43 protein-coding genes are annotated in these 46,039 nt (G+C 73.2%); 25 read left to right on the plus strand and 18 right to left on the minus strand.

Translation table 11 applies throughout. The features are described 5' to 3' along the window. On the minus strand, window positions 1–537 hold a 537-nt coding region (locus FAF44_RS22565; protein ID WP_237105214.1), incomplete at its 3' end, for a carboxylesterase family protein. Window positions 538–685: 148 nt separating this feature from the next. Here FAF44_RS22565 and FAF44_RS22570 point away from each other — a divergent pair. After that, window positions 686–2,068 (plus strand): OFA family MFS transporter, encoded by a 1,383-nt coding sequence (locus FAF44_RS22570; RefSeq protein WP_237105215.1) that lies wholly within the window; start codon window positions 686–688, stop codon window positions 2,066–2,068. 130 nt (window positions 2,069–2,198) lie between these two features. On the opposite strand, the gene FAF44_RS22575 is transcribed toward FAF44_RS22570, so the two are convergent. Together FAF44_RS22575 and FAF44_RS22580 are read right to left on the minus strand one after the other, a co-directional pair. Next, complete coding sequence (locus tag FAF44_RS22575) at window positions 2,199–3,113, minus strand: alpha/beta hydrolase (protein WP_237105216.1); 915 nt, start codon at window positions 3,111–3,113, stop codon at window positions 2,199–2,201. A 76-nt stretch (window positions 3,114–3,189) separates the two neighbouring features. After that, window positions 3,190–3,639 carry a hypothetical protein gene (locus FAF44_RS22580; protein ID WP_237105217.1) on the minus strand — a complete coding sequence of 150 codons (450 nt, stop codon included), beginning with the start codon at window positions 3,637–3,639 and terminating at the stop codon, window positions 3,190–3,192. Between the two features lie 203 nt (window positions 3,640–3,842). On the opposite strand from FAF44_RS22580, the gene FAF44_RS22585 reads away from it, so the two are divergent. Beyond that, complete coding sequence (locus tag FAF44_RS22585; protein ID WP_237105218.1) at window positions 3,843–4,445, plus strand: DJ-1/PfpI family protein; 603 nt, start codon at window positions 3,843–3,845, stop codon at window positions 4,443–4,445. Here FAF44_RS22585 and FAF44_RS22590 read toward each other — a convergent pair. After that, window positions 4,442–4,885 carry a MarR family winged helix-turn-helix transcriptional regulator gene (locus tag FAF44_RS22590; RefSeq protein WP_237105219.1) on the minus strand — a complete coding sequence of 148 codons (444 nt, stop codon included), beginning with the start codon at window positions 4,883–4,885 and terminating at the stop codon, window positions 4,442–4,444. The genes FAF44_RS22585 and FAF44_RS22590 overlap by 4 nt on opposite strands. Before the next feature lie 122 nt (window positions 4,886–5,007). Between FAF44_RS22590 and FAF44_RS22595 the strand changes: the two genes are divergently transcribed. After that, window positions 5,008–5,826 (plus strand): SAM-dependent methyltransferase, encoded by an 819-nt coding sequence (locus FAF44_RS22595; RefSeq protein WP_237105220.1) that lies wholly within the window; start codon window positions 5,008–5,010, stop codon window positions 5,824–5,826. Between the two features lie 77 nt (window positions 5,827–5,903). On the opposite strand, the gene FAF44_RS22600 is transcribed toward FAF44_RS22595, so the two are convergent. Beyond that, entirely contained in the window at window positions 5,904–6,278 is a 375-nt protein-coding gene (locus FAF44_RS22600) for an antibiotic biosynthesis monooxygenase (RefSeq protein ID WP_237105221.1), read from the minus strand. Window positions 6,279–6,399: 121 nt separating this feature from the next. Then, window positions 6,400–6,741 (minus strand): STAS domain-containing protein, encoded by a 342-nt coding sequence (locus tag FAF44_RS22605; RefSeq protein WP_237105222.1) that lies wholly within the window; start codon window positions 6,739–6,741, stop codon window positions 6,400–6,402. 118 nt (window positions 6,742–6,859) lie between these two features. Here FAF44_RS22605 and FAF44_RS22610 point away from each other — a divergent pair, with 118 nt between their 5' ends. Next, entirely contained in the window at window positions 6,860–7,360 is a 501-nt protein-coding gene (locus tag FAF44_RS22610; RefSeq protein WP_237105223.1) for a MarR family winged helix-turn-helix transcriptional regulator, read from the plus strand. A gap of 232 nt (window positions 7,361–7,592) precedes the next feature. Further along, window positions 7,593–8,351, plus strand: coding sequence for a phosphotransferase (locus tag FAF44_RS22615; RefSeq protein WP_237105224.1), 759 nt, complete (start codon window positions 7,593–7,595; stop codon window positions 8,349–8,351). A 28-nt stretch (window positions 8,352–8,379) separates the two neighbouring features. On the opposite strand, the gene FAF44_RS22620 is transcribed toward FAF44_RS22615, so the two are convergent. Beyond that, window positions 8,380–9,870: a serine/threonine-protein kinase gene (locus FAF44_RS22620; RefSeq protein WP_237105225.1), complete on the minus strand. Its 1,491-nt coding sequence runs from the start codon at window positions 9,868–9,870 to the stop codon at window positions 8,380–8,382. A 224-nt stretch (window positions 9,871–10,094) separates the two neighbouring features. Between FAF44_RS22620 and FAF44_RS22625 the strand changes: the two genes are divergently transcribed. Then, entirely contained in the window at window positions 10,095–10,826 is a 732-nt protein-coding gene (locus tag FAF44_RS22625) for an FHA domain-containing protein (protein WP_237105226.1), read from the plus strand. Between the two features lie 175 nt (window positions 10,827–11,001). On the opposite strand, the gene FAF44_RS22630 is transcribed toward FAF44_RS22625, so the two are convergent. From FAF44_RS22630 to FAF44_RS22645, 4 genes are all read right to left on the minus strand, one after another. Continuing rightward, window positions 11,002–12,210 (minus strand): cytochrome P450, encoded by a 1,209-nt coding sequence (locus tag FAF44_RS22630; protein ID WP_237105227.1) that lies wholly within the window; start codon window positions 12,208–12,210, stop codon window positions 11,002–11,004. A gap of 65 nt (window positions 12,211–12,275) precedes the next feature. Continuing rightward, window positions 12,276–14,522 (minus strand): xanthine dehydrogenase family protein molybdopterin-binding subunit, encoded by a 2,247-nt coding sequence (locus tag FAF44_RS22635; protein WP_237105228.1) that lies wholly within the window; start codon window positions 14,520–14,522, stop codon window positions 12,276–12,278. Further along, the gene (locus FAF44_RS22640) at window positions 14,519–15,523 is read right to left on the minus strand and encodes a xanthine dehydrogenase family protein subunit M (protein WP_237105229.1); all 1,005 of its coding nucleotides are present in this window, start codon (window positions 15,521–15,523) and stop codon (window positions 14,519–14,521) included. Before FAF44_RS22640 ends, FAF44_RS22635 begins: the two co-directional genes overlap by 4 nt. A gap of 3 nt (window positions 15,524–15,526) precedes the next feature. Next, window positions 15,527–16,006, minus strand: coding sequence for a (2Fe-2S)-binding protein (locus FAF44_RS22645; RefSeq protein WP_237105230.1), 480 nt, complete (start codon window positions 16,004–16,006; stop codon window positions 15,527–15,529). Between the two features lie 194 nt (window positions 16,007–16,200). Between FAF44_RS22645 and FAF44_RS22650 the strand changes: the two genes are divergently transcribed. Further along, window positions 16,201–17,496 (plus strand): FAD-binding oxidoreductase, encoded by a 1,296-nt coding sequence (locus FAF44_RS22650; protein WP_272894873.1) that lies wholly within the window; start codon window positions 16,201–16,203, stop codon window positions 17,494–17,496. A gap of 106 nt (window positions 17,497–17,602) precedes the next feature. Here the strand turns inward: FAF44_RS22650 and FAF44_RS55885 are convergent, their stop codons facing one another. After that, window positions 17,603–19,183 (minus strand): IclR family transcriptional regulator C-terminal domain-containing protein, encoded by a 1,581-nt coding sequence (locus FAF44_RS55885; RefSeq protein ID WP_308193361.1) that lies wholly within the window; start codon window positions 19,181–19,183, stop codon window positions 17,603–17,605. 180 nt (window positions 19,184–19,363) lie between these two features. Here FAF44_RS55885 and FAF44_RS22665 point away from each other — a divergent pair, with 180 nt between their 5' ends. The 11 genes from FAF44_RS22665 (at window position 19,364) to FAF44_RS22715 (ending at window position 28,763) form a co-directional block, all read left to right on the plus strand. Continuing rightward, window positions 19,364–20,143, plus strand: coding sequence for a CoA transferase subunit A (locus FAF44_RS22665; protein ID WP_237105231.1), 780 nt, complete (start codon window positions 19,364–19,366; stop codon window positions 20,141–20,143). Next, window positions 20,140–20,769, plus strand: coding sequence for a CoA transferase subunit B (locus FAF44_RS22670; protein ID WP_237105232.1), 630 nt, complete (start codon window positions 20,140–20,142; stop codon window positions 20,767–20,769). The genes FAF44_RS22665 and FAF44_RS22670 overlap by 4 nt, the downstream gene beginning before the upstream one ends. A gap of 8 nt (window positions 20,770–20,777) precedes the next feature. Further along, entirely contained in the window at window positions 20,778–21,926 is a 1,149-nt protein-coding gene (locus FAF44_RS22675) for a thiolase family protein (RefSeq protein WP_237105256.1), read from the plus strand. 4 nt (window positions 21,927–21,930) lie between these two features. Further along, window positions 21,931–22,671 (plus strand): protocatechuate 3,4-dioxygenase subunit beta, encoded by a 741-nt coding sequence (pcaH, locus tag FAF44_RS22680; protein WP_237105233.1) that lies wholly within the window; start codon window positions 21,931–21,933, stop codon window positions 22,669–22,671. After that, window positions 22,668–23,195, plus strand: a complete 528-nt coding sequence (gene pcaG / locus FAF44_RS22685) for a protocatechuate 3,4-dioxygenase subunit alpha (protein WP_237105234.1) — start codon at window positions 22,668–22,670, stop codon at window positions 23,193–23,195. The genes pcaH and pcaG overlap by 4 nt, the downstream gene beginning before the upstream one ends. After that, window positions 23,182–24,453, plus strand: coding sequence for a lyase family protein (locus FAF44_RS22690; RefSeq protein WP_237105235.1), 1,272 nt, complete (start codon window positions 23,182–23,184; stop codon window positions 24,451–24,453). Before pcaG ends, FAF44_RS22690 begins: the two co-directional genes overlap by 14 nt. Next, entirely contained in the window at window positions 24,453–25,547 is a 1,095-nt protein-coding gene (gene pcaC, locus FAF44_RS22695; protein ID WP_237105236.1) for a 4-carboxymuconolactone decarboxylase, read from the plus strand. The genes FAF44_RS22690 and pcaC overlap by 1 nt, the downstream gene beginning before the upstream one ends. Beyond that, window positions 25,544–25,822 (plus strand): hypothetical protein, encoded by a 279-nt coding sequence (locus FAF44_RS22700; protein WP_237105237.1) that lies wholly within the window; start codon window positions 25,544–25,546, stop codon window positions 25,820–25,822. The genes pcaC and FAF44_RS22700 overlap by 4 nt, the downstream gene beginning before the upstream one ends. Window positions 25,823–25,868: 46 nt before the next feature. Next, window positions 25,869–26,528 carry a TetR/AcrR family transcriptional regulator gene (locus FAF44_RS22705; RefSeq protein ID WP_237105238.1) on the plus strand — a complete coding sequence of 220 codons (660 nt, stop codon included), beginning with the start codon at window positions 25,869–25,871 and terminating at the stop codon, window positions 26,526–26,528. 172 nt (window positions 26,529–26,700) lie between these two features. Next, complete coding sequence (locus tag FAF44_RS22710) at window positions 26,701–27,837, plus strand: hypothetical protein (protein WP_237105239.1); 1,137 nt, start codon at window positions 26,701–26,703, stop codon at window positions 27,835–27,837. Window positions 27,838–27,905: 68 nt separating this feature from the next. Beyond that, window positions 27,906–28,763, plus strand: coding sequence for an NPP1 family protein (locus FAF44_RS22715; RefSeq protein WP_237105240.1), 858 nt, complete (start codon window positions 27,906–27,908; stop codon window positions 28,761–28,763). Between the two features lie 184 nt (window positions 28,764–28,947). Here the strand turns inward: FAF44_RS22715 and FAF44_RS22720 are convergent, their stop codons facing one another. After that, a complete protein-coding gene (locus FAF44_RS22720) occupies window positions 28,948–29,988 on the minus strand; it encodes a LacI family DNA-binding transcriptional regulator (RefSeq protein ID WP_237105241.1) in 1,041 nt (346 codons plus the stop codon). Window positions 29,989–30,191: 203 nt separating this feature from the next. Here FAF44_RS22720 and FAF44_RS22725 point away from each other — a divergent pair, with 203 nt between their 5' ends. Genes FAF44_RS22725 through FAF44_RS22740 form a run of 4 tightly spaced genes read left to right on the plus strand, consistent with a single transcriptional unit; the run spans window position 30,192 to window position 35,894 of the window. After that, window positions 30,192–31,499, plus strand: a complete 1,308-nt coding sequence (locus FAF44_RS22725; RefSeq protein WP_237105242.1) for an ABC transporter substrate-binding protein — start codon at window positions 30,192–30,194, stop codon at window positions 31,497–31,499. After that, window positions 31,493–32,446: a carbohydrate ABC transporter permease gene (locus tag FAF44_RS22730; protein WP_237105243.1), complete on the plus strand. Its 954-nt coding sequence runs from the start codon at window positions 31,493–31,495 to the stop codon at window positions 32,444–32,446. Before FAF44_RS22725 ends, FAF44_RS22730 begins: the two co-directional genes overlap by 7 nt. Continuing rightward, on the plus strand, window positions 32,443–33,270 hold the full coding sequence (locus tag FAF44_RS22735; protein WP_237105244.1) for a carbohydrate ABC transporter permease: 828 nt from the start codon (window positions 32,443–32,445) through the stop codon (window positions 33,268–33,270). Before FAF44_RS22730 ends, FAF44_RS22735 begins: the two co-directional genes overlap by 4 nt. A gap of 8 nt (window positions 33,271–33,278) precedes the next feature. Beyond that, window positions 33,279–35,894 (plus strand): alpha-L-rhamnosidase, encoded by a 2,616-nt coding sequence (locus FAF44_RS22740; RefSeq protein WP_237105245.1) that lies wholly within the window; start codon window positions 33,279–33,281, stop codon window positions 35,892–35,894. 136 nt (window positions 35,895–36,030) lie between these two features. Here the strand turns inward: FAF44_RS22740 and FAF44_RS22745 are convergent, their stop codons facing one another. Continuing rightward, window positions 36,031–37,179: an acyltransferase gene (locus FAF44_RS22745; RefSeq protein ID WP_237105246.1), complete on the minus strand. Its 1,149-nt coding sequence runs from the start codon at window positions 37,177–37,179 to the stop codon at window positions 36,031–36,033. Between the two features lie 145 nt (window positions 37,180–37,324). Here FAF44_RS22745 and FAF44_RS22750 point away from each other — a divergent pair, with 145 nt between their 5' ends. From FAF44_RS22750 to FAF44_RS22760, 3 genes are all read left to right on the plus strand, one after another. Next, window positions 37,325–37,870 carry a hypothetical protein gene (locus tag FAF44_RS22750; RefSeq protein ID WP_237105247.1) on the plus strand — a complete coding sequence of 182 codons (546 nt, stop codon included), beginning with the start codon at window positions 37,325–37,327 and terminating at the stop codon, window positions 37,868–37,870. Between the two features lie 135 nt (window positions 37,871–38,005). Beyond that, window positions 38,006–38,836 carry a hypothetical protein gene (locus FAF44_RS22755; RefSeq protein ID WP_237105248.1) on the plus strand — a complete coding sequence of 277 codons (831 nt, stop codon included), beginning with the start codon at window positions 38,006–38,008 and terminating at the stop codon, window positions 38,834–38,836. 159 nt (window positions 38,837–38,995) lie between these two features. Next, window positions 38,996–40,579 (plus strand): ABC-F family ATP-binding cassette domain-containing protein, encoded by a 1,584-nt coding sequence (locus tag FAF44_RS22760; protein ID WP_237105249.1) that lies wholly within the window; start codon window positions 38,996–38,998, stop codon window positions 40,577–40,579. A 21-nt stretch (window positions 40,580–40,600) separates the two neighbouring features. Here the strand turns inward: FAF44_RS22760 and FAF44_RS55890 are convergent, their stop codons facing one another. The 4 genes from FAF44_RS55890 to FAF44_RS22780 are packed head-to-tail and all read right to left on the minus strand — an operon-like array spanning window position 40,601 to window position 45,874. After that, window positions 40,601–41,473, minus strand: coding sequence for a carbohydrate ABC transporter permease (locus FAF44_RS55890; protein ID WP_237105250.1), 873 nt, complete (start codon window positions 41,471–41,473; stop codon window positions 40,601–40,603). Further along, window positions 41,470–42,393: a carbohydrate ABC transporter permease gene (locus FAF44_RS22770; protein WP_237105251.1), complete on the minus strand. Its 924-nt coding sequence runs from the start codon at window positions 42,391–42,393 to the stop codon at window positions 41,470–41,472. Before FAF44_RS22770 ends, FAF44_RS55890 begins: the two co-directional genes overlap by 4 nt. 28 nt (window positions 42,394–42,421) lie before the next feature. Further along, window positions 42,422–43,717 (minus strand): ABC transporter substrate-binding protein, encoded by a 1,296-nt coding sequence (locus tag FAF44_RS22775; RefSeq protein WP_237105252.1) that lies wholly within the window; start codon window positions 43,715–43,717, stop codon window positions 42,422–42,424. A gap of 36 nt (window positions 43,718–43,753) precedes the next feature. Beyond that, window positions 43,754–45,874 (minus strand): alpha-galactosidase, encoded by a 2,121-nt coding sequence (locus FAF44_RS22780; RefSeq protein ID WP_237105253.1) that lies wholly within the window; start codon window positions 45,872–45,874, stop codon window positions 43,754–43,756. Between the last annotated feature and the right edge of the window lie 165 nt (window positions 45,875–46,039).

Raw genomic sequence — 46,039 nt, forward strand, 5'->3', positions numbered from 1 at the left:
CTCCCCGAACACCGTCACCCGCCCCGGATCGCCCCCGAACGCGGCCACGTTGTCGCGCACCCATTCGAGCGCGGCCACCTGGTCGAGCAGCCCCCGGTTGGCCGGGGCCCCCTCGACGTGGGCGAACCCCTCCATGCCGACCCGGTAGTTGAGGGTGACGACGACCGCGTTCCCCTCGCGGGCCAGCAGCGCGCCGTCGTACACGGACGCGCCGGACTCGCCGGAGCGGTACGCGCCCCCGTAGATCCACACCATCACCGGCAGGCGGGCCGCCGGGCCGGGCGACGGCGACCAGACGTTGACCGTCAGCCAGCTCTCCCCGCCCGCGGCCGGCCCCGGGGGGCCGCCTCGCTGGGGCGGTGGCGGCCCGAACTCCGCGCAGTCGCGCACGCCGTCCCACGCCTCGACGGGCGCCGGGGCGGCGAACCGTTCGGGCCGGGCGAACGGGATGCCGCGGAAGACGTGGACGCCGCCCTCGACGCGGCCCCGTACACCGCCCGCCGCGATCCGCACCTCGGGTTCCTTGGTCGCGCCCATGCTCAGCCCGCCTCTCGCCGGTACAACGGGGACAGCGGGAACATCCCCCCGAGCGTGCGCCGCCATTCGTCGACAAGATCAGACCGCTCGCCGTAAAGACTTCCCGCATGCCAGATACTGCATACCGTATGTGGTAGCGCTGTGTGTCGTGGCAGACAGTACGAGGTTCGCGAGTCCCACAGGCTTCCTCAGCCGGTCCCGTACCGTGGCGGCGCCCAACTGGAGCCGTTGGCTCGTGCCGCCCGCGGCGCTCTCCGTGCACCTGGCCATCGGACAGGCGTACGCGTGGAGCGTCTTCAAACCCCCGCTCGAGTCCGCGCTCGGCCTGTCCGGCACGCAGAGCGCGCTGCCGTTCCAGCTCGGCATCGTCATGCTGGGCCTGTCGGCGGCCTTCGGCGGCACGCTCGTCGAGCGCAACGGGCCCCGGTGGGCCATGTTCGTGTCGATGACCTGTTTCTCCTCCGGCTTCCTGCTCTCCGCGCTGGGCGTGCTCACCCGGCAGTACTGGCTGGTCGTGCTCGGCTACGGCTTCGTCGGCGGAATCGGCCTCGGCATCGGGTACATCTCGCCCGTCTCCACCCTGATCAAGTGGTTCCCCGACCGGCCCGGCATGGCCACCGGCATCGCGATCATGGGCTTCGGCGGGGGAGCGCTGATCGCCTCGCCGTGGTCGGCGCAGATGCTGGGCTCCTTCGGCGCGGACCCGACGGGGATCGCCACGACGTTCCTGGTGCACGGCGTCGTCTACGCGGTGTTCATGTCGATGGGCGTGCTGCTCGTCCGGGTGCCCCCGGACGGCTGGACACCGAAGGGCTGGAGCCCGCCCGCGGCCCAGGCGCGCCCGCTCATCACCACCGCCGACGTCTCGGCCCGCAACGCCCTGCGCACGCCGCAGTTCTACTGCCTGTGGGTGGTGCTGTGCTGCAACGTCACCGCCGGGATCGGCATCCTGGAGAAGGCCGCCCCGATGATCACGGACTTCTTCGCCGGCACCACGGCCGCGGTCGTGGCGGGGGCGGCGGCCGGGTTCGTCGCGCTGCTGTCGCTGGCCAACATGGCGGGCCGGTTCGTCTGGTCGTCCACCTCCGACCTGATCGGGCGCAAGAACATGTACCGCGTCTACCTGGGCGTCGGCGCGCTGCTCTACCTCGTCATCGCCCTGGCGGGCGACTCCTCCAAGCCGCTGTTCATCGTGTGCGCGCTGGGCATCCTGTCCTTCTACGGCGGCGGCTTCGCGACCGTGCCCGCCTACCTGAAGGACCTCTTCGGCACCTACCAGGTCGGCGCGATCCACGGCCGCCTGCTCACGGCCTGGTCCACGGCGGGCGTGCTCGGCCCGCTGATCGTCAACGCCATCGCCGACACGCAGAAGGCCGCCGGGCGCTCCGGCTCCGACCTCTACACGACCTCGCTGTTCATCATGATCGGGCTGCTCGCCGTGGGCTTCCTCGCCAACGAGCTGATCCGGCCCGTCCACGACAAGCACCACGAACGGCCCGCGCCGATGGTGGAGAAGGGACAGGTCGCATGACCTCCGGCCGACGCCGCACCGGGCTGATGACGCTGGCCTGGATCTGGGTGGGCGCGCCCTTCACGTACGGGGTGTACGAGCTGTTCCTCAAGCTCTCCCAGCTCTTCTCCGGCTGAGGCCGGAACCGGGCTCAGCCGATCCGCCGCCCGACCTCCCGCACCACCGCCGAGATCCCGGCCGCGCTGCCCGGCAGCACGTTCACCATCGTGAAGAACACGTGCATCTGGCCCGCGAACCGCTCCAGCTCCACCGGCACCCCCGCCGCCCGCAGCCGCTCCGCGTACTCCTCGCCCTCGTCCCGCAGCACGTCGTGCTCGGCCGTCAGGACGAGCGCGGGCGGCAGGCCGGACAGGTCGGCGGCGCGCAGGGGAGAGGCGTCGGGGTTGGCGCGCTGGGCCGGGTCGGGCGCGTAGTGGTCCCAGAACCAGAGCATGGAGTCCCGGGTGAGCACGAGCTGATTGCCCGGGGCGAGGTAGGAGTCGCGGTCGAAGTCGCAGTCGGTGACCGGGTACACGAGCACCTGCAGCGCGATGGCCGGGCCGCCGTCGTCCCTGGCGCGCTGGGCCACGACGGCGGACAGGTTGCCGCCCGCGCTGTCGCCCGCCACGACGATCGGCAGGCCGGGCAGGTGGGCGGCGGCCCAGAGCAGCGCCGCGTAGGCGTCGCGGGCGGCGACCGGGTAGCGGTGCTCCGGGGCGAGCCGGTAGGCGGGCAGGACGACCGCGCAGCCCGTACGGGCGGCCAGTTCCCTGCCCAGGGTGTCGAACTCGTCGAGGGCGCCGAGCACCCATCCGCCCCCGTGGTAGTAGACGATGACGCCGCGCGGCGTCCCGTCCGGGACCAGAAGGCGGCCGGGGAACGAGGCGCCGTCCTCGGCGGGGATGACGACCTCCGCTACCCGGGCGAGGTCCGGGCCCTTGCCCGACAGCTCGCCCAGGGCGGCCCCGAGGCCGCGGGCCTCCGTCACCGTCATCTCGTGCAGGGGCCGGCCGCCCGACTGGGCGAGCTGGTCGAGCAACGCGGTCGTCGCCTGGTCGGGGGCCATGGACGTCACCTGTTCCGAACGGGACGATGTCGGTCATTCCGAACGTAGGATCCGCCGCCGGGGTTGTCGAGGGCCGTCACGCCCCTTCCGCCGACCCGGGCCGGACGATCATCAGCACGACGACGACCGTCCACAACACGTTGTAGACGCCGGCGAGCATGGACAGCGGCCGCAGGCGGTCGCGCTCGCCCGGGGCGGCGAGGGCGGCGCGCTGGCGCGGGTAGATCTGCACGGCCAGCAGGAACCCGGCCGCCGCGGTGAGGACCATGGCGAGGGTGATCCAGATCTCGCCGACGCGCCCCTGCACGAGGGCCAGGACGATGCCGGCCACGGGCACGACGAGCGCGGCGACGCTGTAGCCGCGGGTGACGCGGTGCAGCGCGGTGGCCACGGCCCGGTCGCGCTCCCCGGCCCCCTCCTGGCCGAGGACCGGCACGTACCGCGGGAACAGGCTGGTCGCGATGGCCGAGCCACCCACGAACACGATGCCGGCCACCACGTGGATGGACAGCAGCACAGGCTCCACGAGTTCTCCCTCCACCAAAACCTTCAGGAAGCCTGAAGCCTAACACGCGACCTTCAGGGTGCCTGAAGGAGGGCGCGGCGCGATATGGGGGACGCCGGTCGTTGACCCCACGAGAGATCCGCCAGCAGGCTGAGAGGGTGATCCCGCGCCGCGCCGTCCGGCCGTCGCGGGCGATTTCGCGCCATCGCCGAAGGAGGCGACCCGTGACCACGTACGGACTGCTCATCTTCGAGGATGCCGAGGAGCTCGACTTCGCCGGTCCCTGGGAGGTCTTCACCCTGTCGGCGGCGCTGCGTGGCGGCGGTGACGCGGCGTTGCTGATCTCCGAGCATCCCGGCCCCGTGCGCTGCGCCAAGGGCATGCGTGTGCTGCCCGACCACGGGCTCGACGACCACCCGCCGCTGGACGTGCTGCTCGTCCCGGGTGGCCGGGGCGCCAGGCGGGTGCAGATGCACAACCCCGTCGTCACCGGCTGGGTCGCCGGGACCGCCGCGCGGGCGGACTGGGTGGCGAGCGTGTGCACCGGCGCGTTCGTGCTGCACGCCGCCGGACCGGCGCGGGGCCGGCGGGTGGCCACGCACCGCGACCACGAGGACGAGTTGGCGAAACTCGGTGACGTGACCGTCGTGCGGGACGCCCGCTACGTCGTGGACGGCAACCTGCTCACCAGCCAGGGGGTCTCGGCCGGGATCGACGCCGCGCTGTGGCTCGTCGGCCGTCTGCACGGCCGCGACCACGCCAGGGCCGTGCGCCGGCAGATGCAGTACGAGCCCGCGCCGCCGTACCTCGCCGACGAGCCCGGTTAGCCGCCCTCCCCGGCGAAGGCGGCGCGGACGGCGTCGCCCACCTGCCGCCTGATCGGATCGGCCGCCGCCCCGAACAGCCGCTCGTCCACCTCCGCCACCGCCGCCCGCGCCGCCTCCAGCAGGCGCGCCCCGCCGGGGGTGACCTCGATGGCGGACGCCGAGCCCGCGCGGGCGGTGTGGTCGCGCACCAGCCCGGCCCCGGCCAGCGCCTTCACCGCCGCGTGCACGCTCTGCACGGTGATGCCGGACATGCGCGCCAGGTCGCTGAACGAGATCCCGGGCACGGCCGCGATGTGACCGAGCAGCCCGAGCCGGCTCACGGTCAGGTCGAGCGGCGCGAGCGCGGCGCCGAGCTCGGTCTCGACCTGGCGTGCCAGCGTGAGCACCACGATGGAGGTGCTGGTCGTCGGGGCGGCCGGGCGGCCGTCGTCGAGGCTCACGCCTCAAGTCTCCCACCCGGGGCAGGCTCCGGGACGAGCGGTGACGGCCGGGCGAAACGGGAACTTCACGCGTACCAGACTGATCGCTAGGCTGACGGCACCTCAGTCCAGGGAGACGACGCGTGAGTGCTGTTGAGCCCGGCGTGGCCGGTGTTGACCCCACGGTGCCCAGCGTGGCCCGCATGTACGACTACTACCTGGGCGGGAAGGACAACTTCCCGGCGGACCGCGCCGCCGCGGAGAAGATCATCGCCATCGTCCCAGAGGTGCGCGAGACGGCCCGCGACAACCGGGCCTTCATCGGCAAGGCCGTCCGCCTCATGGCCGAGCAGGGTGTGCGGCAGTTCCTCGACATCGGGGCCGGGTTGCCCACCCAGGAGAACGTGCACCAGGTGGCGCAGCGGATCGTCCCGGACGCGCGGGTGGTCTATGTGGACAACGATCCGATCGTCCTGTCGCACGCCCGCGCGCTGCTGGCCGACAACCCGCACACGACGGCGGTCCGGGGCGACATCACCGAGCCCGCCGCCGTCCTGGCCGACCCCGAGGTGACCGGGCACCTCGACTTCGGGCGTCCCGTGGGGTTGCTGGCCTCGGCGGTGCTGCACTTCGTGCCGGGCGACGAGCGGACCGGCGACATCGTCAAGACGCTGCGCGCGCCGCTCGCGCGGGGCAGCCATGTGCTGATCTCCCACTTCTTCACGCCGGACGCCGACGACCCCAAGGTCAGGGCGGGCCAGCAGGTGTACAGCAGCACCAAACCGGGTGCGCTGATCGCCCGCCCGCTGCGCCGGATCGCCGCCTTCTTCGACGGGCTGAGCCTGCTGGAGCCGGGCATCGTCCCGGTCAAGTCGTGGCGGCCGGACTCCGACCTCGACCGGCAGGCCCCGGTCGACCTGAGCGTGCCCGGCCTCGTCGGCGCGGTCGGCCGGGTGCCCTAAGACGAGCGGGGTCTCTGGCGGTTGGCCTCGGCGGCGCGCTCAGGTCGGTGTGCCACGCTCCGGTCCGGACACTGTGATCAGGAGTGCGGGCTCGGGGCCTGCGCTCGCCTGAACCCGTGGCTCCGCTCCACTTTCGCCACATGCAACGTGTAGCTCTGATACCACTCGACCTGCCCGCGCTTCTGTGCCGCGCGGTGCTCGGCGTTGTTGCGCCATTCCGTGAGGGCGTCCGCGTCGCGGAAGTACCCGACGGTGATGCCCAGCCCGCCAGGTGTCTGCGCGTGGTCCATCCCCAGGTACCCGGGGATGTCCTTCACCAGGTCTTCCATGCGTGCGTTGGTCTCGCTGTAGCCGCTCTGCTCCTGGGTCCGCACCGCGGTGAAGACCGCCACGTAGTAAGGGGGCTCATATGCCGCGACGGGAGTGACAGGCGCTTCCGAGTGATCACTCATGGCATCACTGTAAAGGGGTCCGCGCGGGTTCGTGTCATAGGCCGCAAAGCACCGCTATGTAATCGAAATCGCCCCGAGGCGGCTTCCGCCGGCCGGGCCCGTGACGGAGCGGCTGGTTCCGTCACGAGCCCGCCGACGTGAGGTGGAAGCGTCTGTCGAGGCCGGTCATGCGCAGGAGCCGGGTCAGACGCGGCTGGAGCCCGGTCAGCCGGATCCGGCCGCCGGCGCCCTCGACGGTGTTCGCCGCCCAGATCAGCGTGTTCAACCCGGAGGAGTCGCAGAACTCGACCCCTTTCATGTCGACGACCACGGACGGCGGACGCAGGCAGGACATCGCCTCGTTCAGTCCGTTGCGGAACTCCTCTTTCGAGGCCAGATCCAGGTCGCCGGCAGGACGCAGCACAGCGGAGCCGTCACTCTGCGTGACGACCCAGGAGAAGCCGGTGCGGTCGGCGCTTCTCATTACATCCCTCCGCTTTGCAACGGTTCGCGCCCTTCATCTTTGCACAGTGCAACGAAACCGGAAAGTTATACTCGGGGACCCGCAGGTGGCTTCCGCGGGCACGTGTACAACAGTGCCCATGGCGCACGACGATGAGTCTCCGCCGGGCGGCGAGGACCTCGACGCGGTCGTCACCGCGGTGCTGGCGGGCTCCCGGCTCCTGGTCGCCCTCACCGCCCGGTCGCTGGCCGCCGCCGAGGACAAGATCACCCTGCCGCAGTTCAGGATGCTGGTGGTGCTGGCCGGCCGCGGGCGGACCAAGCTGGTGACGATGGCCGACCTGCTCGACGTCAACTCCTCCACCGCCATGCGGATGGCCGACCGGCTGGCCGGCGCCGGACTGGTCGTCCGCGAGGTCAACCCGAGCAACCGGCGCGAGAGCCTGATGCGGCTGACCGGTGAGGGGCGGCGCGTCGTGGACGAGGTGATGACCCGCCGCAGGAACGAGATCGGCGAGATCGTCGCACGCATGTCCACCGCGCAGCGCCACGCGCTCGTCTCGGCCATGAACGCCTTCAACGAGGCGGGCGGCGAGCCCACGACGGCCGGTCCACACCCGCTGGGCTGGCCGGACGGGTGAGATTCGAGGGCTGTTGACTCCATGTTCGAGGGCGTGGGAGTCTCCTCGACGTATGACGGGTGCGGCCGTCATACCTCCCGCCGCCGATGCCATGGCCCGTCCGGGCCGGCTCCGGCGGGATCACGATCCAGACAGCGTCTGACCGCCGGTCGGCCGGCCTCCGCCACGGTTTCGTCCCTGGGGTGGCCGCGCGGTGCCGGGCGACCGGACGCCGGCTCCGGTGAGGTGACAGATGACTCGGCTCTGCGGCGGAAACGACGGGGGCGCGGTTCGCGTCAAGGGCACCGTCCGGCGGCCGGTGCGTGAGTGGACGGCCTCGGTGCACGCACTGCTCCGGCATCTCGAACGCATGGGCTTCCCCGGGGCGCCGTGTGTCCTGGGGGTCGATGAGCTGGGGCGGGAGATCCTCACGTACCTGGAGGGCGAGACCATGGGCGACGCTCCGGTGTGGCCCCCGTGGTCGCGTACCGAGGAGACGCTCGTGCAGGTGGCGGAGTGGACGCGGGCCTACCACGAGACCGTGGCCAGCTTCGTGCCCCCGCCCGGCGCCCGCTGGCGCACCGGCGCCTCCTGGACGCCGGGCGCGGTCGTCGTCCACAACGACGCCACGCCCTGGAACGCCGCCTGGCACCGGGGCCGGCTGACCGGCTTCTTCGACTGGGACTTCGCCGGCCCCGCCACCGTGGACTCCGACGTCGCCTGGATGGCGCACGCCTGGGTGCCGCTGCACTCCCGCCGCGTCACCGAGACGGAGGGCCTGTGCGACTTCGACGCGCGGCCCGCCCGGCTGCGGCTCTTCCTCGACGCCTACGGCTGGCGCGGGAGCACGGACTCGGTGATCAAGGAGATCCAGGCGCGGATGCGGGTGCGGGCCGCGCAGATCCGCCGCCTCGGGGCGTCCGGCGAAGGGCTGTACGCGCGGCTGCTGCGCGGCGGCGTCGCCGACGACCTCGACCAGGCCATCCACGAACTGCACGACTTCCCCCGATGACCCCCCGTCCCGCCGCGCCGCCCATACCTCAGGAGGGCTGGTAGTCGCGCAGGTGGCGGGCGACCTCGGCGGTGTAGTCGCGCCACTTCGCCGGGATGCCGTCGGCCCGCTTGAGCGGGTCGACGCCGCTGCGGTAGAGCGCGGCCAGCTTCAGCGCCGGGTCGCCGGGCAGCTTCTCGACCTCCGGGCCCAGCGCGCACATGAACCGGCCCATGGAGACGATCGACAACTCGGGGCTGAACGGGGGAACGGGCTTCGGGCTCTGCAGGCCGCCCGGTTGCCAGTGCCACAGCACCCCGGGGGTCCACCTGGCGATGCCGTACTCGTCGCGCACCGAGTCCGACAGCCGCGGGTCGTAGTCCGACTCCGCCTTGAGCATCGCCGCGATCAGGGCCGGGCTCAGGCCGGGCTCCGCGCAGTAGGTCCCGGCCTGGACGATCAGCGGACGGTACTCGCGCGGGATGTCGGCGTCGTCGCGCAGCCAGCGACCGGTGTCGTCGGCCGCCGGTGACGGCGCGCTCGTGACGGCGCCCGGCTGCGGATCCTCGCCGCCGCCCGGCGGGGCGTCGAAGGGCTGGACGAGCGCGATGGCCGCCGCCGTCGCGACCCCGGCGACGGCCACCGCCGTGCCCCCGACGATCACCGCCCGCCGCCGCGCCGACCCGTGTCCCGCCGCACGCTGCTGCTCCGGGGCCTCCGGAGGCGGTTCGCCGGGCGCGGGCGTCAGCTCCATCGGGACGGGCGACGACAGGGCGGCGGCGTAGGCCGCGGCGTCGGGCCAGCGGGCCGCGCGGTCGGGGTCCAGCGCCCGCATCACCGCCGCGTCGACCGCCTCCGGCACCCCGTGCCGCAGCGCGCCCGGCGGCACCCGCTGCTCCGGCTTGGCCGGCACCCTGCCCGTGAGCAGGTGATACGTCAGCGCCCCCAGCCCGTGGACGTCGGCCCGCGCGTCGGGCGCCCCGTCGAAGTAGAGCTGCTCGGGAGCCTGGTAGCCGGGTGACCCGGCGGGCAGCGTCAGCCCGCTCAGGTGATCGGTGGAGCGCGCGATGCCCAGATCGGCCACCATCACCCGCTCCCCGCCCTCGGGCCGCGAGCAGAACAGCACGTTCGACGGCTTCAGGTCGCGGTGCACGACCCCGATGCTGTGCAGGACGGCCACGCCCTGGCAGATCTCGCCCATCAGGCCGAGCGTCTCCTCGACCCCGAGGGGCGGCCCGGCCAGGCGCTGCTCCAGGGTGCCGCGGTCGGCGTACGTCATCACGAAGTACGGCCGCCCGTCGTCGAGCTGTCCGAGGTCGAAGACCTGCACCAGCAGGTGGGAGTCGGCCCGGCGCAGCAGCCGCGCCTCCTGGAGGAACCGCTCGCGCACGTCGGACTGCCTGGCCCAGTTGTCGGCGAGGATCTTGACCGCCACCGACGAGCGCAACTCGTCGTCACGCGCGAGGTAGACGGAGGCGAAGCCCCCGACGCCGATGAGCTGCTCGATCCGGTAGCGGCCTGCGTGGGGAGGAGCCGTCATTCAGCTCATCATGGCCGATGGCCCCGGATCCGTCCACGCGCCCTCGTACCTACCAGGTTACGCACGGCCCCCGCGATCCGGCAGGATCGGAGCGGCGACTCCGAGACGGGAGCGAACACCATGGACATCCGGCGTGCCGCCGTCGCGGTGGCCGCGTGGCCGTCCGTCTGACAGCGCCTGTCCGTCCTCGACACCTCCCAGACACACGAGTAGGGTCGCGCCCGATGTCCCACAGCACGATCTTGATCCAGATGGCCGCCACGCCCACCGACGACCGGCCGTACTCGCTGGAGCTCGCACCCGGCGAGCAGGCGTTCTTCGGCCGCGGGACCCCTGGCTCGCCCGTCGACCTGCTGCTGGACGACCCCGCCGTCTCCCGCAGGGCCGGCCGGATCGTGGCGGTGGGCGACTACTGGGTGCTGTCCAACCTCAGCACGTCCAAGACGTACGTGGTGGAGAATCCCGAGGGCGGCGGGGAGTTCGTGAAGGTGCCGCCGGGGCGGATGGGCGCGCCGATCCCGTTCGAGTTCTCCCGGGTGACACTGCCCGCCGTGGACGGCACGGTCTCGTTCCTGGTGTTCGCGCCGCAGCACGTGCACGTGCCTCCCGGCCACGCGGACGGCGGCGCGGCCACGCAGGTCGCCTACCCGCTCGACCAGAACGCGAAGTACTTCCGCATCCTGGTCGCCCTGTGCGAGCCGCGCCTGCGCGACTCCTCGACCTCGCGCATCCCGACGATCCCCGAGATCGGCGAACGCCTGCCCGACCTGGGGCTCAGCCGGACCGCGATCGGCTTTCACATCGGGTATCTCGCGGAGAAGAAGCTGCACGTCAAGAGCCCGCAGGCAGGGGAGGGCAAGGCCGACTGGCAGCGTCACGCGCTGGTCTCGCTCGCCCTGAGGTTCGACCTGGTCACCAGCGACCACCTCGCCCTGCTCCCGGTGCCGGGCCGGTAGCCCGCCATGAGCGGCCCCGGAGCCGGTCCACGACCGCCCGCCGCGTCAGCGCCACCACGGGGGACCGCCCACGTCAGGAACCTGCACCTCCTGACGGGACGGCCAGGCTCGGCGCGCGACGGGGAAGAGCACGTGACCGGCCCGGGGCACCCGGCCCGCCAGGGGACGGAACCCCTCAGGCCAGCAGCACGGGCAGAGCCAGGACGTCGCTGCCCGTGAACGACGGCAACGGCCGCAGCGCGCCCGGCTCGACCGCGAGCCGGAGCCCGGGGAAGCGGCCGAACAGCGCGGGCAGCGCGACCGCGGCCTCCAGCCTGGCCAGCGGGGCGCCCAGGCAGAAGTGCATGCCGTGGCCGAAGGCGAGGTGCCGGCGGTCGTGCCGGTCGATGTCGAACCTGCCGGGATCGGGATTGACCAGCGGATCGCGCCCGTGCGCGCCGAACCCGATCAGGATGGGGTCGCCCGCGGCGATCGTGACGCCCTCGCCGAGGTCGATGTCCGCGGTGGCGAAGCGCAGCGGCAGGTGCATGACGGGCGGGTCGCGGCGCAGCGACTCCTCGATCACGTCCGTCCACCGCGCGGGCGCGGCCAGGACGGCCGCGAGCTGGCCGGGGTGGGTCAGCATGGCGACGGTGGCGTGGTCGATGAGCGACACCGCGGTCTCGCTGCCCGCGCCGATCATCAGCAGCAGGGTGCTGACCACCTCGTCCATGGTGAGCCGGTCGCCGTCGTCCTCGCGGGCGGCCAGCAGCAGGGTCGTCAGGTCGTCGCCGGGCGCGGCCCGCTTGGTCTCGACCAGTTCGTGCATCGCCGCGTAGATGCCCTCCCGCATCGCCGCGGCCCGCTCGGCGGTGAGCGAGTTGTCCAGGACGAGGTCGATCGCCGCCAGCATCGCGGGCCGCTGCCCGGCCGGGACGCCGAACAGGTCGCAGATGACGCCGCTGGGGATGGGGTAGGAGTAGCGGGCGCGCAGGTCCACCGGCTCGCCCGGCGGGAGGCCGGCCAGCTCGTCGAGCAGCCCGGCGGCGATGCGCTCCACGGCCGGGCGCATCGCCTCGACGCGGCGGCCCGTGAACGCCCTGCCGACCAGGTTCTTCAGCCGCCGGTGGTCGTCGCCGTCGGCGGTGAGCATGCTGACCACGTCCACCCAGGCCGTCAGCCAGGCGATGGCGAACGGCTGATAGCCGGGCCACGACGTGCGGGCGTCCTTGGAGACGTGCGGGTGGGTCAGCAGGCGCCTGACCACCTCGCCCCGGGTGACCGACCAGGCGACGACGCCGGCGGGCAGGCGTACGCGGACGGCGGGGCCGGCCGCCCGCAGCCGGTCGGCCTGGTCGTGGAGCCGGCTCCCGGAGGTGTCGAGGATCGTCGGCGCGTCGGTCACGGGGACCTCCTGCGTGCACGATGGGGGAATCGTCCGGTAAGGGGTCTACCCGGTGGAGGGGCGGCCTACAGCAGGTCCTCGACGCGGATCGGCAGGCTTCGCGGGCGGCGGCCCGTGGCGTGGAAGACGGCGTTGGCGATGGCCGGGGCCACCCCCACCAGGGCCACCTCGCCGAGGGTCTTCACGCCCGTCGGGTTGAGGGTGAAGTCCGGCTCGCCGACGAAGGCCACCTCGATCCGGCCCACGTCGGCGTTGACCGGGATCACGTAGTCGGCCAGGTCGGCGTTGACGAAGCCGCCGAAGCGGGGATCGACCTCGCTGTGCTCGCTCAGCGCCGCGCCGATGCCCCACACGACCGCGCCGCGCACCTGGGCCTCGGCCGTGACCGGGCTGGCCACCCGTCCGCAGTCGGCCACGCTGACCACCCGCGAGACGCGTACGCGCGGGGCCGCGGGTGCCACCCGCACCTCGGCGAAGTGCGCGATGAAGCTGAAGGCGACGTGGCCGGGGTACTCGGGGCCCGCCGGGGCGACCAGGCCCGCGCGCATCCGGTCCACCGCCTCGGGCGGCTGGCCGGGCCCCTTGGTGAGGGCCTCGGCCACCACCTCGGCGCCGTCCTGCTCGGGGGCGCTCCGCCCGGCCGCCGCGACGGCCGCCGCGACGTCCACGGGGCCCTCCCGCGGGACGCCCAGGCGGGCCCGCAGTTCGAGCAGCGCCGCGTGGACCGCCAGCAGCGTGCTGTTGGTGCCCCACGCCCCCGCGGTCAGATGGTGCGGCACGACGCGGGTGTCGCCGACGACGACGTCCACCCGGTCCACGCCGATCCCCAGGTCACCGGCCACGGCGCGGGCCAGGGCGGTCGTGATGCCCTGGCCCATCTCGTGCCCGCCCACCTCCGCCAGCACCCGGCCGTCCGCGCGGGCGCGCAGGCGGGCGAGCACCGGCACCGTCATCACCGGGTACGCCCCGGCCGCCACCCCCCAGCCGACCAGCGTCCCGTCGGTCTCCCGCATGGAGCCGGGGTCCGGCGGGCGCTCCGCCCAGCCGAACAGCTCCGCGCCCCGCCGCAGGCACGCCGCCAGATGGCGGGAGGAGAACGGCTTGCCCGTGACCGGGTCCGCGCCCGCGTCGTTGGAAAGGCGCAGCTCGACCGGGTCGCGCCCGGCGGCGCAGGCCAGCTCGTCGAGGGCCGACTCCAGCGCGAACGCCGCCGGGTGCTCGAACGGGGCGCGCATGTAGCCGGGCGTCTGGACGTCGGTCCTGACGTGGCGTTGCCGGCCGCGGAAGCTGCTGATGCCGTACAGGCGGGAGGTGATCTCGGTGTAGGTGGCGGGGAGCAGGTCGCGCCGGGACGCCTGCTGGTCCACCTCGTGGATCGCGGCCAGCAGCCGGCCCGAGCGGTCGGCGCCGAGACGTACGCGGTGCCGGCTCACCGGGCGGAAGCTCGCCGCGTGGAAGGTGTGCGCGCGGGGCAGCACCAGCTTCACCGGGCGGCCCAGCCGGCGGGCGGCCACCGCCAGGGGCGCGAGGTGCGGCTGCAGCGAGTTCTTCTGCCCGAACCCGCCGCCCACGTACGGGGTGATGACCTGGACGCGGTCCGGGTCGATGCCGAGCTGGCGGGCCAGGCCGCCGCGCAGGGCCCCGGCGCTCTGGGTGCCCTCGTGGACGACGAGGGTGTCCCCGTGCCACTCGGCCACGCCGCCGATCAGCTCCATCGGCACCTGGTGCTGCGGGCCCGTCTCGTAGACGGCGTCCACCCGCAGCGGGCTGCGCTCGTACGCGCCGTCGGCGTCGCCCACGACGACGTCGGCGAGGAACGGCAGCGGCAGCGCCTCCTCCTGGAGCACGGTCTCCGTGCCCGCCGCGTCCAGCTCGACGGCGAACGGCTCCTCGTCATAGGCGGCCCGCACCAGCCCGGCCGCGTGGACGGCGGCGACCAGGGTGTCCGCCACGACCAGGGCGATGGGCTGCCCCCGGTACGCGATCCGGTCGTCGAGCAGCGGTTGCAGGCTCTGGAAGGCGTAGCCGTCGGCCATGACGTACCCGGCCGGGGCGATGCCCAGGTCGTCGAGGTGCGACAGGATGAGCAGGACGCCGGGGACGGCGGCGGCCTCGGCGGTGTCCAGGCCGGTGATCCGGCCCTTGCCGGCGGTCGCGACGACCGGGATGGCGTAGGCGAGGCCGGGCGGCGCGTGGTCGGCGCCGTAGCGGGCCGCCCCGGTGACCTTCTCCCGCGCGCCGACGCGCGGTGTTCTCTCCACGGGTGGCCAGGGGTGCGCCGTCCGGTCGCCGCTCTCTTCGGTGTCGGTCATCGCAGGGCCCGCTCTCCGGCGATCCGCAGCGCCTCGGCGACGGTGCGGATGCCCAGCTCGATCCGGAACGCGTTGTGTGTGCCGGCCCGCGCGCCGGCGAACGCGGCCGCACCGGCCCGCCGCGCGCTGCGGCGGTCCAGCACCGCCCCCGCCAGTTCCTCTTCGGCGGAGGGGCAGCGCCAGGGCCGGGTGGCGACCCCGCCCACGGCGACGCGGCACTCCTCGACCGCTCCGCCCTCGCCCAGCGTGACGGCCACGGCCGCCGAGGCGAGCGCGAACGCGTACGACTCCCGGTCCCTGACCTTGTGGTACGTCGATCCGCGCCCGGCGGCGGTGACCGGCACGCGGATGCGGGTGACGATCTCGTCCCAGGCCAGCGTGTGCTCCCGGTCCGGCCGCTCGCCCGGCTCGACGTGCAGTCCGGCCAGGGGGAGCGTGCGCGTGCCGCGCGGTCCCGTCACGTCGAGGACGGCGTCGAAGGCGATGAGCGCGACCGCCCAGTCCCCCGGGTAGGTGGCGACGCACGCGTCGCCGCCGCCGAGCAGGGCGTGCCCGCGGTCCAGCCCGCCGATCGCCGCGCAGCCGCTGCCGGGCAGCCGCTTGTTGCACGGGAACGGGGGCCCGCCGCGGAAGTACGTGCAGCGGGTGCGCTGGAGCAGGTTGCCGCCCACGGTGGCCATGTTCCGCAGTTGCTGGGAGGCGGCCTTGGCCAGGGACTCGGCCAGCGCCGGATAGTCGCGCCGCAGCAGCGGGTCGGCCGCCACGTCCGCCATCAGCGCCCCCGCCCCGAACGTGAGCTCGCGCGGCCCGGCCGTGTCGATCCCGGCCAGTTCGGGCAGCGCGCGGATGTCCACGACGGCGGGCGGGGTCTCGATGTCCAGCTTCATCAGGTCGAACAGCGTGGTGCCTCCGGCCAGCACCTTCGTGCCGGGGCCGGCCTCCGACAGCGCGCGGACGGCCTCCTCCAGGGTGGCCGGGGCGGTGTAGGTGTACGGGCGCACGGCTCAGCCCTCCCGTCGCCCGGCCGCGGCGCGTACCGCGGCCAGGATCCCCGGGTAGGCCCCGCACCGGCACAGGTTGCCGCTCATGTGCTCGCGGATGTCGTCGTCGGCGCCGGCGTTCCCCTCGGCGATGCAGGCCAGGCCGGACATCACCTGCCCGGGGGTGCAGTAGCCGCACTGCAGCGCGTCGTGGTCCACGAACGCCTGCTGGAGCGGGTGCAGGGCGCCGTCGGGTCCGGCCACGCCCTCGATGGTGCGCACCGATCTGCCGTTCACCTGCACGGCCGGGAGCAGGCAGGACACGACCCGGCGGCCGTCCACGTGGACGGTGCACGCGCCGCACTGGCCGTGGTCGCAGCCCTTCTTCGACCCGGTCAGGCCGAGCCGCTCGCGCAGGACGTCGAGCAGTGACTCCCGCGGGTCGAGATCGAGGCGTACGGCCTGACCGTTGACCGTGAACTCGGTCACTACCTCCGAGGTCATAGGCGCAACGCTAGTGCTGAACGCCGTTTTTATCCCCATATGGTGGGATAAGGGGCGGTCAAGAAAGGTCCCGCCCGCCGCGAACGCGACGCGGACTTTACCGCAGGGGGGTTGTTACCGTGCTGCTCGTGCCCTTCATCGACGCCCTGTCCGCAGCCCTGCCGCCGAACCGGATCGTCCTCGACCCCGACGTCATGGCCGCCCACGCCCGCGACCAGGCCGCCTGGGCGCCGGCCGGCACGCCGCTCGCGCTGGTCCGGCCCCGGGACGCCGGCCAGGTGCGCGCGGTGGTGGCCGCCTGCGCCGAGCACGGCGTCCCGATCGTGCCGCGCGGCGCCGGCACCGGCCTGTCCGGCGGGGCCAACGCCGTGGACGGCTGCGTGCTGCTGGCCCTCGACGGCATGGACCGCATCATCGAGATCGACCCCGCCGAGCAACTCGCCGTCGTGCAGCCGGGCGTGGTCAACGACCGCCTGCGGGCCGCCGCCGCCGAGCACGGCCTGTGGTACCCGCCCGACCCCGCCAGCTCCCCCTGGTCCACCATCGGCGGCAACACGGCCACGAACGCGGGCGGCGTGTGCTGCGTCAAGTACGGCGTCACCCGCGACTACGTGCTCGGCCTGAAGGCCGTCACCGGCAGGGGAGAGCAGGTCACGCTGGGCCGCCGCACCAGGAAGGGCGTGGCGGGCTACGACCTGGCCGGCCTGTTCGTCGGCTCCGAGGGCACGCTGGGCGTCATCACCGAGATCACCGTGCGGCTGCTCCGGCTGCCGGACAGCCCGCCCAAGACCGTCGTCGGAGCGTTCGACTCGCTGGTCGCCGCGGGCGAGGGCGTCGCGGCGGTGGCGCGGGCCGGGATCACGCCGTCCGCGCTGGAACTGGTGGACCGCTACTGCCTGCGGGCCGTGGACGACTGGAAGAACATGGGGCTGGCCGACCTCGGCGACGTCCTGCTGCTCGGCCGCGTCGACACCGGCGACGAGCGGGAGGCCGCCGCCCTCCAGGACTGCTTCGAACGGGCCGGGGCGACGTTCAGCACCCGCTCGACCGACGCGGACGAGGCGGAGGCGCTGTTCGCCGCCCGGCGGCTGGCCTACCCCGCGCTGGAACGGCTCGGGCCGGTGCTGACCGAGGACGTGTGCGTGCCCCGCGGGCTGGTGCCCGAGATGCTCGCCCGCATCGAGGCCCACGCGACGGCGCACGACGTGCACATCGCCAACATCGCGCACGCCGGCGACGGCAACCTGCACCCGCTCATCGTCGTCCCGGCCGGCGACGACGAGGCCCGCGAACGGGCGCAGCGGGCGTTCGAGTCGATCCTCGACGACGCCGTCGCGCTCGGCGGCACCGTCACCGGCGAGCACGGCGTCGGCCTGCTGAAGAAGCGCGGCATGCACGCCGAACTGGGCGACAACGTGCTGGCGCTGCACCGCGCGATCAAGTCCGCCCTCGACCCGGCCGGGATCTTCAACCCCGGCAAGGTCATCTGACGGCGATCAGGGCAGCGCCGAGCCCGCCAGGCGGCCGGTGCGGCGGTAGACGGCGCACATGACGTCGCGGTGGCCGTCGGCGGCTGCCTCTACCTGGCCGCCGCCGTCACGGTCCTGGCGTCCTGAGCGTGGCGGGGAGGCGGCCGTCGATCGCGGCGTGCGCGTGGGCGAGGTCGGCCTCCATGCGCGCCGCCGTCTCCCTGAGCTCGGGCAGGACGTCGCGCAGCAGCGCGGCGTTGGAGGCGCGACCGGCGTGCGTGGCGACGTTCACCGCCGCCACCGTGCGTCCTGACCGGTCGCGCACCGGCACCGCGACGGACCGCACCCCCTCCTCCAGTTCCTGATCGACGAGGGCGTACCCGTCGGCGGCGGCCTGGCGCAGCAGGGCCCGCAACTCCGCCGCCGAGGTGACGGTCCTGGACGACAGCCGCCTGGGCTCGATCGCGGCCAGCCGCTCGTCGGGCAGCTCCGCCAGCAGCACCCGCCCCATGGACGTCGCGTACGCGGGCAGCCGGGTGCCGACCGTGAGGTTGATGCTCATGAGGCTGACCGTCTGCACCCGGGCCACGTACAGCACGTCGTCGCCGGACAGCACCGCCACCGACGCCGACTCGCGCACCCGCGCCACCAGGTCGGCGAGGTGCGGCTGGACGATCTCGCCGAACGTCAGCCCCGACAGGTGGGCGTAGCCGAGTTCCAGCACCCGGGGCAGCAGCACGAAGCGGGGCCCGTCGGCGGCGGCGTAGCCGAGGCGCTCCAGCGTCTGGGCCGCCCGCCGCACGGTCGCCCGGGGCAGGCCGGTGACCTTGGCGCAGTCGGCGAGGGTCAGCCCGCCCGGGGCCGTGCCGAGCGCGGCCATGACGGCCAGCCCACGCGCCAGTGACTGCAGGAACCCCATCCCCAGCTCCTGCTTGGCGGCCCGGGAGGGATCGGCCGGTGGGGCGGGGACCGGCCGCGCGGCGGCGGGGCGTTCCCCGGCCAGCGTGGCCTCCATCTCCGCGACCGTCGCGCGCAGCGCGCCCAGGCAGTGTTCGCGCAGCCCGGCCGCGGTGTGCCTGCTGGTGTGGCTGACGACGCTGACCGCGCACACGGCCCGCCCCGTCCCGTCCCGCACGGGCATCGCGACGGCGATCAGACCGGGCTCGACAAGCTGATCATCCTCAGCCCACGACGGAACCGAGCCGGACGGGGCCGTGTCGGGTGGGGTCGAGTCATGCGAGGGCGAGTCAGGGGGCGCCGGGGCAGGTGGTGGCGGGGTGAGGAGGGCCAGGCCGGCCGCGCAGCGGTCGGCGGGCAGCAGGTCGCCGACCCGGAAGGTGACCGACATGGTGCGCCGCCGGGTGAACTGCACGATGAACCGCACCCCGTCGCCGTCCCGCACGGCCAGCGACACCGACTCGTCCAGTTCGTCGGCCAGCCGCCCGGCGAGCGGCGCGAGCGCGTCCCGCAGCCCGCCGCCCGCCAGGTACGCCTCGCCCAGCTCCATCAGGCGCGGCGCGGGCAGCACGTCGCGGCCCTCGGCCCGCGCGTAGCCGAGGCGCGTGAGCGTCCCCAGCACCCGGTCCACGGTGGACCTGGCCAGGCCGGTGGCGCGGACCAGGTCCGTCGCGCGCGCGGGCCGCCGCGGATCGGCGGTCAGCGCGCGCAGCACGGCGAGCCCGCGCTCAAGGGTTCCGGCCGCTTCCATGGGCTCCTCCTACGGCGACGTACGACGCCGGGTGCTCTCTCATGTGGGCGACGAGCGCCGCCCGGCGACGCCGCACACCACCGGACGGACCTTTGACAGCCCGCCCACCCGTACACATACTGGACAGACATCATAGTGAACAAAAGTTCGCAGAGCGAACACATCACGGACGGGAGCGTCGTGCGCAGAGACAAGGTGGTCGCCACGGCCGCGGAGGCGCTGGCCGGCGTGCACGACGGCGCGTCGTTCGCCGTCGGCGGCTTCGGCCTCAGCGGCATCCCCAATGTGCTGATCCGGGCCCTCTACGAGACCGGCGCGACCCGCCTGGCCGTCGTGTCCAACAACTGCGGCGTGGACGGCGGCGGCCTGGGCGTCCTGCTGGCGGCCCGCCGCATCGCCCACGTCACCGCGTCCTACATCGGCGACAACAAGGAGTTCGCCCGCCAGTACCTGGGCGGCGAGCTGGAGGTCGAGCTCACCCCGCAGGGCAGCCTGGCCGAGCGGCTGCGCGCGGGCGGCAGCGGCATCCCCGCCTTCTACACCCCGGCGGGCGTCGGCACGCCCATCGCCGACGGCGGCCTGCCGCTGCGCCACCACCCCGACGGCTCCGTCGCGCTCGCCTCGCCGCCGAAGGAGGTGCGGGAGTTCGACGGCCGCGAGTACGTGCTCGAACACGGCATCCGCACGGACTTCGCGCTGGTCCGCGCCGCCAGGGGCGACCGTCACGGCAATCTGGCCTTCCACAAGGCCGCCAGGAACTTCAACCCGCTGGCCGCCATGGCCGGGCGGGTCACGGTCGCCGAGGTCGAGGAGCTGACCGAGCTCGACCCCGACGAGGTGCACCTGCCCGGCGTCTTCGTCCAGCGCGTGCTGGTGCTGACCCCCGAGCAGGCCGCCGACAAGTCCATCGAACGACGCACGATCTCCACCCCTCAGGCGCAAGGGACCGACACCGCATGAGCTGGACCCGCGACGAGATGGTCGCCCGCGCCGCGGCCGAGCTGCGCGACGGCGACTACGTCAACCTCGGCATCGGCCTGCCCACCCGCATCCCGTCCTTCCTGCCCGAGGGCGTGGACGTAGTGCTGCACTCGGAGAACGGCATCCTCGGCGTCGGCCCGTACCCGCGGGCGGAGGAGGTGGACCCCGACCTGATCAACGCCGGCAAGGAGACGGTCACCGTGCTCCCCGGGGCGTCGTTCTTCGACTCCTCGCTGTCGTTCGGCATGATCCGCGGCGGGCACATCGACGTGGCCGTGCTGGGCGCGATGCAGGTCTCGGCCCGCGGCGACCTGGCCAACTGGATGGTCCCCGGCAAGCTGGTCAAGGGCATGGGCGGCGCCATGGACCTGGTGCACGGCGCCCGCCGGGTCATCGTGATCATGGACCACAACGCCAAGGACGGCTCCCCGAAGATCGTCAAGGAGTGCGCGCTGCCGCTGACGGGGAAGAAGTGCGTCCACCGGATCGTCACCGACCTCGGCGTCTTCGACGTCACCGAGCGCGGGCTCGCGCTGGTCGAGCGGGCGCCGGACGTCAGCCTGGAACAGGTGCGCGACCGCACCGACGCGGAGGTGATCGCATGAGCTCGGGCATCAAGGACGTCTACGTCGTGGACGCCGTCCGCACGCCGTTCGGCCGCTACGGCGGGGCCCTGTCCGGGATCCGCCCGGACGACCTGGCCGCGCACGTCGTCGCGGCCCTGGCCGAGCGCACCGGCCTGGAGGCCGCCGACGAGGTCGTGCTCGGCAACGCCAACGGCGCCGGCGAGGAGAACCGCAACGTCGCCCGCATGGCCGCGATCCTGGCCGGCCTGCCGATCACCACGCCGGGCGTGACCGTCAACCGCCTGTGCGGCTCCGGCATGGAGGCCGTCCTGCACGCCTACCGCGCCATCGCGCTCGGCGACGCCTCGACCGTGATCGCGGGCGGCGTCGAGTCGATGACCCGCGCGCCGTGGGTGCTGCCCAAGCCGGACCGGGCCTTCCCGGCGGGCGGGCAGGAACTGGTCTCCACGACGCTCGGGTGGCGGCTGGTCAACCCGCGCATGCCCGCCACGCACACCGTCGCGCTCGGCGAGGGGGCCGAGCTGATCGCCGACAAGCACGGGATCACCCGGGCCGAACAGGACGCGTACGCGCTGGTCAGCCACCAGAAGGCAGCCAAGGCGTCGTTCGAGCGCGAGATCGTGCCGCTCGACGGCGTCACCCGCGACGAGGGCATCCGCCACGACACCTCCCTCGATGCGCTGGCCAGGCTCAAGCCCGCCTTCCGCAAGGACGGCGGCACCGTCACCGCCGGCAACTCCTCCCCGCTGAACGACGGGGCCGCCGCGCTGCTGCTGACCGACGAGGCCGGCCTGCGCGGGCGCGAGCCGCTGGCCCGGATCGTGGCCGGCGGCGTCAGCGCGCTGGAGCCGCGCTACTTCGGGCTCGGCCCGGTCGAGGCGGCCGGACGGGCACTGGCCAAAGCGGGCAAAAGCTTCGCCGACCTCGACACCGCCGAGCTGAACGAGGCGTTCGCCGCGCAGGCACTCGGCTGCCTGGCCGAGCTGCCCGACCTCGACCCCGCCATCGTCAACCCCGACGGGGGCGCCATCGCGATCGGCCACCCGCTCGGGGCCTCCGGCGCCCGCGTCACCGGCGCGGTGGCCCACCGGCTGGCCGCCGCCGGTTCGGGCCTCGGCCTCGCCTGTCTCTGCATCGGCGTCGGCCAGGGACTGGCCGTCGTACTCGAAAGGTAGCGTGATGTCCGAACCCCTCAAGCAGGCCGACATCGACCAGGAGATCGCGGCGCGCGCCGGAGAGCACGGCGAGCACCCCGCCCGCGACTACGCCCCCTACCGCAGCACGCTGCTGCGCCACCCGCACCGGCCGCTCGTCGTGGTCAAGGACCCGGACGCGGCCGAGCTGTCCGGGCCGGTCTTCGGCGTCACCGACGTGACCACGCTGGACAACGACCTCACCAAGCAGCACCCCGGGGAGCCGCTGGGCGAGCGCATCACCGTGCGGGGGCGGGTGCTCGACCGTCAGGGCCGTCCGGTGCGCGGGCAGCTCGTCGAGATCTGGCAGGCCAACGCCTCCGGCCGCTACCTGCACCAGCGCGACGACCACCCGGCCCCGCTCGACCCCAACTTCACCGGCGTCGGACGCTGCCTGACCGGCGACGACGGCGGCTACCTGTTCACCACGATCAAGCCCGGCCCGTACCCGTGGCGCAACCACCTCAACGCCTGGCGGCCGGCGCACATCCACTTCTCGCTCTTCGGCACCGCCTTCACGCAGCGGCTGGTGACCCAGATGTACTTCCCGGGCGACCCGCTGTTCCCGTACGACCCGATCATGCAGTCGGTGACCGACGAGAGCGCCAGGCAGCGGCTGGTGGCCGGGTACGTGCACGAGCTGTCCGAGCCGGAGTACTCGCTCGGCTACCGGTGGGACATCGTCCTCGACGGGCCCGCCGGGACGTGGATGGAGGAAGGCCGATGAACCACCCCACCCCCTCCCAGACCGTCGGCCCGTTCTACGGCTACGCGCTGCCCTTCCCCGGCGGCGGTGACCTCGCGTCCGGCGGGATCGGCGTGCACGGTCACGTCTACGACGGGGCCGGCGACCCGGTGCCCGACGCGCTGCTGGAGTTCTGGCAGGCCGACGAGCACGGCTCGCTGGCCGGATCGCCCGGCACGCTGCGCCGCGACCCCACCGACGGGTCCGTGCTCGGCCGCGACGGCCTGCGCTTCACCGGCTTCGGCCGGGTCCCCACCGACCAGGACGGCCACTGGGCGTTGCGCACGGTCGTGCCGGGGAACGGGTACATCAGCGTGTGCGTGTTCGCCCGCGGCCTGCTGCACCACCTCTACACGCGCATCTACCTCGGGCCGGACGCCTTCCTCGACGCGCTGCCCGCGCAGCGGCGGCGCACGCTGGTGGCGACGCCGGAGCGCGAGGGGGTCTACCGGTTCGACATCCACCTCCAGGGAGAGAAGGAGACGGTCTTCCTTGACTTCGGCTGATCCCGAGCCGCAGTCCGATCTCGGCCTGCTGTCCCCGATGCGGGGCGCGGCCGGGACGACCGGCGACGTCGCGGTGCTCCAGGCCATGCTGGACGCCGAAGCCGCGCTGACCCGCGCGCAGGCGGCGCTCGGCCTGGTGCCCGCCGAGGCGGCGCGGGCGGTGTCGGCCGCCGCCCGCGCCGCCGCGTTCGACCTGCCGGGCCTGGTGGCGCGGGCCCGCGCGGGCGGGAACCCGGTCATCCCCCTGGTGCACGACCTGCGCGCGGCGGCCGGCCCCGGCGGCGCGTACGTGCACCGGGGTGCGACCAGCCAGGACATCATGGACACCGCCCTCATGCTCGTCGCCCACCGCGCGCTGGGCCCGGTCCTGGCCGACCTCGACCGGCTGGCCGACGACCTCGCCGCGCTGGCGGCCGGGCACCGCGACACCCCGATGGCCGCCAGGACGCTCACCCAGCAGGCCGTCCCCACGACGTTCGGGCTCAAGGCGGCGGGCTGGCACGAGCTGGCCGCGGGGGCCCGCGCCCGGCTCGCCGCCGCCCGCGCCGCCCTGCCCGCCCAGCTCGGCGGCGCGGCCGGCACCCTCGCCGCCTTCCGCCCACCCGTACCGCCCCCCGACAAGAGCCCGGCCGAAGCGCGGCCGGCGCACGATGAGAGCCAGGCCGGGGCGCAATCGGCGGGCGGCGAGGGCTCGGCCGGAGCGTGGCCGACGGGGGATGAGGTGGTGCTGAGTCTGCCCGGCCGGTTCGCGGCCGAGCTGGGCCTGGCCGCGCCGGTGCTGCCGTGGCACGTCCTGCGCGCGCCCGTCGCCGACCTGGCGGGAGCGCTGGCGTTCACCGCCGGAGCGCTGGGCAAGACGGCGGCCGACGTGCTGACGTTGTCGCGCACCGAGATCGGCGAGCTGTCCGAGGGCGTCGGCGGCGGCTCTTCGTCGATGCCGCACAAGCACAACCCGGTCCGGGCCACGATGATCGCCGCCGCCGCCCGCCAGGTGCCGCCGCTGGCCGCCGTCCTGTACGCCGCACTCGTCGCCGAGGACGAACGCCCGTCCGGCGCCTGGCACGCGGAGTGGCAGCCGCTGCGCGAGGCCCTGCGCCTGGTGGCGGGCGCCGCCCGCGACGCCGCCGAGCTGATCGCGGACCTGCGCGTGCACCCTGGCCGCATGCGCGCCAACCTGGCCGTCCCCGGCGACCCCGGCCCGGCCGCGGCCCTCGTCGACCGCGCACTCGCCCACCACCGAGACAAGGCACCGCACTGATGCTCCCGCACTACCGGCTGGACGGCCCGGAACAGGGCCCGCCGCTCGTCCTCGCCCCGTCGCTCGGCACCTCCACCCGCCTGTGGGACCCCCTGCTGGCGGAGCTGGCCCGCACGTTCAGGGTGCTCAGGTTCGACCTGCCCGGCCACGGCGGCTCGCCCCCGCTCCGGGCGCGCACCATGGAGGAACTCGCCGCCCTGGTCCTGGACGTGGCGCGCGCCGAAGGGCTGGACACCTTCCACTACGCGGGCGTCTCCATCGGCGGCGCGATCGGCGCCACGCTGGCCGTCCGCCATCCGGGACGGCTGCGCTCCCTGGCCCTGATCTGCTCCAGCGCCAGGTTCGGCGACCCGGAGAGCTGGCACGACCGGGCCCGGCTGGTCCGCGCGCGGGGCACGGCCGCGCTGCTGGAGAGCACCGCCGGCCGCTGGTTCGCCGGCCCGCCGCACCAGGACCTGCTGGACGACCTGGCCGCCGCCGACCCCGAGGGCTACGCCGGCTGCTGCGAGGCCCTGGCCGGGTACGACCTGCGGGGGGAGCTGGCGAAGATCAGTGTCCCGACCCTGGTGGTGGCCGGCCGGGAGGACCCCGCGACGCCGCCGGCCCACGCCAGGGAGCTGGCCGACGGCATCCCGGGGGCCGCGCTCGTCGAGATCCCCGGCGCCGCGCATCTGGCCCCGGCCGACCGGCCGGAGCAGGTCGTACGGGCGCTGCTCGCCCACCTGCCCGAGCTGCCCGGCACGCGGGTCCGGCGCGAGGTGCTCGGCGACGCCCACGTGGATCGCGCGGCGGCCCGCACCACGCCCTTCACCAGGGATTTCCAGGACTTCATCACCCGCTACGCCTGGGGCGAGATCTGGACCCGCCCCGGGCTCGACCGGCGCACCCGTAGCTGCGTCACGCTCACCGCGCTCGTCGCCCGCGGGCACCTCGACGAGCTGGCCATGCACGTACGCGCCGCGCTCCGCAACGGGCTGACCCCGGACGAGATCGGCGAGGTGCTGCTGCAGAGCGCCGTCTACTGCGGGGTGCCCGCGGCCAACGCCGCGTTCGCCGTCGCCCAGCGCGTACTGACCGAGGAGGAGCGCTCATGACGCTCACCCGTGACCTGCTGATCGGCGGCACGTCCGTGCCCGCCGTCCCCGGCCGGACGCCCCGGGTCGTCGGCCCGGCCACCGGCGAGGTGTACGCCACGGTGGCCGCGGTCGGCGTCGAGGACGTCAGGCCGGCCGTGGACGCCGCGCAGGCGCCGTTCGGGGGCTTCGGCGCGTCCGGCTACGGCCGCTTCGGCGGGCGCTGGGCCCTGGACGCCTTCACCGACACCCGCTGGATCACGCTCGCCACGCAGCAGGCCGACTGTCCGTTCTGAGGCTCCGGCCCGCCGTCCCGTGCGCGGGCCAGCCTATGATGAGCGAATGACCTCTCCTCCCGCCACCAGCGAACGCCAGCGGGATGCCGACCGCACGAAGGCGGAGATCCTTGAGGTCGCCCAGCGCGAGTTCGCCCGCTACGGCTACGCGGGCGCGCGCGTGGACGAGATCGCGGCCCGCATGCGCACCACCAAGCGCATGATCTACTACTACTTCGGCAGCAAGGAGCGGCTCTACGTCGCCGTGCTGGAGAAGGCGTATTCCGAGGTGCGGGCCGTCGAGCGCACGGTCGACGTCCACCACCTCGCGCCGGTCGAGGCGATCCGCACGCTGGCCGAGCTGACCTTCGACCACCACGACGCGCACCGCGAGTTCATCCAGCTCGTCGCGATCGAGAACATCCACCAGGCCGAGCACATCCGCAAGTCAGAGGTCCTGGCCAACCTCGGCACGCCGGTGCTCGACCTGATCTCCCGGATCCTCGACGCCGGGCAGGCGTCCGGCGACTTCGTCACCGAGGCCGACGCCATCGACGTGCACATGATGATCAGTGCCTTCTGCTTCTTCCGGGTGGCCAACCAGCACACGTTCGGCGCGCTGTTCGGCCGCGACATGACGGCCGCGGAACACCGCGACCGGCAGCGCCGGATGGTGGGCGAGATGGTCGTGGGCTACCTGTGCGGCAAGGGCGCGCCGCGCGGCTGAGCGCCCGCGTCACGTGCACGTCCCGGCGGCGGGCCATCGTGTCCGACGGGGGTCTTCGCCGGGTCGTCCGGTTTCACTGAGGTCTCCTGACCCTCTTGGGTCACATCCGTTGACAGCGTGATTGAGTTAGCGCAAACATGACTGCATGCTTCGGCGACTATCAATCACCGCGTTGACCGCGGCGGTGGTCTTACCACCGTTATCGCCATCCCCGGCCACCGCCGAGACAGGACAGCCCGCGGCCGCCCTCGCCCCCGGGGCGCTGGGCGCCAACTTCAACCAGAACCTCGACGCGCTCGACTACGACGAACTGGCCGAGGCCGGCGTCACATGGGTCCGGGGCTTCTTCCCGATGCCGGCCGCCGACGACGGAGCCCCCGCCGCCCACGTCGCGATCCGCACCGTCACCCAGACGTCCGGACACGGCTACAAGACGATCCTGAGCCTGAAGTTCCCCTACAACGCCAAGTCGTTCCCCGCGCCGGGCAGCGCGCAGATGAAGGCGGAACTGGCCAGGGTCGACAAGGTCCTGCCCGCCGTCATGGGCAAGGCCGACATCCTGACCATCGGCAACGAGCCGTTCATCGAGAGCCTGCCCGCCGAACGCGACCAGCGGCTCAACGTCTTCTACGAGACCGTCGCCAGGCGCGTGATCGAGTTCCGGAAGAACCGCTGCGGCGCGTCCTGCCGCACCCAGCTCTACATGGGCGCGCTCAACCGCATCGACCTGGCCGAGCGGCGCACTCCCGCCGCCGCGCGCTGGATGACCTTCGTCCGCGAGACCGCGGCCATCCAGGGCGTGGACATCCACCCGCACGTGCCCGGGCCCCGCGCCGCCCAGGCGTTCCTCGACTACATCCTGCCGAAGATGCGCCCCGGCCAGACGTTCCTGGCCACCGAGTTCTCCCTGACCCCGCTCTGGCGTCAGCACATGACCGACCCGGCCCCGGCCGCGTTCCGCACCAAGTACGGCCTCGCCCCGGACACCAAGGTCTGGCAGGTCGTCAAGGCCGCCATCGACAAGCCGTTCCCCGAGGCCAAGTGGGCCGAGTTCCTGCGCGGCTGCCCGTGGTTCGCCAACCACTCGGCGTTCCTGCGCAACTTCATGAGCATGTACCGCGGCACCGGACGCCTGGCGGTCGCCACCTACGCCTTCAAGCAGGACTCCCTGATGGTGCAGAACTGGGGTCCCGGCAAGGACCCGTGGCTGCTCAACAGCGTCTACGCGCGCCACACCGTGCAGCCGCGCGGCCAGTTGCCCGGCCGCAGCCCCTGGTTCGCCGACTTCCGCGCCCTGCAGGCCGGGTAGCTCCGCGCACGTCGCTCTTCCTGTACGTCCCTCGTTGAGGGAAACCCCCTCGTTGACAGGAGAAACCCGTGACCGACACCTACCGATCCGCGCCTTCACCGGCCGCACCCGGGCGCCGGACGCTCGCCGTCCTCGGCGCCTCGGCACTGGCGCTGAGCCTGCTGGCCGCCCCCGCGAACGCGTACGCCGACCCCCTGCAGCCGACCGTCCGGCTGCCCGCCGCCCTGACGCCGGTCGGTACGGTCCCGGTGCCGGACCGCAAGTGGCAGCCGGCGCTCGACTTCGACACCGACAGTTGCTACAACGTCCCCGCCATCTGGGCGAACGGCAAGATCAACCCGGGGCTGCCGGTCAACGCCGGCACCCTCACCAGCGACTGCCGCAACCGCAACCGCCTCGGCGCGACGAACGTCTACTCCCGCGCGAAGTGCAACAACGGCTGGTGCGCGTACATGTACGCGTACTACTTCCAGAAGGACATGAGCGCCAATCCCGTCTACAACCCGCTCACGGGCATGACCAACGGCTCCGGGCACCGGCACGACTGGGAGCACATCATCGTGTGGGTGCACGAGCAGAAGGCCCACTACGTCTCGGTCTCCCAGCACACCGGCTACGAGCTGCACATCGCCCCGGAGCTGCCCTGGATGGCCAGTCACCCCAAGATCGTCTACCACAAGGACGGGCCCAGCACGCACGCCTTCCGCTTCGCCAAGCTCGGCGGCGGCGACGAGCCCCCGGAGAACCACCAGGGACGCTGGCAGCTCGGCCGCCTGATCGGCTGGAAGAACTACCCGGCGGGGACGCGCGCCAAGCTGGTCGGGGCCGACTTCGGAGCCGCCACCTTCAAGCTGGTCAACGGGCGTTTCGCCGACGCCCTCGCCAAGGCCAAGCCGGCCGCGATCCCGTTCGACCCCCGCGCCTGAGCGCTCCCGGGCCGCGCGGCGGACCCCTCCGCGCGTCCCGGCCGCTCCGGCGACCCGCCGCCGGGCGATCCTAAAGACGCTGTCCGTGGCCCGGCCGTCCATGGCCCGGCAACGGATGGCCGGAAACCGTCATTGATGTTTGCGCTAACTTGATCGGCCGGCCGGCGACCCTCGGGTGGACGGGTCAGCCGGTCGGGGCGGGGCCGGTCGAGCGGCGGGCCACCAGCACCGGGGTGACCGAGAAGCGCATCGCCGCCGTCCGGCCCTCGACACGTTCGAGGAGCAGCCGCGCGGCCGTGCGGCCCATGAGCGCGCCGTCCTGATCGACGCTGGTGAGCGAGATGTTGGCCATCGCCGCCATCCGCGTGTCGTCGTACCCGGCGATCGACACGTCCTGCGGCACGCGCAGCCCGGCCTCGTGGACGGCGGAGAGCGCGCCGAAGGCCGGCTGGTCGGCGCCCGCGAAGACGGCCGTCGGCCTGGGGGAGCGCGACAGCAGCTCCACGGTGCCCGCGTGGCCGCCCTCCTCGGTCCAGGTCGTGGTGACGACGTCGATGCCGTCGCCGAGCCCGTGCTCGCGCATCACCCGCCGGTACGTCTCCGCCCTGGTCAGGTGCGGCAGCGCGGCGGGCCTGCCCCGGCCGAAGTTGCGCTGCGAGATGTGCCCGATGCGCCGGTGGCCCAGCTCGATCAGGTGCCTGACGACGAGTTCGGTGCCGGCGTCGTCGTCGTCGAACACCGCGTCGTAGATCGTGGAGCGCTCGTGCCGGCCGATCACGATCGTGGGCATCCAGCGGGCCACCTCCTCCAGCCGCGCCTTCGGCGTGATCGGCGCGATCATGAGGATGCCGTCGACCTGCCGGTCCACCAGCGCCTCGATCGCCCGCGCCTCCGCGCCGAGGTCGGTGCCGCCGCCCTGGACGAGGATCGCCTGGTAGTCGGTGCCGCCGAGCTGCTCGCCGATGCCGTCGAGGAGGTCGGCGAAGAACGGGTTGCGCACGTGCGGGATCAGCACGCCGATCGTGAACGTGCGGCCCCGCATCGCCCGTGCCGCCGCCTGCGGCCGGTAGCCCAGCTCCTCGATGGCGGCCTTGACGCGGTCGCGCATGGCGGGGCTGGCGCCGTAGGCGTTGCGCAGCACCTTGGACACGGCGGTGGTGGACACCTGGGCGTGGCGGGCCACGTCCGCGATGGTGACCCGGCGCCGAGGCTCGCGCACGGCCATGTCTCCCGCCTTCCCGAGTGTGGAGGTCCGCGCCCCGATGTGAGCAACGATGCCTGCGGCCGGGCCGATTGGCAATGCCTGGGCGGGGATGAGGCATGGGCAACGTTGCCCGTTCTGTGTCTTGACGCGCTCGCTCGTGACGTTTACGTTAACTCGCATCGGGGTTATTAAAACGTTTCAAGCAAACCCCCCCGGAGGGCGTCATGAAACGCTTCCATCGCGGGCTTGGCGCGGCGGCGGCCGCACTGGGACTCCTCATCCTGACCGCTTGCGGCGGCGCCGGAGGCGGCACGTCCGACTCACCCGGCACCGTCACCCTGTCCCTCCTGATCGACAACCAAGAGACCACCATCGCCCAGGCCAAGGCCGTCGTGGACGCCTTCCAGAAGGCCGAACCGGCCATCAGGATCGACACCGAGACCCGGCCGCAGGGCACCGAAGGCGACAACATCGTCAAGACCCGGCTGTCCACGGGGGACATGGCCGACGTGTTCTGGTACAACTCGGGCTCGCTGCTCCAGGCGCTCAATCCCTCCCAGACCATGATCGACCTGACCGGCGACCCCGTGCTGAAGGACGTCCAGGACTCCTTCCTGCCGGTGGTGACGCAGGGCGGCAAGGTGTACGGCGTGCCCGTCGGCACCGCGGGCGGCGGCGGCATCCTGTACAACCGCAAGATCTACGCCGACCTCGGGCTGCAGGTGCCCAAGAACTGGGCCGAGTTCATCGCCAACGACGACAAGATCAAGGCGGCCGGCCTCGTACCGGTGATCTCCACGTTCAAGGAGAGCTGGACCTCCCAGCTCTTCGTGCTGGGCGACTTCCACAACGTGCAGAACGCCGTCCCCGGCTTCGCGCAGGACTACACCGCCAACAAGGTCAAGTTCGCCGGCACGCCCGCCGCCACGGCCGGGTTCAACAAGCTGGCCGAGGTGCACGGCAAGGGCTACCTGAACGAGGGCTTCGGCTCGATGACCCTCGACCAGGGCCTCAAACTGCTGGTGGACGGCAAGGGCGCGCACTACCCGGTGCTCACGTTCGTGCTCCCGCCGATGCTGGCGGACCACCCGCAGGCGGCCACCGACATCGGCTTCTTCGGCATCCCCGGCGAGAACGCCACCCGCCCCGGCGCCACCATCTGGGAGCCCGGCGCCGCCTACGGGGCCAGGACCACCGAGCATCCCGCCGAGGTCAAGAAGTTCCTCGCCTTCATCGCCTCGCCGGCCGGCACGCAGGCGCTCACCGCCGCCACCGCGCCGACCGGCCCCTACCGGGTGAAGGGCGCGACGCTGCCGCCCGACGCCATCCAGGTCGCCAAGGACCTGCAGACCCTCATCGACTCCGGCGCCACCGCGCCCGCCCTGGAGTTCCTGTCACCGGTCAAGGGCCCGTCGCTGGAACAGATCACGGTCGCGGTCGGCTCGGGGCTGACGCCGCCCGCCGAAGGCGCCGCCCAGTACGACAAGGACGTGGACAAGCAGGCCAAGCAGTTGGGGCTCGCCGGATGGTGACCGGCTCGAAACGGGCCGCCGGACCCCGTGCGGACACGGGGGCCGGCGGCTCCGGGCGGCGGCCGGGGCCCGCCGGGCAGGCGCGGCGCAAGGCGGGCGCGGCCTACCCGTACGCGCTCTACCTGCCGGCCGCCATCGTGTACGTCGTGATCTTCCTGGTGCCGACGGTGCTGGCGTTCTACTTCGCGCTGACCCGCTGGACCCTGTTCGACAGCACGTTCGTCGGCCTGCAGAACTTCCTCGACTTCTTCGCCGAGCAGAACCTGCGCATCGGCTTTCGCAACACCCTCTTCTACGCGGTGCTGACCAGCGGGCTGAAGGTGGTGCTCGGCCTGCTGCTCGGCGTGCTGCTCACCTCCAGGCTGCGGCTGCGGGGCTTCCTGCGCTCGGTGGTGTTCTTCCCGGTGCTGGTCAGCACCGTCGCGGTCGGGATCACGTTCTCGGTGCTGCTGCGCCCGGACACCGGGCTGGTCAACAGGACGCTCGCGCTGGTGGGCGTGGACGGCCCCGACTGGCTCGGCGACGCGAACACGGCCCTGCTGTCGGTGGCGCTGGTGGACGTGTGGAAAGGGGTGGGACTGGCCACCGTGATCTACATCGCGGGCATCCTGTCCATCCCGCCCGACTACTACCAGGCCGTCAGCGTGGACGGCGGCACCGCCTGGCACCGCTTCCGGCACGTCACGCTGCCGCTGAGCTGGCCGGCCACGTACTCGGTGATCGTGCTGTCGTTCATCGGCGGGCTGCGCTCGTTCGACCTGATCTGGACGATGACCCGCGGCGGCCCCGGCTTCACCAGCGACACCATCGCCTCGATCATCTACAAGCAGTACCAGGCCGGCTTCTTCGGCCTGTCCACCGCCGGGAACGTCATCCTGTTCGTGGTCGTGACCGCGATCATGGTGCCCCTCACCTGGTTCCTGGGCCGAAGGCAGGTGGCGCTGTGAGAACGCTCAAGCGCCTGGGGGCCGAGGGGATCGCGCTGGTCGTGGCCGGCGTCGTGTTCCTGGTGCCGTTCTCTTTCATGCTGCTGACCGCCGTCAAGGACGAGTCCCAGGCCGAGGACCTCGACTTCGCCTGGCCGGTGAACTGGCCGGTCGTCCAGAACGTCCTGGAGGTCATCGAGGCCCGCGACTACGTGCTGCTGCGCGCCTACGTCAACAGCACCGTCCTGACCGTCGCCTCGGTCGCGCTGATCGTGGTGTTCGCCGCCATGGCGGGCTTCGTGCTGCAACGCCGCGCCGGCCGGGTGGGGGCGCTGGCCAACTTCCTCGTGCTGTCCGGTCTGATCATCCCGCCCGCGATCGTGCCGACCATCTGGATGCTCCAGGCGCTCGGGCTGTTCAAGACCCTGCCGGGGCTGATCCTCGTCGAGGTGGCGTTCGGCATGTCGTACGCGGTGCTGCTGTACCGGGCGTTCGTCGCGGCCATCCCGCGCGAGCTGGACGAGGCCGCGTTGATCGACGGCTGCGGCGGCCTGCGGCTGTTCTTCCGGGTGATCTTCCCGCTGCTGCGGCCGGTCACCATCACCGTGATCCTCACCACGTCGGTGGCGGTCTTCAACGACTTCGTCAACCCGCTGTACTTCCTGCCCGGCGACGACAACGCCACCGTGCAGGTGACCCTCTACAACTTCCAGAGCCAGTACAGCACCCAGTGGAACCTGCTGTTCATGGACATCGTGCTCATCACGATCCCGCCGCTGCTGATGTTCGTCTTCTTCAACCGCAAGATCGTCGCCGGGATGACCGACGGCGCCATCAAGGGCTAAGGAGCGCCTTGCTACACGTCACACCCCTCAGGTACGAGCACCACCGCGAGCCGCTCGGCATCGGCGAGAGCGCGCCCCGCCTGTCCTGGACCGTCACCACCGACCTCCCGGGCTGGTCGCAGGCCGGCTACGAGATCGAGTTCGGCGACGGCACGAGCACCGGCCGGGTCGAGTCGGGTGAGTCGGTGCTCGTCCCGTGGCCCGGCCCGGCGCTGGCCGCGCGCGAACGTCGCTCCGCCCGCGTCCGCGTGCACGGCGCGGACGGCTCGGCCTCCGGCTGGAGCGACTGGTCGTGGGCCGAGGCCGGCCTGCTCCGGCCCGCCGACTGGAGCGCCGGGGCCGCCGCGCCGCCACCGGCCCTGCTCGGCCCGCCCGACGGCCCCGCCCTCCTGCTGCGCCGCGAGTTCACCATCGAGGGACCCGTCGCCCGCGCCCGCCTGTACGTCACCGCGCACGGCCTGTACGAGGCCGAACTCAACGGCGTCGTCATCGGCGACGACGTGCTCGCCCCCGGCTGGACCGCCTACGACCGGCGGCTGCGCTACCGCACCCACGACGTCACCGCCCTGCTGCGTGAGGGCCCCAACGCCGTCGGCGCCACCCTCGCCGACGGCTGGTACCGGGGCCGCTTCGGCTTCAACGGCGGCCGGACGAACAGCTACGGCGACCGCACCGCGCTCATCGCCCAACTGGAGATCACCTACGCCGACGGCAGCACCGCCGTCGTCGGCACCGACGGGAGCTGGCGCTGCGCTCCCGGCCCGGTCACCGCCACCGGCCTGTACGACGGCGAGGCCCACGACGCCCGTCTGGAGCCCGCCGGCTGGTCCGCGCCCGGCTTCGACGACTCCGCCTGGCTGCCCGCCGACGCGCTCGGGCACGACCCGTCCGTGCTCGTCGCCCCGTCAGGGCCGCCCGTGCGCCGCACCGAGACGCTGCGCCCGCAGAAGGTGCTCACCGGCCCGTCGGGGGAGACCATCCTCGACTTCGGCCAGAACCTCGCCGGCCGGCTGCGCATCCGCGTCCAGGGGCCGGCCGGCCACACCGTCACCCTGCGCCACGCCGAAGTGCTGGAGGACGGCGCGCTCAGCGTGCGCCCGCTGCGCCACGCCGCCGCCACCGACCGCTACACGCTGCGCGGCGACGCCGCCCCGGAGACCTTCGAGCCCCGTTTCACCCTGCACGGCTTCCGCTACGCCGAGCTGACCGGCTGGCCCGGCCCGCTGGACGAGGGCGACGTCGAGGCCGTCGTCTGCCACACCGACTTCCGTCCGACCGGCGCCTTCACCTGCTCCGAGCCGCTGCTCAACCGCCTGCACGACAACGTCGTGTGGAGCCTGCGCGGCAACTACGCCGACCTGCCCACCGACTGCCCCCAGCGCGACGAGCGGCTCGGCTGGACCGGCGACATCCAGGTCTTCGCCCCCACCGCCGCCTTCCTCTACGACAGCGCGGGGCCGCTCACCTCCTGGCTCGCCGACCTGGCCGCCGAGCAGGACACGCACGGCACCGTCCCGCCGTTCGTGCCGTGGCTGCCGGGGCTGTTCGACGGCAACCCCGGCACCGGATGGGTCGGCCCCACGGCCGCCTGGGGCGACGCCGCCGTCGTCGTCCCGTGGACGCTCTACCAGCGCACCGGCGACCTCGGCCTGCTGCGCCGCCAGTACCCCAGCATGACGGCGTGGGTGGACCAGATCGCCTCCCTGACCGGCGACGACCACCTGTGGGACGAGGGCTTCCAGTTCGGCGACTGGCTCGACCCCGCCGCGCCCCCCGACGACCCCGGCCGGTCCCGCACCGACCACGCGCTCGTCGCCACCGCCTACCACGCGCACACCGCCGGCGTCCTGGCCGAGACGGCGGCGCTGCTCGGCCACGACGCCGACGCCGCCCGCTACACCGCGCTCGCCACCGCCGTGCGGGAGGCGTTCGGCCGCGAGTTCGTCACCCCGAGCGGGCGGCTGGCCTGCGACACCCAGACGGCCTACGCCCTCGCCCTGGCCTTCGACCTGCTCGACGGGCTCGACCAACGGGAACGCGCCGGGCGGCGGCTGGCCGAACTCGTCGCCGCCGACGGCCACCGCATCGGCACCGGTTTCGTCGGCACCCCGCTCGTCTGTGACGCGCTCTGCTCGACCGGCGCGTACGACACCGCCTACCGGCTGCTCCTGCAACGCGAGTGCCCCTCGTGGTTGTACCCGGTGACGATGGGCGCCACCACCATCTGGGAGCGCTGGGACAGCATGCTGCCCGACGGGAGCGTCAACCCGGGCGAGATGACCTCCTTCAACCACTACGCCCTGGGCGCGGTCGCCGACTTCCTGCACCGCACGGTCGCCGGGCTCGCGCCCGCCGCGCCCGGCTACCGGCGGCTGCGCGTCGCCCCGCGTCCAGGCGGCGGCCTCACCTCCGCTTCCGCCTCCCTGGACACCCCGTACGGCCGCGCCGCCGTCTCGTGGACCAGGACCGACGCCGACCTCACCGTCACCGTCACCGTCCCGCCCGGCGCGAGCGCCGAGATCGACCTGCCGTACGCCGGGGCGGTCCCGGCCGAGGCGGGGCCCGGCACCCACACCTTCACCGGGCCCTACCGGTCGCCGCGGGGCGAGCTGACCGGCGGGTGACGGCCCGAGGACCCGGGTGCGGTCGCGCGGCACGGGCCCCGCGACCGCACCCGGGCCTCACGTCACGGTTCGAGCGGTCTCACCCTGGCCTCGCGTCGCGGCTCGTACGAGCCTCGTGCGGGCCGCCCGCGCGGTCTCACCCGGGGTCGCCGGTCCGTGCGCTCGTCGCGGACCGGCCGCGCCCGGCCACCCGCCGCCCCAGCCGCTGGGCCGGGAGTTCGATCAGGCGGTAGGCCAGGAAGCTGAGCGGGACCAGGACGAGCAGGAACAGCGGCAGGTTCGGCAGCACGTGCAGCAGCATCGGGTGCAGCAGGTAGAGGGAGAAGCTGATCAGCCCGAGCCACGGCAGCCAGCGCGGGAACGCCCGCCCGCGCAGCGCGTACGCCACCGCGAACGCGCCGAAGGCCAGCACGATCGCCGGGATCCAGGCGGGGTCGTCCTTGGCCGGGATCCCGCAGCCCAGCACCGCCGCCACCGCGATCCCGGCGGCGCGCCAGGAGATCGTCCCCTGTTCGGCCCGGTAGATCGCCGTCCCGGCGAACATCGTGGCCAGGACGATCACGCCCTGCCAGGTGCCGCCCCGGCTGCCCAGCACCACCAGCGCCAGCCCCAGCAGCCCGCCCGCGACCGCCGCCACCGTACGCGCCCGACCGGCGGCCAGCGCGGTCACCACGACGGCGGCGACCGCCGCGAGGCCGAGCAGCGCGGCGGCCAGGTCGGCCCGGCCGCCGATCGACGCCTTGGGCAGCAGCAGGCCCAGCGGCACCGCCGCCAGCGCCAGCGCGACGGCGGCCCCCGCCGACCGGTGCGCCTGCCGCACCGCGTACAGGGCCACGCTCATCAGGTAGAACGCCATCTCGTACGAGAGCGTCCAGGTCACGTTGATCACCGCGGGCAGGTTGAGCAGTTCCTGGAGCATCGTCACGTTCCCGAGCACGACCAGCGGCCAGGGTCGCTCGCCGAGGCCCGGCGGCAGGGGCAGCACGCCCGTGGCGGCGAGGAGCAGCGCCAGGCAGCAGGCGGCCAGGAGGAGCGGGAGGAGTCGGAACGCGCGGCCGGTCCAGAAGGCGCGCAGGTCGCCGCGCCGTTCCAGGGAGGCGGGGATGATGTAGCCGCTGACCAGGAAGAACACCAGCACGCCCCACGAGCCGAGATCGATGCGGCGGTCCACCTCCGCCCAGACGGCCGGGATGAACGTCCAGCCGGCGTGGTGCATGGTGACGGCCAGCGCGGCCGGTCCCCGCAGGGCGTCCAACCAGGCCAGCCGGGCGGGCCCCGAGAACATCTGCCGCAGTCTAGGCCATAAGGGACACACCCCTCCTTAACCCGCCACGACATCCGCCCGCGCCCCTGGGAAATACCAGGTGCAGGATTGGGCGGGTTTCTTCTATTTTTGCGGTGACCATGCGTCACGAAGGAGATGTTTCATTGTGAAGAGGCTTCTCGAAGGACCCGCCCTGCGCACCGGTGTCGTAGCCGCGGTCGCGCTGGCGGGAGGGCTGCTGAGCGCACCCCCGGCCGTCGCCTCCGCAACGACCGCAGCCACCGTCACGACGTCGGTGACGCTGACGGCGGACGCGTCCGCCCTGGCCCGCCCGCGCAATGGCACGATCCTCTACGACCGCATCAGCGGCGGTCAGGGCAGGCTCAAGATCAAGAACGGCGCCGCCCGCGACGGCGTGGTGGCCCTGGTCAGGGGGAAGACCAAGGCGATCAGCATCTACGTCCGCGCGAAGTCCACGGCGACCATCACCGACGTCAGGGACGGCACGTACCGGATCTACTTCACGACCGGCACCCGCTTCAGCACCTCGAAGGGCAGGTTCACCAGGAACCCCGTCTACCAGCGCTTCAACGAGAAGCTGAAGTTCCGGACCACCGCGACCACTCTGCCCGGCTGGTCGCTGACCCTGCACACGGTCAGGGGCGGCAACGCGCGCACCACCGGGGTCTCCCCGAAGGACTTCCCGGCCTGAGCGCGATGTCCGCGGCCCCGCCCGCGGGACCGCGGACATCGGGAACGGTCAGACCGATCCGGCGGATCAGCTTGACGGACGATCTAGGATGCACCAGATTATTCGCGTCTTTTCGGACCGTTCCCAAGGAAACCAATGAAGCGAACCATTGTCGGTGTCGCCGTGGTCGCGGGCGTGGTGCAGCTCACCGCCATGCCCGCGCAGGCCGCATCCGCCACCGATCCGGTCAAGGCGCTCAGGGCCGAGTTAGCGCCGGGCCGAGCCGTCAACCTGCAGGCCACGGCCAAGATCACGTACCCGGGTGACCGGGTCGTCAGCTCCGCCGTGGACGGCACGATCGGCTTCGGCGCGCGCGGCCCGGTCGCCTCCGACCTGGGCCAGACCGTCCAGTACAGCGCCAAGCTGCTGCGCGAGATGAAGAAGTCCAGCCCGAAGGAGACCGAGGGGCTGCAGGCGGGCCCCGTCCGGCTGATCTCCTCGGGCAACGTGAGCTACGTCTCCGGCCCGGTGGTCGAGCAGGCGCTGCTGTCGCAGAACGTGAGCCACGTGCGCTACCCGGGCGTCAAGCAGCCGCCGAGCAACCTGCTCGTCGAGGTGCTCGACCCGGCCACGCTCAAGGCCCTGGTCGCCGCCCGCACCTCGTGGAAGGACGGGATCCTCAAGGGAGCCATCAAGCCCGCCAAGCTCGCGGCCGCCTCCGCCCCGTTCGCCGCGCGTTACGGCACCCGGTTCAAGACCGGCAAGCTCTCCTACACCCTCTGGTTCGGGGACGGCGGCCTGGTGCGGCGGGTGTCGGTCAAGGCCACCCTGCCCGTCGCCAAGACCACCGTCCAGGTCGAGTCGGACACCCGCTTCGCCGACTGGGGCCGCGAGGTCAGCGTGCTCCTCCCGCTGCGGGGCGACGCCATCGACCGCGCCGAGGTCAGGAACGACGTGCCCAGCGGCGTTCCGGGCATCTGGAACTGACCGTCCCGCACCCTCCCGCGCCGGCCGGCGGAAAACCCGTGGCAGGCCGGCGCGACGCCCTTCTACACTGAGCCGCATGCACGCCACCCGGACCTCTTAGCCGGCACACCCGCTTCCACGCCACCCGTGTGTCCGCTGACAGTTCCGGAGTGTTATCCCATGCTCACCTTCCGTGGCCTCGACGTGCGCGCCGGCGCCCGCCTGCTGATGTCCGGCGTCACCGCCCACGTGGCCCCCGGCGACCGCGTCGGCCTGGCCGGCCGTAACGGCGCCGGCAAGACCACCCTCATGAAGACCCTCGCCGGACGGCTGCCTCCCGCGGCCGGCGACATCGTCCGCACCGGCCCCGTCGGCTACCTGCCCCAGGACCCGGCCGCCGCCGACCCCGGCGGCGCGGTCATGGCCCGCATCCTGTCCGCGCGCGGCCTCGACGCGGCGCTGCGCGACCTGCGGGCCGCCGAGGCCGCGCTCGCCGGCTCCGGCGACGAGCGCTCGATGGCCCGCTACGCCAGGGCCGAGGCCGAGTTCCAGGCCCGCGGCGGGTACCCGGCCGAGGCGCGCGCCGCCCGCGTCGCCGCCGGGCTCGGCCTGCCCGACCGGGTGCTCGACCAGCCGCTCGGCACGCTGTCCGGCGGGCAGCGGCGGCGCGTCGAGCTGGCCAGGGTGCTGTTCGCCGAACCGGGCGTGCTGCTGCTCGACGAGCCGACCAACCACCTCGACGGCGACTCCGTCGCCTGGCTGCGCTCGTTCCTGCTCGGCCACTCCGGCGGCCTGGTCCTGATCAGCCACGACACCACGCTGCTGGCCGACGTGGTCAACCGGGTCTGGCACCTGGAGCACGGCAGCCTGGAGACGCACAACACCGGCTGGCACACCTACCTGGCCGACCGCGCGGCCGACGACCGGCGCCGGGCCCGGCTGCGCGCCGCCGCCGAGCGCAAGGCCGCCGCGCTGCACGAGCAGGCCGACCGCATGCGCGCCCGGTCCGGCACCGCCGTACGCGCCAGGGACATGGCCCGCCGCGCCGACCGCATGCTCGCCGAGGCCCGGCCGGCCCGCCGCGAGGCCAAGGTGGCGCGCATCCGGTTGCCCGAGCCGGCGCCCAGCGGCCGCACGCCGCTCGGCGCGATCAGCCTGGCCAAGTCGTACGGCGGCCGTCCCGTGCTGACCGGTGTGGACCTGGCGGTCGACCGGGGCGGCCGGCTCGTCGTGCTCGGGCTCAACGGCGCGGGCAAGACCACCCTGCTCAGGCTGCTGGCCGGGCACGAACGACCGGACTCGGGACGCGTCGTGCCCGGCCACGGCCTGCGGCTCGGCTACTTCGCCCAGGAGCACGACACGCTCGACCCGGCCGCCACCGTGGGCGGGCACCTGGCCGCCGCCGCCCCGTGGCTCACCGACGGCGAGGCGCGGGCGGTGCTCGGGTCGTTCCTGTTCGGCGGCGACGACGCGGACAAGCCGGTCGCCGTCCTGTCGGGCGGGGAGAAGACCCGGCTGGCGCTGGCCGGGCTGGTCAGCTCCCGGGCCAACGTGCTGCTGCTCGACGAGCCGACCAACAACCTCGACCCCGCCTCCAGGGCCGAGGTGCTGGCGGCCGTCGCGGCGTACCAGGGGGCGATGGTCATGGTCACCCACGACCAGGAGGCCGTCGAGGCGCTGCGGCCCGAGCGGGTGCTGCTGCTGCCCGACGGCACCGAGGACCTCTGGCACGACGGCCACGCCGGCCTGGTCACCCTCGCCTGACGGCCCCGCTCGCGTGACCGCTCACTTGACCGCGCCGCCGGTGATGCCGGAGATGATCCGGCGCTGCGCCACGGCGAAGACCACCAGCAGCGGCAGGCTCATCAGGATGATGTAGGCGAAGATCAGGTGCCAGTTGTTGAGGTACAGCCCGGCGTTGGCCACCTGGAACAGGTTCAGCGGCAGCGTGTCCAGCCGCCCGCCGACGACGAAGAACGCGTAGAAGACGTCGTTCCAGACGTACAGGCAGATGAGGATGGTGGCGGTGGCCAGCACCGGCCGCAGCAGCGGCAGGATCACCGAGAAGAACACCCGCGCCGGCCCCGCCCCGTCCATGCGGGCGGCCTCCTCCAGCGACAGCGGCACCGTGCGCACGAAACCGGTGACGAAGAAGATCACCGTGGACAGGTAGATGCCGGCATAGACGCCGATCATGCCCGCGGGGCTGCCCGCCAGGCCGAGCTGGCGCAGCAGCAGCACGATGGTGACCACGGCGGGCGGCAGCACGATGCCGCTGATGGCCAGCGCGTACAGCACGGCGTTGAGCCGGCCGGCGCGGCGGGCCAGGATCCAGGAGGCCATCGAGCCGAACGTGAGCACCAGCGCCACGGACGGTCCCACCACCAGCAGGCTGCCCAGGAACGCCACCGGCACCTCGCCCTGCTGCCAGACCTGGGCCAGGTTCTCCCACAGCCGCCACTCCGACGGCGGCGACAGGTCCGGCGACAGGGCCTCGCCCTGCGACTTGGCGGCGGTGACGACCACCAGCCACAGCGGCACCCCCATCACGGGGACGACCAGCGCCACGACCGCGAACGGGCGCAGCCGGGCCGCCAGGCCACGCGACACCGGAGAGCGGCCGCGGTTGGCGGCGGAACCGAACGCGGGGACCGTCACAGGATCTCCTCCCTCTTGCGCAGGACGCGGATGACGGGGAAGGCCAGCAGCGCGACCATGAGGAACAACACCAGGCTCATGGCCGTGGCCTGCGCGAACAGCCCCTGGCCGAAGGTGCGGTAGATGAAGATGTTCAGGATCTCGGTGCTGCGGGCCGGGCCGCCGCCGGTCAGCGCCTGGACGATGTCGAACCCGTTCATCGAGCCGAGCAGCGCCGTGGCCACGTTGAAGGTGACGGCCGGGGCCAGCAGCGGGAAGCGGATCGACCAGAACGCCTGCCAGGGCGTGGCGCCGTCGATGCGGGCGGCCTCGGTGACGTCCTCGGGGATCGTCTTGAGCCCGGCCAGGTAGATGAGCATCGACAGGCCCATCCACTTCCAGGCGTGGATGGCCGCGGCCAGCACGAGCGTCCACGTCGTGCTGCCCAGCCAGGCGATGTCCACCTCCCGGCCGGTCAGCGCCGAGAGCAGGCCGTTGACGCTGCCGTCCGGCTTGAGCAGGGCCTGGAAGACGTACCCGACGGCCAGCGCGGACATCAGCACCGGGACGAGGAAGGCCAGGCGGGCGGCCCGGTTGAGCCAGGTGTCCCGCTCCAGCAGCACGGCCAGGCCGAAGCCGAACAGGTTCTGGAAGAGCGCCACCAGCGCGGCGTAGACGATCGTGACGCGCAGCGCGGTGACGAGCGTCCCGTCCGACAGCAGGGCGGCGAAGTTGCCGAACCCGGCGTAGCGGATCTCGCTCTTGAAGCTGGACCAGTCGGTGAAGGCGTAGACGAAGTTGAACAGGGTCGGCAGGAAGAAGAAGACGAACAGGATCGCGAACGCCGGGACGAGGAACCACATCGGGTGCGTCCGGCCGCGCGCGATCGTGGCCGGCGCCCTCCGGGCGGCTGTCATGGGGCGGGCGAGCGTCTGCTGCACGGGTGACTCCTCGGCGAGGTGGCGGACGTCAGAAGCCGGTGGCCCCGGCGGCCCTGGCCAACTGGGCGAACTGCTTCTGCGTGGCCGCGGCCACCTGCTCGGGGGTGAGGCTGCCGGTGATCATGTCCGCCAGGTTCAGGTACAGGTCGGGGTTGGCCACGGCCAGCGCCTGCATCGACCCGGCCGCCTGGCCGAGCGAGGCGTGCACGTCCAGCAGCGCCTGCGGCACGCCGGCGGGCGTGGGCACGTCCGTACGCAGCGAGACCGTCTTGCGGTCGGCCACGAACGCGGCGTAGCCGGGCCCCATCCAGTACGCCAGGAGCTGCCGCGCGGCCTGCTCCCGCTGGGCGTCACCGGTGCGGAAGGCGACCAGGGCGTTGGACTGGTCGGGGATGAACGTGCCCACGTTCCCCGACGGCGAGATCGGGAAGAAGCCGATCTTCTCGTCCAGCTCCGCGGTGCCGGCCTTGGCCTGGAGCTGGCCGAAGAACGAGGTCACCTGCACGGCCATGGCCGCCTCGCCCGACAGCAGCGCCTCGCCCTGGTCCTCGAACGTGGCCGTCTTGATGTCGGAGTTGAACAGGCCCTCGTCGATCAGCGCCCGGTACTTCTTGATCGCGTCCAGGATCGTGCGGTCCTCGAACGTCTCCTTGCCCGTGTTGACCCGCTCCCACAGGCCGTTCTTGGCCGCGTCGGCGAGCTGTACCTGCACCCACCACTGGGTGGCCCACTTGTCGCCGGCCATCTCGAAGAACGGGGTGACGCCCTTGCCCTTGAGCGCGCGCGCCACCTCGACCAGCTCGTCGAAGTTCTTCGGCGCCTCCTTGACGTGCCGCTTGTTGTAGTAGACGCCCTCGACCGCCGGGCTGGTGATCAGCGCGGCGTAGCGGGTGCCGTCCAGCAGGCCCGTCATGTCGCGCAGTTCGGGCGCGAGCGATGCCGCCCAGGGCGCGCCGTCGAGCGGCTGGAGGTTCGCGCGGGCGTTGAGCGCGGTGAGCATGGACGCCGTCGGCTGCCAGAAGGCCAGGTCGGGCTGGTCGCCGGTGGCCACCTTGGTCTGCACGCCCTGCTCGTACGGATCGGGGATCGTGACGATCTCGACCTCGGCCCCGGTCGCCCGGGTGAAGGCGTCGGTCACCGCCTTGGGCACGGTGTTGCTGTTCTGGGCGGCCCAGATGGTGAGCGTCACTCCGTCCAGGCGGGCGGTGGGGTCGGGCCAGGCAGTCGGCGGGCCGCCGGCGGCGGGCCCGGCGGACGGGTCACTGCAGGCCGCGACGGCCAGGACGAGCGCCGACGCGGCGGCGACACGCTGTGCGAGCTTCACGGTTCGGCTTCCTTGATCGGGGTTCGGAACGGGCTTTCAGAGGGCGCCCAGGCGCAGGATCCGGGCGGTGGGCGCGGGGGCGGCGGCGGTGACGGTGAGCCTGGCGGCCTCCGGGTCCCACGAGCAGGCCCAGCCGCCCGCCGCCACGGGGTAGACGATCTCGGCGGCCACCTCGCGCCCGGCCAGGTGGGGCAGCGCCAGCACGGTGGTGTCCGCGGCTCCGGGCCGACGCCAGAGCGCCAGATGGAGGACGTCCCCGGCGCGCAGGCCGAGGGCGAGCCACGGGTCGTCCCAGCCGGGCAGGCCGAGCGGCCAGCAGGGCGTGGCGCGCAGCAGGTCGGCGCGCAGGCTCCGGTGCAGCCGGACGCCGTCGCGGACCAGGGCGAGCTGCCCCGGCGTCATCTTGTGCAGGTTGCCCGACAGGTAGAGCCGGCCCAGGACGCCGGTGGTCATCGTGAAGGCGATCTCCTCGTCGGTCATCCCCGGCTGGGGGTAGGCCCAGTTGGCGGCCTGCTCGGGCAGCAGCGACAGCGGCGCGGCGACGGCGATCGGCGGATAGCGCAGGAAGTCCTGCTGGTCGCTGGTCGACTGGAGCTGGAGGCGGGCGAGCATGGCGTAGTCCATGCGCATCGCGCCCGAGCCGCAGTTCTCCAGCACCAGGTGGGGGTGCCGGTCGAGGACGCCCTCCAGCCAGGCCAGGTGCGCCCGGTTGTGCGCGAGCAGGCCCGCGCCCACGCTGGGGGCGTCCAGGTCGGTGCCGGCGCCGGGGTCGATGTTGTAGTCGAGCTTGAAGTAGCCGACGCCCAGCTCCCCGACCAGGCGGTCCACCACCCGGTCGAGGTGCGCGACGGCGGCGGGGTGGCGCAGGTCCAGATGGTGGCGGCCGTGCTCGGTCAGCCGGACGCCGCCGCGCTGGAGGAACGCCTCGGCGGGCAGCTCGCCGGCCATCGGGCTGCGTACGCCGATGACCTCGGGCTCCAGCCACAGGCCGGGCGTCATGCCGTGGCCCGTGACGCGGGCCAGGACCTCCTCCAGGCCGCGCGGGAACCGGCTGCGGGACGGCCGCCACTCGCCGACGCTGTCCCACCAGTCGCCGCCGTCGTCGTACCAGCCGGCGTCCACGCAGAAGACCTGCGCCCCGGCCGCCGCGGCGGCGTCGATGAGGGGCAGCAGCTTGTCCGTCGTGGGGTCGCCCATCAGCGTGTTCATGTAGTCGTTGAAGACGACCGGCAGCGCGGCCCGGTCGGGGTGCGGGCGCACCAGCGCGCGGCGGTAGGCGGTCAGCGCCGCCGCCGCGCCCTCCACCCCCTCGCCGGACACGGCGAGCGCCACCGGCACGGTGGTGAACGACTCCCCGGGCGCGAGCGGCTGGCTCCACTGGTGGTCGAGGTCGGTCGGGCCGGACAGGGCCACGTACACGCCGTCCAGCCGCTCGCCCGTCTCCCAGCGCCAGGGGCCGTTGTGCTCGATCTGCCACAGCCACGTACGTCCGGTGCCGCGGTCGGTCAGGCCGCCCATGGGGACGTGCCGGCCGCTGGACCAGGTGCCCGCGCTGGTCAGCGCGAACGTGCCCTTGCCGTGCTGGCCGTGGCCGGTCAGGCCCAGGCCGGGGACGTGGTCGCCGAGCGGGCGGCGGGTCCAGCGGCTCTCGCCGAGCCACTCGCTGTCGGCGTACAGGAGGTCGAGGTCGTTCACGGGGCGGTCCTGGGTTCCGTCCGGCCGGACCGGGAAGACTGCCGCGAACGAGGTGACCGCCAGCAGCGGCACCGGGTTCTGGCCGGTGTTGGTCACCCGGACCCGGGCCTGCACCGCCGCCACGCCGTCGGGGGAGCGCAGGACCATCTCGGCGTCGAGTCCCGAGGTGTCGTCCCGCATGCGGAGGCGCAGCTCGTGCCAGCCGTCGTCGTACGAGCGCTCGGTGCCGGTGTGGCGCAACCGGCAGCCCACCGCCGTCTCCGAGAGCCGCTGGGAGGCCCTGGCCCGGCCCGCTCCGGGGACCAGCACCTCCACCAGTGGCTGCGAGCCGCCCGCGGGCAGGGTGGGGGCGGCTCCGGCCGACAGTTCGCGCAGCGTCACGGGGCGGTCCGGGTGGACCTCCAGCACGGCGGTGAGGCCGCTGTGACCCCAGCGCACGGTCTCCACGACGTCAGCAGGCATCAAGAGTCTCGCTTTCCTCAGCTCGCCATGTGACCGGTCACATGCTTGAGCCTCAGTGTGAGCGGTCACACGCCGGGGAGGGAAGCCCTCTTTGCGGGATCGTTACCGGCCCGTTTCAGCCGGGAGCAGCACGAAGGCGCGGGTCAGCAGCGGCCGGGCAGGGGG

It is taken from the genome of Nonomuraea sp. MG754425, assembly GCF_021699195.1.
Taxonomy (GTDB): Bacteria; Actinomycetota; Actinomycetes; order Streptosporangiales; family Streptosporangiaceae; genus Nonomuraea.

Excerpts from the sequence above, each read along its gene's own strand:
- FAF44_RS22575 (WP_237105216.1), bottom strand. The coding sequence starts at position 3,113 with ATGGCCCCCGACCAGGCGACGACCGCGTTGCTCGACCAGCTCGCCCAG.
- FAF44_RS22600 (WP_237105221.1), bottom strand. The coding sequence starts at position 6,278 with ATGAGTGATCACTCGGAAGCGCCTGTCACTCCCGTCGCGGCATATGAG.
- FAF44_RS22605 (WP_237105222.1), bottom strand. The coding sequence starts at position 6,741 with ATGAGAAGCGCCGACCGCACCGGCTTCTCCTGGGTCGTCACGCAGAGT.
- FAF44_RS22610 (WP_237105223.1), top strand. The coding sequence starts at position 6,860 with ATGGCGCACGACGATGAGTCTCCGCCGGGCGGCGAGGACCTCGACGCG.
- FAF44_RS22615 (WP_237105224.1), top strand. The coding sequence starts at position 7,593 with ATGACTCGGCTCTGCGGCGGAAACGACGGGGGCGCGGTTCGCGTCAAG.
- FAF44_RS22620 (WP_237105225.1), bottom strand. The coding sequence starts at position 9,870 with ATGACGGCTCCTCCCCACGCAGGCCGCTACCGGATCGAGCAGCTCATC.
- FAF44_RS22625 (WP_237105226.1), top strand. The coding sequence starts at position 10,095 with ATGTCCCACAGCACGATCTTGATCCAGATGGCCGCCACGCCCACCGAC.
- FAF44_RS22635 (WP_237105228.1), bottom strand. The coding sequence starts at position 14,522 with ATGACCGACACCGAAGAGAGCGGCGACCGGACGGCGCACCCCTGGCCA.
- FAF44_RS22645 (WP_237105230.1), bottom strand. The coding sequence starts at position 16,006 with ATGACCTCGGAGGTAGTGACCGAGTTCACGGTCAACGGTCAGGCCGTA.
- FAF44_RS22650 (WP_272894873.1), top strand. The coding sequence starts at position 16,201 with ATGGCCGCCCACGCCCGCGACCAGGCCGCCTGGGCGCCGGCCGGCACG.
- FAF44_RS55885 (WP_308193361.1), bottom strand. The coding sequence starts at position 19,183 with ATGGAAGCGGCCGGAACCCTTGAGCGCGGGCTCGCCGTGCTGCGCGCG.
- FAF44_RS22670 (WP_237105232.1), top strand. The coding sequence starts at position 20,140 with ATGAGCTGGACCCGCGACGAGATGGTCGCCCGCGCCGCGGCCGAGCTG.
- pcaH (WP_237105233.1), top strand. The coding sequence starts at position 21,931 with ATGTCCGAACCCCTCAAGCAGGCCGACATCGACCAGGAGATCGCGGCG.
- pcaG (WP_237105234.1), top strand. The coding sequence starts at position 22,668 with ATGAACCACCCCACCCCCTCCCAGACCGTCGGCCCGTTCTACGGCTAC.
- pcaC (WP_237105236.1), top strand. The coding sequence starts at position 24,453 with ATGCTCCCGCACTACCGGCTGGACGGCCCGGAACAGGGCCCGCCGCTC.
- FAF44_RS22700 (WP_237105237.1), top strand. The coding sequence starts at position 25,544 with ATGACGCTCACCCGTGACCTGCTGATCGGCGGCACGTCCGTGCCCGCC.
- FAF44_RS22705 (WP_237105238.1), top strand. The coding sequence starts at position 25,869 with ATGACCTCTCCTCCCGCCACCAGCGAACGCCAGCGGGATGCCGACCGC.
- FAF44_RS22720 (WP_237105241.1), bottom strand. The coding sequence starts at position 29,988 with ATGGCCGTGCGCGAGCCTCGGCGCCGGGTCACCATCGCGGACGTGGCC.
- FAF44_RS22725 (WP_237105242.1), top strand. The coding sequence starts at position 30,192 with ATGAAACGCTTCCATCGCGGGCTTGGCGCGGCGGCGGCCGCACTGGGA.
- FAF44_RS22730 (WP_237105243.1), top strand. The coding sequence starts at position 31,493 with ATGGTGACCGGCTCGAAACGGGCCGCCGGACCCCGTGCGGACACGGGG.
- FAF44_RS22745 (WP_237105246.1), bottom strand. The coding sequence starts at position 37,179 with ATGTTCTCGGGGCCCGCCCGGCTGGCCTGGTTGGACGCCCTGCGGGGA.
- FAF44_RS22755 (WP_237105248.1), top strand. The coding sequence starts at position 38,006 with ATGAAGCGAACCATTGTCGGTGTCGCCGTGGTCGCGGGCGTGGTGCAG.
- FAF44_RS22760 (WP_237105249.1), top strand. The coding sequence starts at position 38,996 with ATGCTCACCTTCCGTGGCCTCGACGTGCGCGCCGGCGCCCGCCTGCTG.
- FAF44_RS22780 (WP_237105253.1), bottom strand. The coding sequence starts at position 45,874 with ATGCCTGCTGACGTCGTGGAGACCGTGCGCTGGGGTCACAGCGGCCTC.